Here is a 56,997-nt window from a genome sequence, read left to right on the forward strand (position 1 = left end):
GGGACGGCGATCGAGGTGAGCGGAACCGGCAAGCTCTCCGCGAGGTCGTCGGGGCACAACGTGATCACCGAGACGTCGGCGGGCACCCGCAGCGAGCGGCGCTGCAGTTCGAACAGCAGCTGACTGAGGATCGCCTCGTTGTGCACCACCAGGCTGGTGGTGCCGCGGTCCGGACGCAGCACGTCGTCCAGGCACGCCGCGACCGAGTCGGGGCCGGGGGCGCACGCGTGCACCGACACCGGCAGGTCCCGCCTGGCCGCCTCGCGCTGGAACCCGTCCAGCAACCGCGCGGCGTAGCTCGTGCCGCGCTCGTACACGGAGGGATGTGAGCCGATCAGGGCGATCGACCGGTGCCCGAGGTCGGCGAGGTGTCCCACCATGTGCCGGCCGGCGGCGGTGAAGTCGAGGTCGACGCAGTTCAGGCCCTCGTGGTCGTCGGGCAGTCCGATCAGGACGACCGGCGCGTCGATGGAGCGCAGTTCCGGAATGCGCGGATCCGCGCTTTCCACGTCCATCATGATGATCGCGTCCGCCATGGACCGTGCGACGACCCGGTGGGCTTCGCCGGGGCCGGACTCCTTGGTCAGGAGCAGCACGTCGTAGTCGTGGTCACGAGCGGAAGCCACGATCGACGAGACGAACTGCATGATGACCGGCATGATCTGGTCGGACCGCAACGGCACGACCAGACCGAGTACCTGCGACTTGTTCGACGCGAGCGCCCGCGCTCCGGCGTTCGGCTGGTAACCGAGTGCGAGGATGCTCTGCTCGACGCGGCGCTTGGTCTCCTCTGAGATCGTTCGCTTTCCGCTGAGCACATAGGACACGGTGCTCATCGAGACCCCGGCGTGGCGGGCGACCTCTTTGATGGTGATCATGCCCGCCCCTCGGATCGCCCCAGTTGGTGGCGGTCATCGTAGTGCGCGGTGCGCTGGGGCGTGGTCCGCGACGGGAACCCGGTCGGTTCCCGTCGCGGCCACTGGCGCGGGCAATCGGTCTCAGTCGGCCGAGGAGAAGCGGAACGCCGCCAGCCGGAACGATCCGTGCAGCTTCACCACGAAATCGTGCACTCCGGTGAGAGGGTGCGGCAGCGTGGCCGTGGTGATGGTCCACGTGTAGCGGTCGCCCGTGACCTGAACCGGGAGCTCCGCCAGCAGTTGCCCGTCCGTCCAGAACTCCAGTCGTTCGCCCGGAACGCCACTGCCCGCGGCGATCTCGGCCTCGACCCGCACCGCGCCGGACAGGTCGACGGACCGGAACCACAGCGTCGCCGGTTCGGTGGCAGCGGGGGTGATCGCGTCGCCGGTGGTCCTGGTGGCGTCGACGAAGGTCACGCCCTCGTGGTCGTCGAAATCGACGGCGAGCAGACGTCGGCCGACGCCCGCACGAGGCTCGGGAGCCGGTCCGGCGACCTTCAACGGCGCGGTGAGCACGACGTCGGTGGCGGAACGGGCGACGATCACCTCGTAGCCGCCGGGATCGGTGACGAAGGCGCCGGTCGTGACGTCCCAGTGGGAGAGCTGGTCCGCGGACAGCCGGAACGACAGCACCTGGTTCTCACCGGGCGCCAGCGCGACCTTGCGGAAGTCCGCGAGCCGCAGCTGGGGCGCCTCGTAGCGGGCGTCGAGCGCGCGGACGTAGAGCTGGACGACCTCGGTGCCCGCACGGGCGCCGGTGTTGGTCAGCGTCACCGAGACGTCGGTCGCGGTGTCGCCGGTGATGGTGTCAGCCGAGAGTTTCAGGCCCGTGTAAGAGAAATCGGCGTAGGACAGGCCGTGGCCGAACGGGTAGAGCGGCGCGGCCCGGTGGTACTGGTAGGTCCAGCCGGCCTTGATGATGTCGTAGTCCAGTGGGGGCGGCAGTTCGTCGTCACCGCGGTACCAGGTCTGCGGCAGCCGCCCGGCCGGCTCGGCTTCGCCGAACAGGACGGCGGCCACCGCGTTGCCGGTTTCCTGCCCGCCGTGGGAGGTCCACACCACGGCGGGCAGGTGCTCGTCGGCCCAGTCGAGGGCGTAGGGGTAGCTGCTCATCACGACCAGCACGGTGTCGCCGCGGACTCCGGCGACCGCGCGCAGCAGCGACTCCTGGGCGGGCGGCAGCGCGATGCCCGCGCGGTCCTCGGTCTCGCGGCCGTGGATCAGCGGCTGGTTGCCCAGCACGACCACCGCGACATCGGCCTCCACCGCTGCGGCCAGTGCCTCCGCGGTGCCGTCGCGGAGCAGCTCGCGTTCCCACCGCTCCGCGGCCTCCGGGGTCTCCGCGGTGACGCTGACCTGGCCGTCGGCGGGATCGACGACGGCGTACCGCCCGGTCAGGACACTTTGGACCAGCACGGAATCTTCCCGTGCTACCAGGCGGAACGTCTCGGCGACGTCCCAGCTCTTGATCTGCTCCTGGTCGGCGGCCAGCGAGCCGTCGTCGCGCCGGAGGCTCAGGTAGCGGCTGTTCTCGGCCGAGCGCAGCGTCAGCACGCCGTCGCCCCAGTCGAGCACGTCGAACGCGGTCTTGCAGAGCAGCTCGCCGCTGGTGCGCGAGCGCAACGCGACCCGGTCGGCGCCGTCCGCGACGACCACCTCGCCGTCGTGTTCGGCCAGCACCGTCCTGAGACCGTCGGCGACCGTGACCTGGTAGGGCAGCGTGCCGCTGTACCAGTCCTCGCACAGGGTGTCGGCGAGCGGGCCGATCACCGCGACGCGCGGGGCGCGGGTCTCGTCGAGCGGAAGCAGCCCGTTGTTGCGCAGCAGCACCACGGACTCGGTCGCCGACCGCAGCGCGAGAGCGCGGTGCTCGGCGCAGTCGATGACCTCGGGTCCGATCGTGGCGTACGGGTCGAGATCGGGGTCGAACTCGCCGAGGCGGAAGCGGATCTCCAGCTGTCGCCGCACCGCACGGTCCACATCGGACTCGTCGATCAGTCCGCGGTCCAGTGCTTCCCGCAGCCTGCCGACCGGGGTGGCGCTGTCCTCGCCGTGGTCGGTGAAGCTGTCGATGCCCGCCCTGAGCGCGGCGGCGTGCGACTCGGCGTGGTCGTCGAAGTAGTGTTCCGGATCCACCAGATTGGACGGTGCCTCCGCGTCGCTGACCACGAACAGCTCCTGGTCGGTCCACCGGCGCAGCTCGTCGTTGATCAGGGGGCTCACGTGACACGGGCGGCCGTTGACCAGGTTGTAGCCGGCCATCGCGCCCGTGGCGACCCCGGCGGCGACGACGGGGCGGAAGGCTGCCAGGTCGAACTCCTGCAGCACTCGCGGGCGCAGTCCGGACGACGTCACGCAGCGGTCGTCCTCGTTGTTGTAGGCCAGGAAGTGCTTGAGCACCGGAGCCGTGCGCAGGAACCGGGGGTCCTCGCCCGCGAGGCCGCGGCAGAACGCCACCCCGAGCCGCGCGGTGTGCAGCGGATCCTCGGAGTAGCCCTCCTCGTTGCGGCCCCAGCGCGGGTCGCGCAGCAGGTTCAGCACCGGAGCCCACGCCTGCAGGCTGTTCGTGCCCGTGCCGATCGCGGGCGGGCGGTGGTAGTGGAACGCGCGCAGCTCGACCGAGGTGGCCTCGGCGACCCTGCGCACCAGCTCCTCGTCCCAGGTCGCGCCCAGTCCGACCGCCTGCGGGAACACGGTCGCCACACCCAGCCAGGCGACCCCGTGCAACGCCTCCGAGCCGGTGCGGAACGCGGCGACGCCCAGGCGGGGCACGGCCGGTGAGTACTGGTGCAGCATCGCGATCCGCTCGTCGGGCGTGAGCCGCCCGAGCAGGTCGTCGACTCGTTCGCCCGTCGACAACGCCGGGTCGCGGAAGGGCAGCCGATCGGCCACGGACACGGACTCGGAAACCACGTGACAACCCCTCAGATCGGACTGGTCCAGTGCCGCGGCCGGCAACCGTCGCGGCTCCGCGTGCGGCGGGCGCTTCGCGGCATCGGCGTCTCGCCCGCAGCCAATCAGGCCAAGGACACGAACCTGTGCCACCATGCACCCGTCCGGGGGAGCGGGATGCGCGTACGGGCTATCAGCCATCGACTACCGGTGAAGCGTTTCGACGGTGCCACGACCAGGTTTCTGCTGTCAACGCTCTTGTTTCGTGCGAGCTACGTCACTATGGTCCCCGGCAACTGTTTAAGCGCTTCGACACTTCGACGACGAAGGATCGGGTTCCGGCATGGTCAACGACTTGAACCGTAGGAGCTTCCTGAACGCTGCGGTCTCGGCCGCAGGGCTCGTCGCGATGGGACCGCTGCTGTCCGCGTGTGGCGGGAGCGGTGCCCAGCGGGCGGGGGTGAACTCCGAGGCGGGCCTCAAGGCCGCGCTGCCCACCTACGTGCCGAACGCGTTGATCAAACCGGACATCCCGTCGGTGGCGGGCGGCCCCGACGTGCTGACGGATCCCGGCTTCCTCAACTACCCGTCCAACCGGATCGCCACCGTGTCCGGCGTCCCCGGCAAGGGCGGCAAGTACTCCGCCGTCACCCCGTTGTGGGGCACCATCCCGCCCGCGGACAACTCGTTCTACCAGGCGGTGAACAAGGCGCTGGGCATCCAGCTGGAGATGAAGCCGGCGGACGGCAACAACTACAACACGATCATCCCGACCATGACCGCGGCGAAGAAGCTGCCGGACTGGGTCAACCTGCCGGCGTGGTGGAACCCCAACTTCAACACCGGTGGCCTGGTCGGGAACCAGCTCGCTGACCTGACGCCGTTCCTGTCGGGTGACAACGTCAAGAAGTACCCGAACCTCGCCGCCATCCCCACCGCCGCGTGGCGGGCCGGCGCCTGGGGCGACAAGCTCTACGGGATTCCCTGTTTCGCGTCCGGTTTCACGGTGGCCGGCGCCCTCTTCCACCGGCGGGACGTCCTCGAGGCCAGGGGGATCAAGGCCGACGAGGTGAAGTCGGCCGACGACCTGATGAACCTCGGCAAGGAACTCACCGACGCCAAGGCCGGGGTCTGGGCCTTCGACGACATCTACACCTACTTCTACACCGCGTTCGGCGCGCCGCTGAAGTGGAGGGTGGACAACGGAAAGCTGGTCCACCTGTACGAGACGCAGGAGTTCCTGGACGGCCTGGACTGGCACCGCAAGCTGGCTGTCTCGGGTTACGTGCACCCGGACGCGCTGGCGGGCGACAACGCCTCCTCCACCACCCGGTTCTACGGCGGCAAGGTGCTGATCTCCGGTGGTGGGCCCGGCGCCTGGAATCTCGCCGACCACCAGAACGGGATGGCCGCCAACCCCAGCTACCGGCGTGGTGCGTTCAACTTCTTCGCCGCCGACGGCAAGAGTGCGCCCCGCGTCGACATGGGTGCCTCGACCAGCATCATCAGCTACCTCAACGCGAACCTGAAGCCGGAGCAGATCGAGGAACTGCTGGCCGTCGCCAACTACCTGGCGGCGCCGTTCGGCTCGGCCGAGTTCACCTTGGTCAACTTCGGTGTCGAGGGCACCCACTTCACCATGGCGGGTGGGGTGCCGACGCCCACCGACGCGGGCAAGAAGGAGGTCCAGGCGCAGACCTACCCGTTCCTCGCCAGTTCCGCCCAGGCGATCAGCAACCAGACCGCGCAGAGCGTCACCAGGGACTACACCGCCTGGCAGGCCGCGAACGTGAAGGCCCTCGCCAAGCCGGTCTTCTGGGGCATGAACATCAGCATGCCGCAGGCGCAGGCCACGGCCGAGGCCGCGCAGGGTGTCAGCGACACGGTCAAGGACTGCTACCACGGCAAGAAGTCCATTCAGGACGTGAAGGACGCCGTCGCGGCGTGGAAGACCAGCGGTGGTGGTGACCGGTTGGTCCAGTGGATGAACGACAACGTGCTCCAGAAGTACGGCACCGGCCAGTGACCACCGTCCGATCGGGTCGGGTGGGCCGACCCGCGAAAGTGAGCTGGCGGGTCAGGCTGCGCCGCGACCGGTCGCTGATCCTGATGACGCTGCCGGTCGTCGTCCTGCTGCTGGCGTTCAACTACGTGCCGTTGTTCGGGCTCGTCACGGCGTTCCAGGAGTACGACCCGCTGGCCGGGGTCTGGAACAGTCCGTGGGCCGGCCTCTACCAGTTCGAACGGCTGATCGGCGACCCGCTGTTCTGGGGAGCGCTGCGCAACACGCTCTACCTCAGCTTCGTGCAGCTGGTGCTGTTCTTCCCGATACCGATCGCGCTGGCGCTGCTGCTGAACTCGGTGCTGTCGCTGAGGATCCGCAACTTCATCCAGTCCGTGGTGTACCTGCCGCACTTCTTCTCGTGGGTGCTGGCGATCACGATCTTCCAGCAGATGCTCGGCGGCGCGGGCGCGCTCAACCAGTTCCTGCGGGCCAACGACGTCGGCACGTGGGACATCATGACCAACCCGGACACCTTCGCGCTCCTGGTCACCTCACAGGTGATCTGGAAGGAAGCGGGCTGGGGGATCATCGTGTTCCTGGCGGCGCTGGCCGCGATCAACACCGATCTGTACGAGGCTGCCGCGGCGGACGGTGCCGGGCGGTGGCGGCGGATGTGGCACATCACGTTGCCCGGCCTGCGCAGCGTCGTCGTGCTGATGCTGGTGCTGCGCCTGGGCAACGCGCTGACCGTCGGCTTCGAGCAGTTCCTGATCCAGCGGACCGCGGTCGGCCACGACAGCGCCGAGGTGCTGGACACCTTCTCCTTCTACTTCGGTATCGCCACCAACGACTACAGCTACGGCGCGGCGGCGGGTCTGTTCAAGAGCGTCATCTCGCTGCTGCTGATCTGGGGCGCGAACAAGCTGGCGCACGCTTTCGGCGAAGACGGGTTGTACAGGCGATGACGGACACACTCATGATCCAACGCACTGGTGCGAGCGTGAAAACCGTTGCACCCCAGGTAGTGCGCAGGAAGAGAAAGAACGCGCGCCAGGCCTGGGAGGAGCCGCCCACGGTCGCCGGCGAGGCCGCGAAGGGCATCACGCTGGGCGGCGTGCTGCTGATCATGCTGATCCCGTTGTGGATCATCGTCGTGACCAGCCTGTCCACCCAGGCCGCGGTCAACCGCGCCGGCGGCCTGGTGATCTGGCCGGACGGCATCACCTTCGAGGCCTACCGGGTGATGCTCTCCGACTCGACGGTCCGCACCGCGCTCGTCGTCAGCCTCGGGATCACCGCGATCGGCACGCTGGTCTCGATGGTGGTCTCGGTGATGTGCGCCTACGGCCTGTCGCGGTCGGGCTCGCTCGGTCACCGCTTCATCCTGACGTTGCTGATCATCACGATGTTCGTCAACGGCGGCCTGATCCCGACCTTCCTGGTGGTCACCGGGCTCGGTGGGTACGGGCAGTGGTGGGCGCTGATCCTGCCGGGCGCGGTGTCGGTGTTCAACATCCTCATCCTGCGCGCCTTCTACTCGAGCACGTCGGCCGACCTGATCGAGGCGGCGCGGATCGACGGCGCGGGTGACTGGCGGATCCTGTGGTCGATCGTGTTGCCCACCTCGCGCGCGGTGACCGCGGTGATGGCGCTCTTCTACGGTGTCGGCTACTGGAACTCGTTCTTCAACGTCATGTTGTACATGCCGACGGACAGTGAGAAGTGGCCGTTGCAGTACGTGCTGCTGACCTATGTCAACCGGGGGAACGGAATGCCGGGCTCGGTCAACGGCGGGTTCGGCACCCAGTTCTCCCAGACGGCACCACTGTCGCTGCAGATGGCCGTGGTGGTGCTGACGCTGGTTCCGTTGCTCATCGTTTATCCGTTCGTGCAGAAGCACTTCCGCACGGGCGTTCTGACCGGCGCGATCAAGGGCTGAAACATTCATGGTGACCATTGCGGACGTGGCCAGGCACGCGGGCGTGTCGTCCAGCACGGTGAGTTATGTGCTGACCGGCAAGCGCGCGATCTCCGAGGAGACCAGTGACAGAGTGCGCAATGCCGTGCGGGAACTGGGCTACCACCCGCACGCCGGCGCACGGGCACTCGCCGCCCGGCGGTCGCACATCGTGGCGCTGATGGTGCCGTTGCGCACGGACGTCTACGTCCCGGTGATGATGGAGATCGCGATCGCGGTGACCATGGCGGCCCGTCAGCACGGCTACGACGTGCTGTTGATCACCAACGACGAGGGCCCCGACGGGGTGCGCCGGATCGACGGCAGCGGCCTCGCCGACGGAGTGATCCTGATGGACGTCGAACTCGACGACGTGCGCATCCCCGTGGTGCGGTCGCAGGACATCCAGGCCGCGCTCATCGGCCTGCCGCAGGAGACCACCGGACTGTCCTGTGTGGACCACGACTTCTCCGCCGCCGGCGCACTGTGCGCGGACCACCTCGCCGATCTCGGCCACGAGGAGATCGCGTTCATCGGTTACGGTTCCGGGGTCTACCACCGGCACGCGGGCTACGCCGAGCGCACGCTGGCCGGGTTCCGCGACCGTGCCGAGCAGCGCGGCCTGCGGTTCCTGCACCGGACGTGCGAAGGCACCTACGAAAGCACGGCAGGGACGCTCGCCCGCATCCTCGCCGACCGTCCGGGCACCACGGGTTTCGTGGTGCAGAACGAAAGCGCGATCGGCCCGTTGCTCACGCTGCTGCGTGCCAGCGGGCGCACCGTGCCCGAGGACGCGTCGGTGATCGCCCTGTGCCAGGACCAGCTCGCCGAGCAGTTCGCCCCCAGGCTCACGGCGGTGACCGGCTCGGCGCAGGAGCTCGGCCGGGTCGCCGTCGACCAGATCATGCGCAGGCTGACCGCGGTGAACGACGGCGAGACGCCCACCGACGACCTGGTCCTGCTCACGCCCACCCTGACCGTGCGCGACAGCACCGGACGCGCGCCGCGCTCGTCCTGACCCGACCTTCCCGCACTTCACCACCGCGAGGAGCCCCCGCATGCCCACGTTCTTCCGAGACCTCGGCACCGCGCTCGAATGGCGTGCCAGGGGCGAGACCCTGCGCGTCGAGGCCTGGGGCCCGCACGCAGTCCGGGTCAGGGCCACGCCGGCCGGGCCGCTGCACGACGACCTGCCGGGAGCTTTGCTGGACACACCACCGGACGGCGACGAGGTCGAGATCAAGATCGCCGAGCACCACGCGACGCTCGTCAACGGCCGGCTCACCGTCCGGATCGACGCGCACACCGAAGGAAAGCTCACCCCGGAGCTGGGAGCGTCCGCGGGCTCGCTGACGTTCCTGCGCACCGAGGACGGCACCGAACTGCTCGCCGAGCAGCCCGCCCACTTCTGGTGGCCCGGCCCGCGGCTGGCCACCGCGACGGGCAACGGCCACCACCGTCTGGAGCAGCGTTTCCAGGCGTACCAGGGGGAACGGCTCTACGGCCTCGGCCAGCACACCCACGGGATGCTGAACCAGAAGGGCGCTGTCATCGACCTGGTGCAGCGCAACGCCGAGGTCACCATCCCGCTGATGATCTCCGACCGCGGCTACGGCCTGCTGTGGAACTCGCCCGCGATCGGCAGGGTGGAGCTCGCCGAGACCGGCACCCGCTGGGTGGCCGACAGCGCCCGCCAGATCGACTACTGGATCACCGCGGGCGAACCCGCGGACGTGCTGCGCGCCTACGCGGACGCGACCGGCCACGCACCCGAACTCCCCGAGTGGGCTTCCGGTTTCTGGCAGTGCAAGCTGCGCTACCGCACCCAGGACGAGCTGCTGGAGGTCGCGCGCGAGTACCGGAGGCGCGGGCTGCCGTTGTCCGTGATCGTCTGCGACTTCTTCCACTGGACCCATCTCGGCGAGTGGAAGTTCGATCCCGCCGAGTGGCCCGATCCGGCGGCCATGGTGCGCGAGCTAGACGAGCTGGGCGTCAAGCTGATGGTCTCGGTGTGGCCGTCGGTCAGCCCGGCCAGCGAGAACTACCACCCCATGCTGGACCAGGGTTTCTTCATCGGCACGGAGTTCGGGCCGATGGCGCACGCGGACTGGCCGGACAAGGGTCTTGGCGCCTACTCCGCCCAGGTCGCCTTCTACGACGCCACCAACCCCGAGGCCCGCGCGTACGTGTGGGAACGCATCCGGCGCGGCTACCACGAGTCCGGCATCAAGGTCTTCTGGCTGGACGCGGGGGAACCCGAGCTCAAGCCCGGCCACCAGTACAACCTGCGCTACCACGCCGGCCCAGGGCTGGAGGTCGGCAACCTCTACCCGCGCGAGAACGCCCGCACTGTCCACGACGGACTGAAGGCGGCCGGGGAGCACGAGATCATCTCGCTCAACCGCTCCTCGTGGGCGGGCGCGCAGCGGTACGGCGCCGCGCTGTGGTCAGGGGACATCGGCACGGACTTCGCCTCGCTGCGCACGCAGATCAAGGCGGGCCTGAACGTGATGATGTCCGGAATTCCCTGGTGGACCACGGACATCGGCGGCTTCCACGGCGGCGATCCGGACGACCCGGCCTACCGCGAGGTCCTCGTGCGCTGGTTCCAGTACGGCACCTTCTGCCCGTTGTTCCGCCTGCACGGTTTCCGCGGCGACGAGCAGGTGCTCGAACCCGCGATGACCGGTCTGGCCAACGAGGTCTGGTCCTACGGCGAGGAGGCCTACGAGATCCTCGCCGCGCATCTGCGGCTGCGGGAACGCCTGCGTCCGTACGTGATGGACCAGATGCGGATCACGAGCGAGACCGGCGTGCCGCCGATGCGGCCGTTGTTCCTGGAGTTTCCCAGCGACGTGGGCGCGTGGGACGTGGAGGACGCCTTCCTGCTCGGCCCCGACCTGCTGGTCGCGCCGATCACCGAGGCCGGTGTCCGCGAACGCGAGGTCTACCTGCCGGCCGGAGCCCGGTGGACCGACGCGTGGACCGGCGAGGAGCACGAGGGCGGGCGGACGGTGACGGTCGCGGCGCCGATCGAGCGCATCCCGCTGTTCCTGCGCGACGGCGCCGATCTGCCCGTGCGGGGGGAGCCGTGATCACCGGACGGCTGGGCGGGCTCGCCTTCGGTGGCGACTACAACCCCGAGCAGTGGGACGAGCAGGTCTGGAAGGAGGACGACGAGCTGATGCGGGCGGCCGGGGTCAACCTGGCCACGGTCGGCGTGTTCTCCTGGGCACTGCTCGAACCGGAAGAAGGCCGCTACGACTTCGCCTGGCTCGACGCGCACCTGGAACGCCTGCACGCCAACGGTGTCCACGTCGACCTCGCCACACCGACCGCCTCGCCGCCGCCGTGGTTCACGCTGGCTCACCCGGACGCCCTGCCGGTCACCCCGGACGGCACCAGGCTGACCCACGGCAGCAGGGACACCTACTGCCTCACCTCGCCGGCCTACCGCACCGCCGCGCGGCGCATCGCCTCCGCGCTCGCGGAACGCTACGGCGACCACCCGGCGCTGGCGTTGTGGCACGTGCACAACGAGTACGCGACGTTGTGCTGGTGCGAGCACACGGCCGCCGCCTTCCGGGTCTGGCTGCGGGCGAAGTACGGCTCGCTGGAGGTGCTCAACGCGGCGTGGGGCACGGCGTTCTGGAGCCAGCGGTACGGCAGCTGGGAGCAGATCCTGCCGCCGCGCGCCACCCAGTGGCACCGCAACCCCGGTCACACGCTGGACTTCAGCCGGTTCTTCTCCGACGAGGTGATCGCCGCCTACACCGAGCAGCGCGACGCCATCCGCGCCCACAGCGACCGTCCGGTGACGACCAACATGATGGTGCCCGGCTACCAGAACATCGACCTGTGGGCACTCAGTCGTGAGGTCGACCTGGTCTCGATCGACCACTACCCGGACGCGCCCGGCCTCGACGCCGCCGCGGACACCGCCTTCGCCGCGGACCGCGCCCGGTCGTTCGCGGGCGGCAAACCGTGGCTGCTGATGGAACAGGGCACCAGCACGGTCTACGGCGGAGATCGCGTTCTCGCCAAACAACCGGGGGAGATCCTGCGCCACTCGCTCGCGCACATCGCGCGCGGGTCGGAGGGAGCGCTGTTCTTCCAGTGGCGCCAGTCGAAGGCGGGCGCCGAACAGTGGCACTCGGCGATGGTCCCGCACGCGGGACCGGACAGCCGCGTCTTCCGCGAGGTGCGGGAAACCGGTGCGGCCGTCGGCAGGCTCGGCGAACTGGCCGGCTCGACCGTCACGGCGCACGTGGCCGTGCTGCACGACTCCGACGCGTGGTGGGCGTTGAACTCGGACGGCCTGCCTTCGTCCGAGCTCGACTACCACTCGGCTCTGCGCCGAGCCCACCGCGCGTTGTGGGACGCCGGGGTGGTCACCGACTTCGCCCACCCGGAAGCCGAGCTGAGCCGCTACCGGCTCGTGGTCGCGCCCGCGCTGTACCTGCTGTCCGACGCGGGCGCGGAGAACCTGCGGCGCTACGCCGAGAACGGCGGCACCCTGCTGGTGCAGCACTTCAGCGGAGTCGTCGACAGCTTGGCGCACGCCCGCCTCGGTGGTTACCCGGCCGCGCCACTGCGCGAGGCGCTCGGCATCAGGGTCGAGGAGTATCGGCCGCTCGCACGCGGCGAGCGGATCTCGCTGTCCGACGGTTCGCACGGCACGACCTGGAGCGAGTCGCTGCGCACCGACAGCGCCGAGACGATCGCCGCCTACACCGACGGCGCTCTGGCCGGATCTCCCGCGTTGACCACGAACCGGTGCGGTGCGGGCACCGCCTGGTACCTGTCCACCCGCCTCGACGCGGTGGACTACGCGGGCCTGGTCGCCGAACTGCTGGAGGCCGCCGGCGTCCGTCCGGTGCTGGCCGGTCTGCCGCCCGGCGTCGAGGCCGTCACCCGCGACGGCGAGGAGTGCCGCTGGCACGTCGTGCTCAACCATCGCGCCGAACCTGTCTCGCTGCCGAGTGCCGCTCACGACCTGCTCACGGGCGGGCCGGTCGGGGAAGTGCCCGCCGGTGGCTGCGTGGTGCTGAGGGAAGGAACGGTCCCGTGACGAACCCGGTGATCCCCGGAATGCACCCCGACCCGAGCGTGTGCCGGGTGGGGGAGGACTACTACCTGGCGTGTTCGAGTTTCGAGTACTTCCCCGGCATCCCGATCTTCCACAGCCGGGACCTGGTGACCTGGACCCAGCTCGGCAACGCGCTGGACCGGCCCAGCCAGCTGTCGATGAGCGCGGAGACACCGTCGTCGGGCGGACTCTACGCACCGACGCTGCGCCACCACGACGGCCGGTTCTGGCTGTGCGTCACGAACGTGAGCGACGGCGGTGGCAACGTCGTGTACACCGCCACCGACCCGGCCGGGCCGTGGTCGGACCCGATCCGTCTTCCCGGGGTCGGTGGCATCGACCCCGACCTCGCCTGGGACGACGAGGGCGGCTGCTGGTGCACGGTCGCCGGAGTGGCGCAGTACCGCGTCGACCCGGTGACGGGGGAGACCTTCGGTGAGCCCAGGCGACTCTGGTCCGGCACGCCCGGTGCCAAGGCCCCGGAGGCGCCGCACCTGTACCGGATCGGCGACCACTGGTACCTGTTGATCGCCGAAGGTGGCACCGAACGGGGCCACGGCGTCTCGATCGCGCGCGGTCCCGCGCCGGACGGCCCGTTCGAACCGTGCCCAGCCAACCCGATTCTGTCGCACCGGAGCACTGATGATCCGGTGCAGAACACCGGTCACGCGGATCTGGTGCAGGCATCGGACGGGTCGTGGTGGATGGTGCTGCTCGGCGTGCGGCCCGGTGGCGGCACCCCCGGCTGGCACGTGCTCGGCAGGGAGACGTTCCTCGCGCCGGTGAGCTGGGTCGACGGCTGGCCGGTGGTGGGCGACCTCGTCTCCGCCCCGCCGAGCGCCGTGTTCGCCGAGCGTGACGACTTCGACGACACCGAGCTGAGGCCGTGCTGGATCTCCCTGCGCGACCGCTCCGACCAGCACTGCACCACCAAGGACCGAGCCGGGTGGCTCACCCTGCGCGCCCGCGGGTCCAGTATGGACGATCCGGCCGTCGTGTTCGCCGGCCGACGCCAGCAACACCGTTCGTGCTCCGCCCGCACCCGCGTCGATGCCGCGGAGGGCACCGGTGGACTGGCGATCCGGTTCGACGAGGAGCACCACTACGAGATCGAGGCGGCGGCCGGCGAGGTGCGGGTGCTCGCCCGCATCGGTCCACTGCGGACGGTCGTGGCGACACGACCCGTACCGGCGGGCCCACTGGTTCTGGGCGTGCGGGTGGACGAGGCGCGTGAGCTTCGTGACGCGCGTTCCGGGCCGGACACCATCTCCGTCGGCTTCGAGGAACCCGACGGCACGTTCACCGTGCTCGCCGGGCTCGACGGCCGGTACCTCTCCACCGAGGTGGCCGGCGGCTTCACCGGACGGGTCATCGGCATGTACGCCGCGACGGGCACCGTCCACTTCGACTGGTTCGACTACCAGCAGGGCTCATGACGATCAGCGGAGATTGTGAGGGTTCATGTCCGGACTTCGCCTCACCAGGCGGGCATTGATCGGGGTGGCCGCCCTGGTCGCGACCGTCGTTCCCGCCGCAGCGACCGAGGCCGCCGCCGCGGACCCCGGTTGTCGCGTCGACTACTCGGTGACGGGCGAGTGGCGGGGTGGCTTCGTCGCGAACGTCGCGGTGACCAACCTCGGCACCGCGCTCGACGGCTGGCGGCTGACCTGGGAGTGGCCGTCGGGTCAACAGGTCGGCCACGCCTGGAACGCACGGGTCACCGAGTCCGGCGGCGAGGTCGCCGCCGCGGACGCGGGCTACAACGCCCGGCTCGCGGCGGGCGGGACCGTGACGTTCGGCCTCACCGGCACCTGGTCGGCCGCCAACACGGCGCCGTTGTCGTTCTCGCTCAACGGTGTCAGCTGTGTCCACGGAGGCGCCGCCCTCAGCGCGATGGAACACACCGCGGCGATGCAGCCGGGCTGGAACCTCGGCAACACGCTCGACTCGACCGGCGCCGACGAGACGTCGTGGGGCAACCCGCGCATCACCGAAGCGTTGCTGGACAACGTGAAGGCGCAGGGCTTCAAGAGCATTCGGCTGCCTGTCACGTGGAGCGCGCACCTGGCACCGGACGGCACGATCGAGGCCGCGTACCTCGACCGGGTCAAGGAGGTCGTGCGCTGGGCGTTGGCGCGCGATCTGTACGTGATGATCAACATCCATCACGACTCGTGGCAGTGGATCTGGAAGATGCCGGCCGAGCACGACCAGGTGCTCAACCGGTTCAACAAGGCCTGGACGCAGCTTGCCGCGTCGTTCCAGGAGTTCGGGCCGAAGCTGACGTTCGAGAGCTGGAACGAGCCGCAGTTCACCGGCAGCACGGGCAAGCCGCAGGAGATCCAGCTCAACAGCGAGCTGAACGCGTCGTTCCACGACATCGTGCGCCGCTCGGGCGGCAACAACGCCACCCGCCTGCTGGTCCTGCCGACCTTGCACACCTCGGCCGAGCAGCAGTACGTCGACCCGCTGGTCGAGCAGATCCGCGGGTTCAACGACCCGAACCTGATCGCGACCGTGCACTACTACGGTTACTGGCCGTTCAGCGTGAACATCGCGGGCGGCATGCGCTTCGACGCCACCACGCAGAAGGACCTGACCGACACGTTCGACCGCATCTCGAACAGCTTCGTGGCACGCGGCATCCCGGTGATCATCGGCGAGTACGGCCTGCTCGGCTTCGACCGGCACACCGGCACGATCGAACAGGGCGAGAAGCTGAAGTTCTTCGAGTACTTCGGCAACCAGGCGCGCACCAAGAAGATCACCACCATGCTGTGGGACAACGGCCAGCACTTCGGCCGCACCTCGTTCCAGTGGAGTGATCCGGAGCTCTTCACGCAGATCAGGTCGAGCTGGACCACCCGCTCCGGCACGGCCTACTCGGACCAGGTGTTCAGCGCCCGCTCGGCCGCGATCACGGCGAAGACCGTCGCGCTCAACCTCAACGGCACGACGTTCACCGATCTGTACCACGGTGACACGAGGCTCACCCGCGGCAGTGACTACACGATCTCGGGCGACCAGCTCACCCTGACCGCGCAGGCGCTCACCAGGCTGAGCGGCTCGCGGGGCTACGGCACGAACGCGGTGCTGACGGCCCGGTTCTCCCAGGGTGTGCCCTGGAAGCTCTACGTCATCACCTACGACACACCGATTCTCTCGGACGCCGGCGGGACGACCGCGCAGTTCGAGATCCCGACGGCCTTCCGCGGCGACCAGCTCGCCACGATGGAGGCCAAGTACGACGACGGCACCAACGCCGGTCCGAACGACTGGACTTCCTTCAAGGAGTTCGACACCACGTTCGCGCCGAACTACGCCGACGGCCGGACCATCGTGAAACCGGACTTCTTCAACGCCGTCCGGGACAACGTCCGAGTGACCCTCACGTTCCACTACTGGAGTGGTGCCGAGGTGACCTACCACGTCACCAGGTCGGGGAGCACGGTCACCGGTACGACGGCCTGATCCGGTCGCCGGCGCGACCGGGAGTCAGTTCGCAGTGGACAGTCGGTAGACGGTTTCCTGATGGTAGATCTCGCCGGGCCGCAAGATGGTGCTGGGAAAGTCCGGGCGGTTCGGCGAGTTCGGGAAGTGCTGCGCCTCCAGTGTGAAGCCGGCACCGCGGTGGTACGGCCGGCCGCCGGTGCCGACCAGGTCCTCGGTCAGGGAGTTGCCGGAGTAGAACTGCACGCCGGGCTCCGTGGTCCACATCGTCAGCAGGCGCCCGGATCCCGGGTCCTGGGCCTGTGCGGCGAACGAGGGGATGGGGTGGCCCGGACCGTCCAGCGTCCAGTTGTGGTCGTAGCCGTTCGCGAGGCACAGCTGGGGATCGGGCTCGTAGATGCGGGCGCCGATCGGCGTCGCCAGGCGGAAGTCGAACGGGGTGTCCTCGACCGGCACCGGGTTCCCCACCGGGATCAGGGTGTCGTCGACCGGGCAGAACCTGCTCGCGTTCAGCGTGAGCGAGTGGTCGTACACGTCGCCGGTCCCCTCGCCCGCGAGGTTCCAGCAGGTGTGGTTGGTCAGGTTGAGCACGGTCGGCGCGTCCGTGGTCGCGCGGTAGATGATGCTCAACCGGTTGTGCCGGTCGAGGTGGTAGGTCACCTGCGCGGTGACGGTGCCGGGGAAGCCGTCGCCCGCCGGGCTCACCAGGTCCAGCCGCAACCCGATGCTGTCGGGTTCGTGGAGTTCGGTCGCGGACCACACACGTGTGCCGAACCCGGCGGGTCCGCCGTGCAGGGTGTTCGGGCCGCTGTCGAGCGGCACCCGGTGCACGACGCCGTCCAGGGGGAAGGAGCCACCGGCGATCCTGTTGGCGTAGCGGCCGATCACCGCGCCGAAGAACGCCCTGGGCCTGCCTGGCCGGTTGTTCGCCACGTAGTCGTCGAGCGAGGAGAAGCCGAGCACCACGTTGGCGGGAACACCGTCGCGGTCCGGCGCCTCCAGCGACTGGATCACGCCTCCGTAGTCGAGGATCCGGACGGTGAGCCCGCCGGGCCACGCGAGGACGTACCGGTGCACATCGTTGTCACCGAGCCGGCCGAAGCGCTCGCGGACGAGCTCGGGTACGCGCTGGGACATCGAACTCCTAGTGCCGGGGACGATGCCTGCGACATCGAGCCGTGGAGGGCGCTGCCTTCGTCTTGCGAGAGACGAGTGTTATCGCTAACAATTGTTCGGTCAAGTGATGACCGGGTAACCGAAGTAACTGCTGTTAGCGCTCACAAGTTACGGTTTCCGAGAGTGATGGCGTCCGGGCGCCCGTCTGGCCCGTCGATTCGAGTCGAACATCGCGAAGTTGCCTGTGCGCAAACGGAACTCGCGAATCCACGGAGGTCCCCAGATGGCGGTTCTGCCCCCGCGCGTGTTGTTCGGTGCTGCCTACTACCACGAGTACCAGCCGCACGACCGCCTCAAGACCGACCTGGACCTGATGGCGGAAGCGGGTTTCACCGTCATCAGGGTCGGCGAGTCGGTGTGGTCGACGTGGGAGCCGGAGAACGGCCGGTTCGACCTCGACTGGCTCCAGCCGGTGCTGGACGGCGCGCACGAACGCGGCATCTCGGTCGTCCTCGGCACGCCGACGTACGCGGTGCCGCCGTGGCTCGCCAGGCAGTACCCGGAGATCGCCGGCGTCGGGTCCGACGGCCGCAGGGTCGGCTGGGGTGCGCGGCAGGAGGTCGACTTCACCCATCCGGCCTTCCGCTTCCACGCGGAACGGATCACGCGCAAGATCGTCGCCCGGTACCTGGACCACCCCTCGGTCATCGGCTTCCAGGTGGACAACGAACCGGGCGTGCGGCTGATCCACAACCACGGTGTCTTCCAGCGGTTCGTCGACCACCTGCGCGCCACGTACGGCGACGTCGAGAACCTGAACCGCGCGTGGGGGCTGGTGTACTGGTCGCACCGACTGTCCACCTGGGAGGATCTGTGGACGCCGGAGGGCAACGCCCAGCCGCAGTACGACGTCGCGTGGCGGGCGTTCCAGGCCAGGCAGACCACCGAGTTCGTCGCCTGGCAGGCGGAGATCGTGCGGGAGTACGCGCGCCCGGAGCAGTTCGTCACGACCTGCCTGCACTACTCGCACGTCGCGGTGGACGACGACGAGCTGACCGACCACGTCGACGTCACCGCGGGCAACCCGTACTACGACATGCAGGACGCGCTCACCCTGCCGGATCCCGACACCCTCGACCAGGACTGGAAGACCCGCGGGGTGTGGGCGTTCTACCGCGGCGCGGACTGGATCTTCTCCTCCCGCCAGGAACCCTTCCTGGTCACCGAGACCAACGCCGGCAACATCGGTGGCACCTCGGACAACCGGCCCGCGTACGACGGTCAGTGGCGGCAGGCGGCGTGGGCGTTCGTCGCCCGCGGTGCCCGGATGATCGAGTACTGGCACTGGCACACGCTGCACTTCGGCGCCGAGACCTACTGGGGTGGGGTACTCCCGCACAGTGGCCGGCCGGGCCGGGTGTACGCCGAACTGGCGCGGCTGGGTGCCGAGTTCGCCACGGCGGGCGCCGCGGTCGCCGGGATCGAGCCGGACGCGGACGTGGCGATGGTGTACTCGCTGCCGAGCAAGTGGTACATGCAGAAGTACCCTCCGTTGTCCACTTCGGACGGTCACCCGGACGGTGGCGCGTACCAGCGGATCTTCGACGCGTTCTACCGCGGTGCCTTCGAGGCCGGGCTGCAGGTGCGCATGATCCACGCCCGCCGGTTGCCCGAACTGGACGAGGTCGCGCGCCGGTATCCCGTGCTGGTCGCGCCGGCGTTCTACCTCGTCGACGACGCGACCGCCGACTGGCTGGCCGCCTACGCGCAGGCCGGTGGCCACCTGGTCATCGGGCCGCGCACGGCGTACGCCGACCAGGACGCGAGGATCCGGCCGGAGCGGGCGCCCGCACGGCTCGTCGAGGCGGCGGGCGTCTACTACGACGAGTTCAGCAACCTCTCCCGCGACCTGCGGGTGCACGCGTCGGAGGGCGGCCCGCTCGCTCTGCCGGACAACGCGGTCGCCACCCAGTGGGTGGAGGGGTACACCGTGACGGACGCGGACGTGCTCGCCGAGTACGACCACGACCACTTCGGTCGTTGGCCCGCCATCACCACCCGGCGCCACGGGTCCGGCCGCGTCACCTGCGTCGGCACGGTTCCCGGCCGTGAACTCGCCGTCGCACTGGCCAGGTGGCTGGCACCCACGCCCAGGGCGGGATGGCTGGACCTGCCGCCCACCGTCACCGCGACGACGGGCACCTCGCCGGACGGGGGCCACGTCCACGTGGTGCACAACTGGAGCGGAGACTCCGTCGAGGTGCGGGCACCGGTCGCGCTCACCGACCTGCTGGACGGCACCGAGGTCGTCGCCGGCGGCCGGGTCGCGCTGGGGAAGCGGGACGTGCGCGTGTTCGTGCAGCGGTCCTGACCTCACCGATCTTCCTCGAGGGCGAGATCTCAGGAGCGTGCGCGAGCAATCACAGAAGGCGTTCCGTGAAATATGAGCCGATATCAGTTTGAACTTTTTCCGTTCTTGACGGTGTTGTGGGCGCCGATGACACTGCTCTGTCAACGGCACATGCATTCATGGCCGATGTGATGATCGACGAGCTGCTCTGGATTGGTGTGCTCGTTCGTCTCATGGATTGTCCGACGCCCGCCACGCTGGGGAATTGCTATTGTTCAGACCAATTGATCTCATAATTCGCCGGACGCGCCTCGGGGCGGTCCGCCGCTTCTGGTGGCGGAGCAGCCAGGGTGCGCGGATCACGATCGCGTCCCTGGGCGCCGTCGCCGCGCTCGCCACCACCAGCGCGGCCGACTTCTCCGTCGACGTGGTCCCGGGCGCTGGTGGGCACAGCGAGCTCGACCAGGCAGTGCACCGGGGCGACTCCCTCGAGGTGATCGTCCGCGCGGTGTCCGAGGTGGACTCGTTCGAGGGCGTGGAGGCGGTCACCGGACTGTTCTTCCACGTCCGCGTCGTCGGGTTGCGCCGCGACGAGGGCTGCTGGCTGGTGGAGTCCCGCCGGGCCGCCCAGGACCTGTTGCGCGGCGAGACCATCCGGCTCGTCGTGAAGAACGGTGACGTGCAGGGGGACGAACGGCTGGCCGGTGACGTGCTGCTTCCGGACGGGTCGGACTACGCGCGGACCGTCGTGGGCGGCGGCGCGGCGGCGGCCGACCCCGAGGTCAGAGAGGATCTCGCCGCGGCCGAGTCCACCGCGCGGCAGGAACGTCGCGGTCTGTGGGGAGCCGGTTGTGCGATCGGCGAGGCGACCGCGGTGCCCTCCGGTGAGCCCTCGTCGTCCCCGCCAGGCGCGGTCACGACGACGAGCGCCCCGGCCGCCACGACCACGACGACCGCGCCTCCGGCGCCGTCTTCGCCTCCGGCGTCGTCCACCTCGCCGGCGCCACCGGCCGACGACTGGGTCGACGACAGGGTGGGCGGGCCGTGCCTCCTCGAAGGGATGCGCAGGACGTCACCCCGGGGCAACGTCATCGTCTGCACGCACGACGACAAGGGCAAACTGAGGTGGCGGCGTGCGGAGTGACGATCACGTCGACCTCTTCCGCAAGCCTGACGACGGTGCCGGCGCGGAACCCGTCGCCAGCCGGGGCAGCTCGCCCCGCGGCCTGACCTCGGCCGGCTGGGTGCGCACGACGGGGTGGCTCCAGTTCGGCGACCACCCGGTGAGCTCGGCGCACCTCGCCGCACTGGCGGGGCTGCTGTGGGGAGTCGTCGGCGCGGCGGTCCTGATCAGGGCCCACCCTGTTGCCGCCGGTGTGCTGGTGGCCTCCGCCCCCGCGCTGTGCGGCGGGTCGTGGTGGCTGCTCACGGCGGTGGTGTGGCCCGCGTCCTCGGCGTGCAACATCGGCAGGAAGCCGGTGGACGAGCTGGTGCCCGGCGACCTCGTGCGGCTGCACGGCTCGATCGGGCCGGTGGGGCAGGTGGCCGCGGTGACCTTCGGGGACGACGTCCGGGTCGCTTTTCACGGTGGCGGGTGCGAGGTGTGGCCTCGCCGCCAGGAGGTGCACCTCGTGGAGTTGCTCAACTGACATTTCCACACAAACGATGGGAGATCCCATCAGGCGGCATTCGTCGAATGCTCGTCGAATTCGATGTCGAAGATTGTCCACTTCGTTAGCTGGAACCGTGAACTGCGCCACATGAAGTCGTCCGGCCTTTTCCGTGCGGTTCCCATCTGGTGGACGCCGCAATGTCGCGGCGTGAACAGCGGGGTGTCACAGCGGGGTGTCAATGACGACAGCACGAATCTCCCGTCGCGTTTTTCTGGCCGCAACGGGGCTCGCCGCCTCGCGTTCGGTCTGGTAGCTGTCGAGGCCGTCAGGCGCTCTCACCATCGTCGGGCGCGTGCAGGTCCCAGTCGACGTCCCACACCCGAAGCCTGCCGTCCTGGCCGGCGATGAGGATGTGGTTGTCGTCGGGGGTGAAGCAGATGGCGTTCAACCCGCCGTCCAGGTCTTCCAGGCGGCCGAGCGAGTGCCCGGTGGCGACCTCCCAGACGCTGATCGCCTCCGCTGACTCGGTGACCAGGGCGATGCTGCCGTCGGTGCTCGTGCAGACCGAGCTCATGGTCAGGTTGGTGTCGTCGCGGCCGAGATAGCGGACGAAGCGATGGGAGCTGAGCTCACGCACCCGCACGCCTTGGCGGCTGAAGCGCCCGACGGTGAGCAGGAGGCCGTCCGGGGTGATGCTCAGCGAGTGCAGGGACTCGGTTCGGTAGGTCTCCAGGAAGTGCGTGAACCTGCCGGTCGCGAGGTCCCACTGGCGCACCGACTGATCGTTGCGCCCGATGGTCACGCCGAACCGTCCGTCCGGTGTCGTCGCGACGGCGGTCACCGCGCCGGTGTGGCCTTCGAGAACATGCACCAGCCGTCCGGAGTCGAGCTCCCACACACGTACCGCCGTGTCTTCGCCGCCCGTGACGAGGTAACGGCTGTCGGGCGTGGTGCACAGGGCCGGCACTTGGCCGTCGTGGCCTCGCAGCGTGTGTGTGAGTCTGCCGGATCGCCACACCCGCACAGTGCCGTCGACCGCGCCCGCTGCCATGAAGGGACCGCTCGCGCACACCGATAGCAGCCGCTCCGTGTGCCCGGTGAGCGTGGCGACGCGGTTGCCTGCGGAGAGATCCCATACCCAGACCGCGTTGTCCTGGTGGCCGACCGACAACACGTGGCCGTCCTGCGTGGTGCAGACACCGGTGAGGGCGTCGGTCCCGCCGTCCAGGACCGCGCTGAGCCACGCGGTGCGGAACGTGCGCCGTGCCGACGGCAAGCGGCGCCAGGCTTTCATCACCTCGGGTGATCGCTCGTGTCCCGGCAGGTCTCTCGCCTGGCGCACCAGGTCGAGGGCGTGTTCGGGATGCTGTTCCGCGCGTCTGAGCAGGTCGGTCACCTGTTCGGAGACCGCCAGCAGCGCGGCGGCGGCACGGGATCGGGAGAGTTGCAACGGGCTCGGCGTGGTCGGCGTGATGCGCCACAGGCGAACCGCGTCGCGGCCGGCGTGCACCAACGTCTGTTCGTCTGGGGTGAGCAGGACGTTGCTCTCGGAGTCCACCGCGTCGGTGATCGTGCGGAGGCAGCGGCCGGCGGCGAGATCCCAGATCCGCACGGCGCCGGACAACTCCGTGGTCACCGCGAGCCGAGGTGCGTTTCCCGGTAGCGAGACGGACGTGACCACGTTCGCGTGGCCGGTGAGCACCCGCAGGCAGGAGCCGGTGGACAGGTCCCACAGCCTTGCCGTGTGGTCACCGCTGCCGGTCAACGCCAGTTGCCCGTCCGGGGTCACGCGGATCGAGGTGAGCGGGGCGGCGTGGCCGGTGAGCACGTGCTCGCATCGGCCGGTGCCGAGATCCCACACACGTGCCGTGTAGTCGTCAGAGCCGGCGAGGCCGCTGACCGCCGTGACCGCACGGTGTGCTCCGATGTCGATCTCCTGCACGGGGGCCGCATGTCCGGCAAGGGAGAACAACGAGGTTCCGCTGGCCAGATCCCAGACACGCACGACGCCGTCGTTCTGACCGACGAGCGCACGGCGCCCGTCCGGACTCACCCGGATCGTCGACACGTCCGAGCCCAGGCGGAGCTTCCGCGCCGGACGGCGGCTGTCGAGGCGCCACACCCGGACGGTGCGGAAGTCGCGCCGCAGCGGCCGGATCGGGTCGAAGTCGCCGAAGAACCTGGTCATCATCACGAGCCCGGCGTCAGCCGCCAGGTCGAGGTGAAGCGCGTCGGCCATCATCTTCCGCGTGGACCTGGTGTGCACCAACCGGCCGGAGGGCAGGTGCCACAGCGCCACGGTCCAGCCCATGCTCGCGGTGAGCGCGTGCGTTCCGTCGGAGCTGACCGCGATCTTCTCCACCGCTTCGGGATGGCCGGCCAGCACGCGGACGCACTCGCCGGTCGCGACCCGGACCACCCGTACCGCGCCCGCGCTTCCGATCAGGACGAACTCGCCGCTCGGCGTCACACTCAGCGGAGCCGCGTACAGGTGGGGCTCGACGGGGATCGTGAAGTCGGGTGGTGTGTCGCCGCGTTCGGCGTGGACCAGGTCGATCAGGTGCCTGGCGCGCTGTGGATCGGTCGCCTTCAGGTCCGTGAGCACCGCGTCGTCTGGGGTCTTGCCCGCCCGCCAGCGCAGCACGCCGGAGTTGAACGTCGCCTCGGGGTGCTGCGGGTCCGCGATCAGCGCTTCGTCCAGCAGTTGTCCGGCTTCGGCGTCGTGGCCGAGGTCGAGCAACGACAGGGCGCGGTTGTTCAGCTCGTCGGCGAGAGGTACCGCCGATGAGGCCGGCTGCCTGAGATAGGGCCCCACCTCGGACTCGTGCAGATCGACGAGCGCGGCGGCGACCTCGGCCATGGTGGCCGGCCGGTTCGCGGGCTCCCACTCCAGGCAGGACGCCAGCAGCGCGGCCAGTCCACGCTGAACGGCCAAGCCTCCCAAGGCTTCGCCCGCGGCGGGTCCCGCCAGCCAGGTGATCTCCCCGGTCACCATCTGCAGCACGCTCACGGCGAAGCTCCACACGTCGCCACGCGCGTCGGTGACCTCGCCCGCTGCCTGTTCCGGCGACGCGTAGTGCCGGGTGCCTCGATAGGAGCCCGCCGCCGCGCCCGCCAGCCCGAAGTCGGTGACCTTGACCTCGGTGCCGACGAGGATGTTCGCCGGTTTCACGTCGCGGTGCACGACGCCGAGCTCGTGCGCGTGGGCGAGACCCCACGCGGACTGGACGGCGACGTCGAGGATTCGGGCGAGCACTTCCGCGTCCGAACCCGCGTAGAGGCGGCGGTCGTGGATCCAGTCGGCCAGGCTGCCGCCCTCGACGTACTCGGCGACGACACTCGGCACGTCGCCGATCGCGCGCACGTAGTGGCAGTTGCACACGTGCGGGTGCAAGCCGAGATCGACCCAGGTCCTGGCCTCACGCACGAACCTGTCGCGGTCTGCCTGGGCGTGGAACAGCTCTGGTCGTGGTCGTTTGATCGCCACGTCCACGTCCCAGCCCAGATGCCGGGCCCGGTAGACCACGCCCATGCCGCCGCGGTGCACGTCCGTGATCTCGTACTGGTCCGCGACGCGCTCACCGACCTGCCACTCGTCGGCGAGCGGGAAGAGGTGATCGTCGAGGGTGTGCTCGTCCACGGGCGGCTCAGGTCGCGTCGAGATGGGCCTGGTGGCAGGCCAGCGACAGCAACGACGGCACGAACCCCTCCTCCTCAGGCGGCATCGGCCAGTGCGGGACGCGGGTGTCGAGGCTGAACAGCACCGCGAACGAGCAGCCCGCGCGGAACACGTCGGGTGCGCTGTTCCAGTCCCGTTCCCCACTCCGCGCGATCACCCGCATGTCCTCCCGAAGTGCTCTCAGCGCGCGCAACACCCGATATCGCTCGATGCGCAGCATGCCGAGACCGTCCGCCTTCAGGCCTTTGCGCACCATGGCCGCCATCTCACTCCACCGCGCCCAGGGCCGGGGTTCGGCGATGCGGGCGACCTGGGCGCCACCGAAGACCACGTCGAGCAGGCGTTGCTCGTCGGCGTCGGGATCGTCGAGCGGATCCGGATGCCGGGTGGCCAGCAGGCCTTTCGCGCCGACGTGCGTGTGGCCGTACGAGAACCACAGATGACGGCGCATCGCCAGGTCGACGAGCTGCGCGGCGCACACCCGGCTGAACTTCGCCTGCGGCTCCGGCTCCGGATCCATCGCCGGCAGCAGGATCGCCCCTGCCCGCAGGAGGTTCTTCACTTCCTGCCGCACTTCGCTGATCGCTGTCGGATTGGTCATCAACGACATGATGACGTGAACATCCGACCGATGGGTGGACATTGGTGAGACGATCACATCGGGTCAAGGGGGTTGGATGTCGTTCCAGTACTTCGTCTACATCAGTGACAGCAAGGTCGACATGTTGCTGCAGCAGATCGACCTCGGCGCGACGCGCAAGCGCACGTCCGAGGTCGCCGTCGACCTGAAGTTCCTCAAGGGCAAACGCGGTGCCGAGTCCGTGGTGGGCGCGGACCGCACGGCCCGGCTGGAGCGCGTCGTCCGCCACCTGACCGACTTCGGTGACCTGGGCACGGTGGACGAGCCAGGACAGTTCTTCTGGGGCATGCTGCCGCTGACGTGGGGCCCGCTGGTGGGCGCGGACGGCCTCTCCCTCGTGTACTTCGGCGGCCGCACCGAGGAGACCGTGCTCGGTCTCGGCGGCTCACGTGCGCACGTCTTCGGGGCACCACCGGCCGGCGACCAGGATCCGCTGATAAGCCGTTCGATGCTGCCGTCACTCCTGGACGGGATCGTGAAGGCGCCGGAGGTGGCGGCTGTGCTCACCGACGAGTACGACGGTGACGCCGAAGCCGTCGAGGCGGTGCGCCGCACGACGGTCGATCTCCGTGGACCCGCGCAGAACATGGAGTTCGTCGCCAAGCGGCTTCTGCACGGCAAGAGCGCTGACGGCGACACCGTGCTGCTGGGATCACCGTTGTACGTGGCGCTCGTGGACTGACGTTGCGCTGGATGATCCACCTCGTGGTCGACGGTGGCGCCGGCCACGTCCACCTCGCGGCCCAGTCCGTCACGGCGGGCCGCGGTGAGACGTGCGCGGTGCGGGTGAGCGACCCGAAGGTGTCCCGCGAACACTGCCGCTTCACGGTCGACCCGCCGCGGGTCCGCGTGCTAGATCTGGGCAGCCGCAACGGAACCCGCGTCAACGGTGTCCTCGTCGACGAACGCGAACTGGCCGACGGCGACGAGGTCCGCCTGGGCTCGACGACGGTGCGCGTGGTCGTGGCACCTGCCGAGTTCGCCGGCTACGCACTTGAACGCGAGCTCGGCCGAGGTGCTCAGGGCGTGGTGTTCCTGGCCCATCGCGACGACGAACCCGTGGCGCTCAAGGTGTTGCACGACATCAGGCCGGACGCGGCGGCACTCTTCCTGCGCGAGGTGGCGACCGCACGAGCGTTGCGGCACCCGAACATCGTCGAGCTGCGTGACGCAGGCACCGATCCGGCGCCGTACCTGGTGAGCACCTACTGCGCGGGCGGCAGTGTCGGCAGGCTGCCCGCGGGAGAGGCGGTGCGCGTCACCCTCGACGTCCTGGCCGGACTGGCGCACGCACATGCCGCGGAGGTTCCCGAAGTGCGGCTCGCGGACGGCACCACCCGGTCCACGCGCGGCGTAGTGCACCGGGATGTCAAGCCGCAGAACGTCCTGATCGCCGACGGCGTCGCCCGCCTCGCGGACTTCGGGCTGGCCAAGGCCTACGAGCTCGCCGGCCTGTCCGGGCTCACCCACACCGGGGCACAGGGCGGCAGCCTGGGATTCATGCCCCGCGCGCAGGTGCTGAACTTCCGCCACGCGCCGCCGTCGGTCGACGTGTGGGCCGCCGCGGCGACCCTGTACTGGATGCTGACCGGCTCCACCCCGCGCGACTTCCCGGCCGGTGCCGATCCGGTCGCCGTGGTGCTGCGCGAGTCCGCCGTGCCGGTCCGTGCCCGTGAACCCGCGGTGCCGGCCCGCCTCGCCACGGCGGTCGACGAAGTGCTGGCAGACCAGCGTTCCGTGTCGGCAGAGGAATTCCGGGAGATGTTGATCGTGGCCGGGGGAGACGACTAGATGACCGCGCGCAAAGACCAGAAGAAGCCCACGGAGCCGCTGCTGAACGCCCTGACCAGAGCGGGCATCGGCGGTTTCCCCATCGAGATCTGGCTTGCCACGGCGACCGCGATGGCTCCGGCCGGCGTGCGCTACCAGGCCGCCGATGCCGAGGCGCTGTGCCGCGCGCGGCCGAACGACGTGTCCGTGCACAAGACCCGGGAGGGCAAGCGCTATCAGTTACCGGTGGGCGCCGACAGGGCCGCCCTGTCCAAGCCGTCGGCCGCGGTCGAGGACGCCATCGCCGCCGCGCTCATCGCCCTGCTGGACAAGCCGGCGAGCGATCCGGGCGTCCAGCGCTACCTGGAGCGGTGCCTGCCGGCCCAGTGCGCCGACGGCACCGGCGCCGGCATCGACGCGCTCCGTGCGAGGGCGTCGATGCCGGGCAACGACCTGTTGCTGGCCGACGCGCTCGATCGCCGCGCGACCCGGCTGCCGTCGGCCCAGAAGGTGATCATGCGCCAGGAATCCGTCACCTTGTACGCCGCGGCGGGACGGCACGCCAAGTCGGCAGAGGTCCGCGGCGTGTTGTCCGGCGACCTGGCCGCCGCGGGTGATCTCGCCGGGGCGATCGAAGAGATGCGGTTGGCTGGAGCGGACTACCAACTGGCCGCGATGAGCGACCCGTTCTACCTGAGGTTCGTCGCGGTGGTACAGCTCAACCTGGGACGTCTCCACATCAGGGCCGGCCGTCGTCGTGACGCTCGTGCCGCGACCAAGAAGGCGGTCAAGCTGTTCGAGTCGATCGCCGCACGGGACCACCGGTTCGCCGACGAGGTGCGACTCGCCAGGCGGCAGCTCAAGCAGCTGGGCTGGTGGGGCTCCGTCAGCTGAGCACGCGACGACGCACGACCCTCACCCCTCACACCGCGGGGCTTGGCCGGGATCGCGGCCGACGGCCTTCCAGGCGTCGGCGACGGATTGCTGGCCGCCCAGGATCGAGCAGACCTGGGACTTGACGCTGGCGGGATCGGGATTCCAGATGCCGACGACGTTGTTCAGACCCGCCGTGGCGATCAGTCCCGTGCCGGGCTGCACGGCGATCCCGTCGAACGAGCCGGAGCCCCGTACCGCGGCCAGCGGCGTCCGGCTCGGCACGTCCCACAGCCGCAGCACCAGGTCGTAGTCGCTGACCGAGGCGAGCGTGCGGCCGTCCGGCAGGAACGCGACCCCGCGGACCACGCCGTTGTGCCCGGTCAGCTGGGCACCGATCTGCTTGCGGGTGGCGACGTCCCAGAGCCGGACGGTGCGGTCGCTGCCGCCACTGGCGAGCATCGTGCCGTCCTTGGTGAACGCCAAGCTGACCGCCCCGTCCTGGTGGCCCACCAGTTCACCGGCCCGTTCCCCGGTACGGGCCTGGCGGAACTCGATCGATCCGTTGGTGAGCGGCACGGCGAACATGGTGCTGTCCGGCGAGAACACGGCCCGGCCACTGGGATACGGGTCGACCGCCGCGTTCGTCACGCGATAGGAGTTGGTGACGAGCACATCTCCGGACGCCACGTTCCACTGGCGCACGATGTACTCCAAGGGCGGCTTGGTCTCTGTCGACGAGAACGTCGAGAGCGGTGTGCCCCCGATCGCGGCAAGTGTGTTGCCGTCCGGGCTGAAGGTCACGTAGTAGGCCGATTGCCCGGAGTCGAGCGGGAACGTGCGGACGAGCGTTCCCGTTTTGACACTCCACAGCCGCACCGCCCCGTCCTGACTGGTGACCAGGGTGCTGCTGTCCGGGCTGAACGACAACGAAACGAAGCTGCCGTCTCCGACGGTGAGCACGCGAACCTGCTCGCGCCGTTCGGGGTCCCACAACGTCACCGTCCGGCCGCTGCTGGACGCCAGCACGCGTCCGTCCGGGCTGAACGCCACGGCGTGCACGGGGGCAGGCTGGTCGAGGAAGGTGGCCCGCACCTTCCACAGGATTCCTGCCCCGTCGAGGCCGCCGCTGAGCAGCGTGTTGCCGTCACGGCTGAACGCCACCCCGGTGACGGACTGGGTGTGCCCGACGTTGGTGCGGACGACGGCGCCGTCGGCGACCCGCCACCACTGGATGGCCTTGCTCCTGTTCATCCCTGCCACGACGTGCCTGCCGTCCGGGCTGAACAACGCCTTTCTGCTGAACTCGACGACACCCGGCCACGGCGCACTCAGCACCGGAACGGCCGCGGGACGGCGCTCCGCGACGTTCCACAGCCGCACTGTGCCGTCCTCGCTGCTGCTCACCAGTGTGGTGCCGTCACGACTGAAGTCCACGCCGAAGACGGCCTTCGTGTGTCCACTGAGGACGGCGGTCTCCTTGCCGGTCGCCGTCTCCCACAGGTGGACGCCGCCATCGGTCCCGGCGGCCGCGATCAGTGAGCCGTCGTGGCTCAACGCGATGTCGAAGATCCCCGGTGTTCCCTGGTAGGTGCGGATCGGACGCGCCGTGGCCAGGTCCCACTGCACGATGCGCGAGCCCCACGCGGTGACGAGAGACGAGCCGTCGGAACTGAAAGCCACGCTGGACGCGGAACCGGGCAGGCTGCGAACGAGTTTGTGCGTGCGCACGTCCCAGAGCCGGAGTCGTTGTTCGGGTTGCTTGCTGTCGTTGGAGGTCACGAGGGTGCGCCCGTCGGGGCTGAACGCGACGCTGGGATAGTTCCCGTCGGGGCCGGTGAGCTGCGCGACCTGCCGGTGCGCGGCTGTGTCCCACAAGGTCACCGTGCCGACGCTGGTGGCCAGCGCCGCGAGAGTGCCGTCCGGTGCCAGCGCGACGTGCCACAACCGGTCGCTGACCGGACCGAGCGTGCCCAGGTACGGCTCGGTCTGGGTCCTCAGGAAGGCGCCGCGTGACTCCTCGGTGGGTGCCGCGCTCCAGGCAGCCGCGGCCAGCAGCAGCGACCGGCGAGGGTCGGTGTCGCTCGCGGACAGGGACCCTGCCGCGTACTCGCGGGATGCCGCGATCGCCTGCTGTGCCAACGCCTGCGACCGTTGCGAGTCGGCGACCTGCTGCTGCCACACCGCGATCACGCCGGCGACGAGCGTGATCACCGTCAGGGTCGCGAGCCCGGCGACCAGGCGTCGCAACCGCCGGTTGGTTCGCCGGATGAACTCCCGGTCCGCCTCCTCCGCCGCGACGCTCGCCTCGACGAACTCGCGCTCGACCGGGCTGAGGCCCGCGCTGCGATCGTCCCGTTCGGCCAGCCAGGCACGAAGGTCCGCCAGTTGTGCGCCCCGGTAGAGGCTGCCGGCGTCCTTGTGCAGGGACAGCCAGGTCTGCGTGGCGTCGGTGAGCCGCCGGTGCACGAGCAGACCCGCCCGGTCGGCGTCGAGCCACTCGGCCAGCCGCGGCCAGGCACGGATCAGGGCTTCGTGCGCGATCTCGACGGTGTCCGCGGCGACCGTGACCAACCGGGTGATCACGAGCCGGTTCAACACCGTCACCGCGTTGTCGTCCCCGTCGGTCAACGCGCTTTTGGGGACCTGACGGCGGGTGTCCTCGACACCGTCACCCACGGCCACGAGACGCAGCAGGAGCTTGCGAGTCGTCAACTGCTCGGGTTCGGACATCGCGGTGAACATCATCTCCGCCGCCGTGGCGACCGCGCCCCGCACACCACCCGCTTCCTGATAGCTCGCCAGGGTCATCGTGTGGCCACGGCGTTTCGTCCACGTCGCCTGCAGGGCGTACCCGAGCAGCGGCAGGGCACCCGGCTGGTAACCGGTCCTGTCCGCCAGATCGCCGACCACGAGGTCGGCCAGCCCCGAATCCAACGTGATCCCGACCGCCTCCGCGGGCCGTTCCACCGCGCTGCGCAGCTCCGCCGTGCTCATCGGACCGACCAGGAACTGGTTGTCCTGCAAGATCGTCGCCAGGCCCGGCTCGTCAGCACAGGACGGGAAGAAGTCCGCGCGCAGTCCCAGCACCACCAGGGCGGCCGGCGTGGTGTCGTCGTTCTCCACCCGATCCGCCGCGGCCCGCAACGCGGCGATGAACGCGGCACGTTCCTCGCCGTCCTGGCACAGCGTGAAGATCTCCTCGAACTGATCGACGATCACCACGACGCAGCCGGGATCACCGTCCGGGTCACGTTTCCGGGCCTCAGCCAGCGCGGCCTGGCGCACCAGGACGGCGAACCGCGCCGGATCCGCGCGCACGTCGTCCACTGCGGCGCCCGCGGGAATGCCACCCAGCAACGCGATCCGCGTGACCAGCTCCGTGAACGGGCGCGCGCCAGGCCGCAACTGCACGTACGGCCAGTTCTCCGAGCCGGGGACCGGGACGTCACCGTTCACCAGCGCCGGCACGAGACCGGCGCGCAGCAGTGAGGACTTCCCCGCCCCGGACACGCCGACCACGAACAACGGAGTCCCGCCCGCCCTCACGACGGCGAGCCTGCGAACCAGTCGCGCGGTCAGCTCCTCACGTCCGAAGAACCACCGGGTCTGGCTCGCCGTGAACGCGGACAGGCCGGGATAGGGGCACTCGCCCGGCGCCGGCGGTGGGATCTCCTCGGCGTCCTCGCCCGAAGCCGCCTCCTGGTACACCGCCCGGTGCGCGTCCACCTGCCGGCGGAGTTGCATGAGTTCGACGGCCATCCGCTCGGTGACGTCGGTGTGCGCCTGCTGGGCGATCTGCTGTTCGGAAAGTCGTTGCTCCACCAGCGAGAGCAGCGCGACCGCCTCTTCGAGCACCCACGGCTCGCTCGGCGCGTCCTCGGCGGCGTCGACGGCCCCGCTGATCGCGGCATCCAGGTTGCCGGGGCTCTCGATGGCCAGTCGCACGAGCTGATCGGCCAGTTCCTCGCGGCGCCGCGGAGTCTGCTCGTCCGGTTCGTACTGGTTCTCGGTGAGGTAGTTGCTGCCGGCGCTGTCCAGCAGCAAACGCAGCCGGCGGGGGACGTGGACGTGGATGTCCCGAGCCTGCAGGACCGAACCACCGACCTGGCCGGACACCACGTTCCGCGTGCCCGCGAACGTCTCGCCGCCAGTCGCCTCATCGGCTTCGTCCGCTCGATCGCTCACGATTCCCCCGGCAAGCGCATCCCACCCCGAACGTCAACACTAACGCGGCGTCAAGGCGTTCGACCGCGGCCTGTCAGGTCTGGTCGGCTCACCACTTCCGGCCGGCACGGTAGTTCTTGGTCCAGTAGGAAATCCCGACCTCGCCCAGAACTAGGAAGCGCTTGCTAATTGCGCGTCCGCTAATGCGCCATCTCCACCCCTGGGTGGAGGGTGAATGCTGCGTATGGTGGTCCCTGGATCGCTTGGCCCACAGGTAGGCTTGCCAGATGGAGCGCAGGCCTCGCCTATGGCGCAGCGTGCGAGGCGGCTTTCTTCTCGCCTACCTGATCTGGGGATTGGCGATATCGCTGGCGGCCTCAAGTAGAACATTGGGTGCTCCGGCGATCACAATCGCGTTTCTCATCGCGTTCGGATGCTTTTACTTGTTGCTGCGCGGTGCTGTGGGAGCCCCATTCCTGCTCGGCTGCGCACTGATCGCCGGGACGGTAGCGGAATCAGGCGAATCCGCTCTCGGGACGATCCTGGTTCTGGTGATGCTGGTCGCACCATTTCAATTGCCCTGGAGGCGTGCCGCGCTGGTGGCCGGGCCGATCGTCGGCTTCATGGCGGTTACCCACAGCCTGACGCCACTCCAGGCGATCTTCCTGGGATGGGTGTTCCTGATGTCCACATTGGTGCGTGGGAAAGTAACCCTGGCGCGTGATCAGTGGGCCGAGAAGGAACGATCCGATCAGGCGGTGATCGACGAGCGGCGGCGCTTGGCCCGGGAGATCCACGATGTGCTGGCGCACTCCCTGTCAGGGCAGATCGCACACCTGGAGGCAACACGTTTGCTGTTGCAGCAAAAAGGTGACACGGAGCTGGTGCTGGACCGAGTGGTCATGGCCGGTGAGCTGGCGCGGCGCGGGCTGGAAGAGGCGCGACAGGCGGTGGAGATACTGCGTGGCTCGCAAGAACCGCTGATCGTGCGATTGGAGAAGCTGGTCACCGAGTTCCATGAGGCGACAGGAACGCCGTGTTCCTTGATTCTGCAAGACTCCCATGAGGTGCGGTTGGCGCCGGAGGTCGCGTTGGCTTTGGTGCGAACCGCTCAGGAAGCGCTGAGCAACGTGCGCAAGCACGCACCTGATGCTGAAGTGTCCATGACATTCACTCTCAACGACGGTTGGGCCGAGTTGGAAGTCCGCGACACTGGCTCGCCTGACTGCCAACATGATGCGAAGGCGAGGCACGGGTACGGCCTGCTGGGTCTGCACGAGCGTGCCGAGCTGGTTGGTGGTGAACTGGAAGCTGGTCCGGACGGAGCCGGGTTCCGCGTGCGATTGCGAGTACCCGCGTGAGCGCTGCGGGCTGTTTTACGGAACCGACAGCGACGGCACGACGGCCACACCGTGCTGGAAGGCGTAGGTGACCGCTTGAGCGCGGTCGCGCACACCGATCTTGGCGAAGAGGTTGTTGATGTGGGTTTTCACGGTCGCCTCGGTGATGAAGAGCTGCTGTGCGATCTCGTTGTTGGACTTGCCGTGCGCGATCAACCGCAACACGTCAACCTCACGGGGTGTGAGCCGGTTCGCAGGCGGCCGCTGATCACGGTCACTGATCGCCATAGCGACCAGGCGCTGCTGCACGATCGGATCGAAGTGCGTATCACCGCGCAGGACATTGGCAATCGCCTCGGCGATCTCAGCCGCGTGCGCGTTCTTGGTGAGATAGCCATGCGCCCCCACCCGCAGAGCGGCCGCCACGGACTCGCCGTCGCAGTAGGTCGTGAGCACTAGGATCTTGGTGCGCGGAATTTCCGCGAGAATATGCCGCGTGGCTTCGACGCCGTCCATATGCGGCATCCGCAGATCCATCAGCACGACATCCGGGCTGGCCTCCACCGCAAGCCGCACCGCCTCCTCGCCACCAGCCGCGGCACCGACGACGTCGATACCGGGCAGAAGGCTCAGGATGAGCGTCAGTCCCTCGCGCACGACCGTCTGATCGTCCACGACGAGGACACGCGCCGTGCTAGCGGCACTCATGCGCGCACCCGCAGCAACGCCCGGAATCCCACGTAGGCGACAGCCAACGCGGCGACCATGCAGCGCGACAGGCGATGCCTGCGATCCATTCAGCCACTGTATCGCCGAGCAGACCGGCATCGGCACCACCAGACGCCGCAGCTTTCTCCACCCCTGGGCGGAGAAAGAATCTCCATCTCCGCTGCGGTGACCAACCAAGTCCAGGGGCGCCAGGATCACTATCGCGACCAAGCCTGTCCGCAGGCCTGTGTCCCCAATCGTATGTGTTCGCTGATGGCGGTCTGGGGGTGTCATCAGAGCACGCCATTGGAAGGTGCTGCGGACGGTACGTAGTAAGCAAGTTGCAAATTCCACTCAAGGGGGAAGTATTTTGAAGCCAAAATTGTTTGTGCAATCCACGCTCGCGCTTCTGGCAGCGGCCGGCGTCACAATCAGTGTCTCCGCAGTGGCTCAGGCCGTGCCGGGTGCTGAGTTCAGCGTGGCCGCCGAACGGCCGTGCGGCGCGAGCAAACAGCGTCACTTTCCCGACATCACGACCTGGGACATCTACTACCGGCACTGCACCAGCGGCAGTGACTCGGTTCACGTCCGCGCGGTCATCGACTGGGGATCTGATGGCGACTGCAAAGAGGTGACCGCCAACGAGACCAGGAAGATCGCCGAATACACCAACCCGTCGGAGTTCAGCCACATCCGACGGTGCTGACGAGAGACGCGCTGTTCCTCCCAAACGTGGTCTACGGGTGCTGAACAGGCAAACATGCTGATGGGGCCGCCTTCGGAAGATGTCCCGAAGGCGGCCCCGTCGCGGCCTGTCAGGTCTGGTCGGTCCACCACTTCTGGCCGGCCTCACCGAGCTTGGAGATCGGGTCGTAGTAGGGGCAGCGGCGGTCCAGCGCCTCGGGTCCTCGAGCTCGATCCCGGTCCGGTAGTTCTTGGACGAGCAGGAGATCGAGCGGAAGAAGCCGGAGCCTGGTCTCGACAGGTTTGGTCGGAGGACCTGACAGGCGGTTGACACGGTCTTCGTAGGATCCCGCTCATGATGGGCGTCGGCATGCGAGGTGAGCGAGTGGGTCTCGCGCGCCTTGTTGTCGTTGTCGTGCTCGCGGGCTTGGCGTTCATGGTCGGCGTGCAGTGCAGCGACGGCATGAGTACCGCGATGCCGATGGTGCAGAGCACGATGGCGACGCCGATGGACGGCCACGCGCCCGACACGGGCACGGGCGAATCGCTGGCCATGTGCCTCGTGCTCGTCATCGCGGTCGCGGCCACCGCTGTCGTCCTGGAGTTGCCGGCCGTACGAGCGTTGCTTGCGGCACATGTGCCCAGCTCAGCGGTCTGGTCGGAGAGCGCTCAGCCGCGCGCGCCCAGCCTGGCGAGGCTCTGTTCGCTGCGGATTTAGGAGAGGTCTGTCCGCACCGCGGTCGTCGCGGTGCTGGATCAGCGTTCCCTTTCCTTTCTCCGCAGGAGTTTTCGTGAACCTTGTTCCTGTCCTCGTCACCGGTCTGTTCGCCGGTGGTGTGTCCTGTGCCGCTGTCCAAGGCGGCTTGCTCACCGGGCTGATCACCCGCCAACGCGCGGGATCCGAGCCGGCGCGAAGCTGGCGGGACCAGCTCGGCGACGACCTGGCCCCGGTCGGCGGCTTCCTCGCGGGCAAGCTCGCGTCCCACTCGCTGCTCGGGGCGTTGCTCGGCGCGTTGGGTGGTGCGGTCGAGCTGGGGGTCGGCTTTCGCACGTGGCTGCAGATCGGCGCCGGGCTGCTGATCGTGGTCTTCGGCTTGGCACAGCTCGGTGTGCCAGGCTTTCGGCGCATCGTGGTGGAGCCACCGACCTCGTGGCTCAGGGTGGTCCGCAACCGCGCGCGTTCCCGTTCGGCCTTGGCTCCGGCGGTGCTGGGGTTCGTCACCGTGCTGATCCCGTGCGGCGTCACGCTGTCGGTGGAGGCACTCGCCCTCACCTCAGGTTCGGCGCTGATGGGTGCGGCGACGATGGCGGTGTTCGTGCTGGGAACCGGTCCGCTCTTCGCGGTGCTCGGTTACGCGGCCCGCAAGCTCGCCACTGCCTGGAGGGGACGGCTCGGCGTGGTGACCGGCCTCGCGGTCCTCGTCATGGGTCTCCACACGCTCAACGGAGGCCTGGAGCTGGCGGGGGCCCCTTTTGCTGCGAGCCGGATCGTGGAGGCGTCCGCGGATGCTCCCGTCGACACCACGGCCGTCACCGTCGCGAATGGACAGCAGACGGTGGTGATCACCGCTCGCACCGATGCCTACAGCCCGGGCAACGTGCAGGCGCAGTCGGGCCTGCCCACGACACTGGTGGTGAAGTCGGACAAGGCGCAGGGCTGTGTTCGAGCGTTCGTGATCCGCGATCAGGAGAAGATCCTGCCCGCGGACGGCGAGACGCGGATCGACCTCGGCGTACTGCAGCCTGGGCGGCTGGACTACGCGTGCGGCATGGGCATGTACACCGGCGTCATCACGATCGTCTGAGGGAGGAGTCCGCTGTGGCCACACAGGTGTTTCAGGTGACAGGTATGCATTGCGGCAGCTGTGCGTTGCTCATCGACGACGCACTCGAAGACCTGCCCGGGGTGCTCAGCACGCAGACGACGGTGAAGAAGGGACTCTCCACCGTCGAGCTGGACCTCGAACGAAGCAGCCCCGAGGACGTGGTGCGCGTCATCGAGGAGCTCGGATATCAGGCTTTGCCGGTCTCGTGATCGCTGACCTGGAGCGCGTGCCCGGCGGAGGCAGAGTGCGAGTGAGTCTCGTGCGTGTCTTCGCCGTGCTCGCGCTCGTGGTTGGCGTGGCGTTGCTGCAAGGCACGCCGTGCGAGCGCGACGTCGCGTGGACGTCGCAGTGCTCGACCGTCAGCGCGCAGGCGTTCGGCGTCCCGGACTGTTCCTCGTGAACGTGGTGAGGGCGCGCCTCTGCGGGAACTGGCGACCGATCGGCGCCCGTTCTTTATCAATGGCACCGAGTTTTGAGGCGTGCCCAGCTACGAGGGCCTGAAGGCAGCGATCGAGCGGGAACTGGCCAAGTGAGTTTCAGCAGCAGTGCTCGCCGCGCCACGCTTCGCGGCCTTCCTTCACCGCGACCGCGGCGATCACCAGCGCGGCGAGCGGGTCGGCCCACCACCAGCCGAACAAGCTGTTGACCACCAGGCCGACCAGCAGCACGGCGGAAAGGTAGGTGCACAGCAACGTCTGCTTGGAGTCCGCGACGGCGCTCGCGGAACCGAGTTCGCGTCCAGCACGCCGTTGCGCGTAGGACAGGCCCGGCATCACGGCCAGGGACACGGCGGCGAGCACGATGCCCACGGTGGAGTGCTCGGCCCGTTCCTGTCCCAGGACCGCGAGAACGGACTCGAACGTCACGTAGGCGGCCAGTGCGAAGAACGACACCGCGATGACCTTGAGCGCGGTGCGTTCGCGTGCTTCGGGGTCGCGGCCGGAGAACTGCCACGCCACGGCGAGCGCCGATGCCACCTCGATCACCGAGTCGAGGCCGAAGCCGATCAGCGCGGTCGACGAGGCGATCGTGCCCGCGCTGATCGCGATGATCGCCTCGACGACGTTGTAAGTGATGGTCGCGGCCACCAGCCAGCGCACGCGCCGGGTCAGCACCTCCTTGCGTGCGGGGGCGACGGTGGGCTTCGCGGGCTTTGCGCAGCAGCCGTCAGCACAGCTCGATGTGGCGAGGGGCAGTGCTTCCAGATGCTCGCTCATCGTGTGACCGCCTCGGTGCTCACCGGGTCGTCCACGCACGCAACGTCCGTGTCGACCGCGAGCACGACATCGACCAGCTCCCGCAACGCGCGGGCGAGGTGCGCGTCGGCCAGGTCGTAGCGCACCTGCCGGCCTTCGTAGGTCGCGACGACCAGCCCACAGCCGCGCAGGCACGACAGGTGGTTCGAGACGTTCGACCTGGTCAGTTCCAGCTGTTCAGCGAGCTGCGCGGGGTATCCGGGGCCGTCGAGCAGGGAGACGAGGATCCGGCAGCGGGTCGGATCGGCCAGGGCACGCCCCAGCCGGGCCAGCGCCGCTCCACGCGTTTCACAGGTCAGCATGGACGGAACAGTACAGCAGCTGCTGTAGTACAGCTACTGCTGAATAGTTCTCTCTGGCGCATCGGCGTGGACCAAGCCGAATCCACCGCGGTGGTGACCAACGGCTTGTTCGCACACGTGCGCAACCCGATCTTCACCGCCATGATCGCGACGGGCGCCGGCCTCACGCTGTTGGCCCCCAACGCAATTGCGGTGATCGCGTTCACCACGCTCGTAGCGGCGATCGAGATCCAGGTGCGCGTGGTCGAGGAGCCGTACTTGCTGCGCACTCACGGCGAGAGGTACACCGCGCTCACTCTGGACGCTTTCCTCCAGGTCTCGGCTGACCGAGCGGCCTGCGTGCGACGAGCCGTTCCACCAGGCCGAGCTTGAACCGTTGCCGCTGCTGGACTTCCAGGCCACGGGCTTCAACGAGATGCAGCGGCCGGCGCAAGAAGTGTTCGCCCGCCATCGGAATCGTGACCCGCTCCACCAGCCACTGCACGCCACGCGCGATACGGGACGAGCTGGCGACGTGGTCAACGAGGACCAACCGGCCGCCCGGACGCAGCACCCGCACCATCTCGTCGACCGCGGCCTCGTGATCCGGAATCGCACACAAACCCAACGTGCACACCACGGTGTCGAACGAGGCGTCGGCGAACGGCAGAGCATGCGCGGTGCCCTGCCGCAGGGTCACATCGCGACCGAGTTGCAGGGCGCGCGCCCGTGCGAGGGCGAGCATCTGCTCGCTGATGTCCAGACCGGTGACGGCGACGTCGTCGGGGTAGAACGGCAGGTTGAGCCCGGTTCCGACAGCTACTTCGAGCACCTCGCCGTTCGCCTGGGCACACGCCCACTTGCGGGAGTCACCGAAGACCCGCCGGTCCAGGACCCCGATCTCCTTGTCGTAGGTGGTCGACTTGCGGTCCCAGTACTGCTGCCAGCGGGTGGTTCGATCATCGGTCCGCGCCATCGCTCATCGTCCAATCGGTCGCCGTGCCGTTCAACGAAACACGATCGCCGCGGTGATCGCATCGGGGAGAACCCTCGGCAGCTGCGATCACTTCATCGGTGGCCGAGCGAACGGCGACTCGACCCATGCCGTAGTGCTGCAGCAGTGCCGCGGCCATCTGCGAGCGGCCCGCGTTGTGCACGCAGACGAACAGCACCTCGGGGGGCTTGGACACGGTCATCTCCTGAGATCTCCTGGACCGAAGTTCGTCGATGCAGATCACACCTTCTGTATCGACTTTTGTCAATCCAGCCGGTTATGGTGGTCTCCATGACGAGCCCGGACCAGACCCTGCTCGACTCGACGACCGCCGCCCGCCTGTTCAAGGCGCTCGGCGATCCGATTCGCGTCGAGCTGGTCAGTCTGGTGCGCCGGACCGAGGGGCAGGAAGCGTGCTTCTGCGATCTTGCCGACCAGTTCGACATGCCGCAGTCCTCGCTGAGTCACCACCTCAAGATCCTCGTCAACGCGGGCGTGCTCAGCCGCGAACGGCGCGGCACCTGGAGCTGGTACCGCATCGACAACGACGCCATCGACACCCTCGCGGCGGTGCTGGCGCCAGGAGGACCGCTGCGCGACACCAGCGCCTGCTGCGACTGACCTGACAACACCTCGCGCCGATGGCCGTCATCGGGTGATGACGCCTGCCCACACCCAGGAGAACCCGTTGAGCACCACCGAAACTGCGGCACCCGACGTGCTGCATCGACTGTCCTTCCTGGACCGTCTGCTGCCGGTCTGGATCGGCGTCGCCATGGTCGCGGGCCTGCTGCTGGGCCGGTTCGTGCCCGGCCTGCAGGGCGTGCTGGACGCGGTGAAGATCGGCGAGGTGTCGCTGCCGATCGCGCTCGGCCTGCTGCTGATGATGTACCCGGTGCTCGCGAAGGTCCGCTACGACAAACTCGACGCCGTCACCCGCGACCGCCGCACCATGCTGCTCTCGCTGGTGCTCAACTGGATCCTCGGCCCGGCGCTGATGTTCGCGCTGGCCTGGATCTTCCTGGCCGACCTGCCCGAGTACCGCACCGGCCTGATCATCGTGGGCCTGGCCCGCTGTATCGCCATGGTGATCATCTGGAATGACCTCGCGTGCGGCGACCGCGAAGCCGCCGCGGTACTCGTGGCGCTCAACTCGGTGTTCCAGGTCGTCATGTTCGGTGTGCTCGGCTGGTTCTACCTCGACCTGCTGCCCGGCTGGCTCGGCCTCGACACGACTTCCGTCGACTTCTCGGCCTGGGAGATCGCCAAGTCCGTGCTCATCTTCCTCGGCATCCCGCTCGCGGCTGGTTACCTCAGCCGCAAACTGGGCGAGCGGTCCCGCGGGAGGGACTGGTACGAGTCGAAGTTCCTGCCCCGCGTCGGCCCGATCGCCTTGTACGGATTGCTGTTCACGATCGTCATCCTGTTCGCACTGCAGGGCGAGAACATCACCAACCGCCCGCTCGACGTCGCCCGCATCGCCCTGCCGCTGCTGGTCTACTTCGCCATCATGTGGGCCGGTTCCTACGCGCTGGGCAAGGCGTCCGGGCTCTCCTACGAGCGGACGACCACGCTGGCGTTCACCGCGGCGGGCAACAACTTCGAGCTCGCCATTGCCGTCGCGATCGGCGTGTTCGGCGTGACCTCCGGCCAGGCGCTCGCCGGCGTGGTCGGACCGCTGATCGAAGTGCCGGTGCTCGTGGCGCTCGTCTACGTCAGCCTGTGGCTCCGGCGCCGATGGGCAGCTCGTGCTCAGGTCTGACGTTGTCGTGATCGGCGGCGGCCAGGCAGGTCTGGCCGCCGCCTTCTACCTGCGCCGCGCAGGAATCGACCATGTGGTGCTGGACGCGCAGCCCGTGCCGGGCGGGGCGTGGCCGCTCACGTGGAACTCGCTGCGGCTGTTCTCGATCGCCCGCCACAGTTCGCTGCCCGGCTGGCCCATGCCGTCCTTTCCGGACGGATGCCCGACCGCTCAGCACGTCGTGGACTACCTCGCCGCCTACGAGAAGCGCTACGACATCCCCGTCCACCGGCCCGTCCAGGTCACCTCGGTCACCCGCGACGGTGACCGGCTGCTGGTGCACACCGACTCCGGAACCTGGACAGCGCGACACGTCATCAGCGCGACCGGAACCTGGTGGCGGCCGTTCCGCCCCCTGCTGGACCTGCCGGGCCGCCAGCTGCACACCGTCGACTACCGCGACCCGCTCGAGTTCGCCGGCCAGAAGGTCGTCGTGATCGGCGGCGGCAACTCCGGCGCCCAGATCGCCGCTGACCTCGTGCAGCACGCCGACCTGACGTGGACGACCCGACGGCCACCGAGGTACATGCCCGACGAGATCGACGGCAAAGCGCTGTTCGACATCGCCACCCGGCGCGGCAGCGTCAGCGAGCTCGGCGACATCGTGGCCGTTCCGCCCGTCCGTGAAGCCCGTGACAACGGACTGCTCGTCGCCACGCCGATGGATGTCGAAGCGCTGTCCGGCGCTGACGTCGTGGTGTGGTGCACCGGGTTCCGTCCCGCCCTGAGTCACCTCGCCCCGCTACGACTCCGTGACACCGTAGGCCGCCTCGCCGTCGACGGCACCACCGCCGTGGACGAGCCGCGCCTGCACCTGCTCGGCTACGGCGGCTGGACCGGCCCGGCATCCGCGACCCTCGTCGGCGTCGGACCAACCGCGAAAGCAACGGTCGCGAAGATCGCCGCGTCGATCAGGCCGTGACCGGCTGGCGCACGCTGCTCAGCATCGCGGCCATCCGGTCGGTCGTCTCCGGGCGTACCCAGTAGTAGACCCACGTGCCCCGGCGCTCGCAGTCGACCAGACCCGCCTGGCGCAACAGCTTCAGGTGATGCGAGATCGTCGGCTGCGACAGCTCGAACGCGGGCGTCAGCTCGCAGACGCAGACCCCGCCCTCGGTACGTGACGCGATCATCGACAGCAGCCGCAAGCGCACCGGGTCGCCCAGCGCCTTGAACATCGCCGACAGCTCAGCCGCCTGCTCCGCGGCCAACGGCTCTTCTGACAGCGGCTCGCAGCAGCCTGACTCTTGCTTCGACATTTTTCAATATTGACGGCACTTCGAGCTCTGCGCAACACTGCATAGACAGACTTCAATACAGCCTGGAGGTAGACCGCTCATGAGCGAGCAGACCGACCTGCGCGAGACCGTCCGCGCCCGCTACGCCGCGGCCGCGACCGCCGTCACCCAGGGTGGAGGCGGCTGCTGCGGACCGCAGGCAGTGGAGGTCGACGAGACCTTCGGCGCCACGCTCTACCCGGCCGCACAGCGCGACGAACTGCCCGCCGAAGCGGTCGCCGCGTCACTCGGCTGCGGCAACCCCATCGCCGTCGCCGAACTGCGCGAGGGCGAGCGGGTGCTGGACCTGGGCTCCGGCGGCGGCATCGACGTCCTGCTCTCCGCTCGCCGCGTCGGCCCCACCGGCAAGGCCTACGGCCTCGACATGACCGACGAGATGCTCGCGCTCGCCCTGTCCAACGTCGACAAGGCCGGCGCCACCAACGTCGAGTTCCTCAAGGGAAACATCGAAGCCATCCCGTTGCCCGGCAACACCATCGACGTCGTGATCTCCAACTGCGTCATCAACCTCTCCGTCGACAAGCCCGCGGTGTTCGCCGAGACCTTCCGCGTTCTGCGCCCTGGCGGCCGCCTCGGCATCTCCGACGTCGTCGCCGACGACCACCTCACCACCGCCGAACGAGCCGAACGCGGCTCCTACGTCAGCTGCATCGCCGGAGCCCTCACCTTCGCCGAGTACCGCGAAGGCCTCGAAGCCGCCGGCTTCGCCAACGTCGAGATCACGCCGACGTTCGAGGCCGCGGACGGCATGCACTCCGCGATCGTCCGCGCGGTGAAGCCCCTCGACATCGAGCTGGTCAGCGCGACTGCTTTGGCGTCGAGCGGAGACTCCTGCTGTGGCGTCAGTGCCTGCTGCACGCCTGGTGAGGAGCCCGTCGACTCGAACCTCACGGTGGCCGAGGCGAAGTCGGAGTCCGCTTGCGGTTGCCAGTGATCGTGCGCCCCGGTTGTCTGGGCCTACAGGTCAAGCCCAGTCGGAATGACGTGCCGCGCAGCACCGGGCATGCGGGCGAACAGCTGATCCAGCCGGACCGAGACGCTGGTGAGTACCGGTCTTCGGCCGTGAACGCTGTCGCCCTCCCAAGCGGTGAACGGGCTGTCAAGCACGGCGACCGTGCGATGGAGCCAAGGCCGCGTGCGGATGGCGCAGCGTGAGAGCGAGGTAGAACTCCTCGGACAGTTCTGCACGATCAGGGGCGGGTGCGGTGGCGGTCAGCCGCCAGGAGTGGTCAGCGCCGTCGGTCGCGCAAGCCAGACAGCTGATGCGGGCTTCACCGTCCCAGGAGAGTTGAAGGAACCGATCTGTTCGGACTGGCGGCGGCGAACGCTTCCCACAGCAAGTTGAGGGGGTGGTCGGTAGCGGTCGCGTTCGCCGCGGCGGGCGAAGATTCCGGTGCCGATCTCAAGTGCCGGCTCGTAGTCGTCGGCGAGGTCGATCTTGCGCAGTGGTCAGGAAAGCGTCGACGAGCTGCTGCTCGGGTGCGGAAACCGGGTAGATGTCGTCAGATGCCGCTGCATCAGCACGGTGTCCAGTGTGCTCCCGTGCTTGGTGCCGACGCCGTGCAGGCGTCCGACTTCGGTGAAGCCGCAGCGCAGATGGAGTTTCTCGGATGCCGTGTTGCCGTTGTCGACGATCACGGCGATCACTTCGCGGATTCCCGCAGTGGCGCAGCGGTCGAGCAGTTCCTCGAGGAGTGCTGTGCCGAGTCCCCGTCCGGTCGCGCGTGGGTCGAGGTAGATCGAGTTCTCGACGGTGAAGCGGTACGCGCTCTTGGCTTTCCACGGCGAGCAGAACGCCATGCCCACCACCTGGCCGTCCAGTTCGGCGACGAGGAAGGGCAGGCCTCGGCCGGCGATGTCCCAGTACCTCGTACCCCACTGTGCTCTCGTGGGCGGTGTTTCGGCGAACGACACGGTGGTCTGCAGGACGTAGGTCGCATAGATCGCTGTGACGGCGTCCAGGTCCTCAGGCCAGGCTTCACGGACCTGGGTTTCCACTATAGTGCTCATAGTTCTACTATAGAGGCATGTTCGACTTGGTGGAACTGGCTGACCGGATCCAGCGCCTGCGTGGTGAGCGAGAACTCACCCTGAAGGCGCTCGCCGAACGGTGCTCGGTCAGCATGAGCATGTTGTCCGCGGTCGAGCGCGCGGAGAAGGCGCCGACCGTGACCGTGCTGGCGCGCATCGCGGAAGGGCTGGGCGTTCCGCTGGTCGCGTTGCTGCAGGACGACGACCGCAGGGTCGTCGTTCGCCGGCGTGCGGACCAGGAGCACACGGTCTATCCGGCGGGGTGGGAACGTGTCGTGGTGTCGCCGGTGGTCGCCGGTGTGAACTTCGAACTGGTTCGCGTGACTCTTCCGGCCGGTTGCGACGCGGGCGAGTTTCCGGCGTACGCCAGGGGATCGCACGAATACATCGCGGTCGAGCGAGGCACGCTGCGGCTCACCGTGGAGAAACAGGTGATCGACCTGGAAGCGGGGGACTCGACGTACTTCGAAGCGGACCAGGTGCACGCGTACGCCAATACCTCCGACGAGCCGTGCACTTATTACGTGGCCGCGCTTATCATGCGCCCGAGGAGCTGACCTCGCCGGTCAGGATGTCTCGGAAGTTGGTTCCGTGGAAGCCGTGTGGTTGGCTTCGTCGCTGAACCTGTGCCCAGTGAGGAGATCCGAGGAGTCGTCGTGGTGGATCTGAGGCTGGTGTACAGCGACCTGGTTCGGTTCGAGATCGAGCTGTGGGGTGCCGTCGAGAAGCGCCTGCAGGCGGAATGCGATCTGCAGCTCACGTGGTTCGAGGTGATGCGGCTGCTCGGCGAGCGTGGCGGTTGCCGAGTGCTGGACATCGCGGAGGAGTTCCGGATCACCGTCGGTGGCACCAGCAAGGTCGTCGACCGGGTCGAGGCCGCCGGTTACTGCCGTCGTCGCGCCAATCCGGACGACCGGCGTTCATCCATCGTGGAGCTCACAGCCTCCGGCCGCCGCCTGTTGTCCAAGGCTGTGAAGGTCTTCGACGACGAGCTGGAGATCCGGATCGGCTCGGTGCTCCCCGAAAGGTCGCTCAAGCAGCTGGCCACGACTCTCTCGGCCCTTCGCGCCGCGTACCGCGCGAGCGTCGACTCGTAGTTCCGGAGACGACCTACCAGCCGGGCATTGCGGCCCGCGTCACAACATGTGGCTGTCCTGTGGGGTGCCGAGGTGGTCGCGCAGATACCTGGCGGTGAGGCTGTGCGGATCGCGGGCGAGGAGCCTGGGCGTTCCACTGGCGACGATCGTGCCACCGGCGGCGCCTCCTCCCGGGCCCATGTCGATGACGTGGTCGGCGTTGGCGATCATGTCGAGGTCGTGCTCGATGACGATGACGGTGGCACCTTTGTCGGTGAGGCGCCCGATCACCGACAGGAGCGTGCGGATGTCGAGGGGGTGCAGGCCGACGCTGGGTTCGTCCAGGACGAAGAGGGCGTCGGTCTGCTTCCGGTCGAGCTCTGACGCAAGCTTCAGGCGCTGCGCTTCGCCACCGGAGAGCGTGGTCGTGGCCTCGCCGAGGGTGAGGTAGCCGAGCCCCAGGTCGATGAGCGTTTCCAGTCGGGCTCGGACCTTGCGCATGTCCTGAACGTGTTCGACCGCTTGCCGGACCGTGAGCGCGAGCAGCTCGGGCAGGGCGAGCCCCGCCGCATCCGGGCCGCGCCGGAAGTCACTTGCCGCCGGGGCGTAGCGCGAGCCTTCGCATTCCGGGCAGACGATGTCGACGTCGGGGAGGAACTGCACGTCGAGCGACACCTGGCCGGTGCCTTCACAACGGGGACACTTCAGGGATCCGGTGTTGTAGGAGAAGTCGCTGGCGGTCAGTTCACTTTCACGCGCCGCCGGAGTGGCCGCGTAGGCACGTCGGAGTTCGTCGAGGACGCCGCTGTAGGTGGCGACGGTGGAGCGGACGTTGACGCCGATCGGGGTGGCGTCGACGACGTTCACCCGCGTGATCCCCTCGGCGTCGACTTCCTTGACCCAGCTGGGAAGCCGGCCACCGGAGATCGTCGCGTCGAGTGCCGGGACGAGGCTTTCGAGGATCAACGTGGTCTTGCCCGATCCGGACACCCCGGTCACCGCGGTCAGACGCCCGCGCGGGATGTCGACGTCCAGGGCGTGCACGGTGTGCAACGGTCGCGTGGAGAGGTGGATGCGCCCGTGCTCGAACACCTCGTCGCCGTCCGGCTGGGGACGGACGACGACTGGTTCGCTGCGGGAGAGGAAGCCGCCCAGCAGGGACTGGGGGTGCTCGGCGAGGTCGGCCACCTCGCCGGTGGCGAGGACGCGTCCGCCCTCGGCCCCGGAGCCGGGGCCGATCTCGATGAGCCAGTCGGCCTCGCGCAGGACTTGGACGTCGTGGTCGACGAGAACGACGGAGTTCCCGTCCTTCAGCAGATCCCGCATGACGCCCAGTAGTCCGTCCACATTGGAGGGATGCAGACCGATGGACGGCTCGTCGAGAACGTAAAGCACACCCGTCGTCTCGTTGCGCACCGCGCGTGCCAGCTGAACGCGTTGCCGTTCACCGGTGGACAGTGTCGAGGACGCCCGGTCCAGGCTGAGATAGCCCAGACCCAGTTCGACCAGCCGGCGCGCGGTCTGCAGCAGCTGGTCGACGATGCTCCTCGTCATCGACGCCATGTCCGGCGGCAGGGTGCCCTCGATCCGGGGTGTCCAGGAGATGAGCTCGTCGAGGGTCTTGGCGGTGGCATCGGCGAGGTTGACGCCGTCGACCAGTGACGCTCGCGCCTGTTCGCTGAGCCGCGTGCCGTGGCAGGTCGGGCACACCTGGGTGCTGATGAACTTGTTGACGCGGTTCAGGCCGCGCTCGCTGGCGGCGTTGTCCAAGGCTTCCTGCACGGCCTGCCGGGCGTTGCGATACGTGAAGTTCAGCTCGAACAGCTTGCCGTTCTTGGACGGCACGGTGATGTGCCGCTTCTCGGCCGGGCCGTGCATCACGATGTGCCGCTCGTCGGCGCTCAGCTCCGCGTACGGCACGTCGGTGCGGACCCCGAACTCCGCGACGACCTGTGGCATCACCGTCAGCCCGAACATCGACCACGGTGCGACGGCTCCGTCCGCGATGGCGAGGGAGGGGTCGGGAACGAGGCGTTCCTCGTCGATCTCCCGGACGACTCCGGTTCCCGTGCAGTGCGGGCACGCGCCGTCGGAGTTGAAGGCGAACGACTCCGCGCCCGGCGGGTAGAACGAAACGCCGCAGACCGGGCAGGTCAAGTTCAGGTTGAGGGCGACGTCGATGGTCGGCTGCTGGCGGTGGCCGTTCGGGCAGCAGTGGGCTCCGAGCCGCGAGTACAGCAGGCGCAGGACGTTCAGCAGTTCGGTCGAGGTGCCGAACGTGCTGCGCACTCCGGGAACGCCGGGGCGTTGCCGAAGGGCGAGTGCGGCCGGGACGTGCTTGACGCTGTCGACGGCGGCTCGTGGGGCGTGTGACATCCGCCGGCGCGTGTACGTCGACAGCGCCTCGATGTACCGCCTGGACCCCTCCGCGTACAGGACACCCATCGCCAGGGAGGACTTGCCGGAACCGGACACTCCCGCCAGTGCGACGAGCTTGCGCAGCGGCACCGTGACGTCGACGTCGCGGAGGTTGTGCACCCGTGCCCCGCGCACCTCGATCGCCAAAGGCTGATCGCTGTCACCCATGAGTGTCTCCGTCCGGGTCCGTCCATGACTCTTCCAAGGAACTTGATTCCTTGGAAACTATACCGGCGAAATCCAGGAGGGAGGTCAGTGATGGGGTGGACTGTCAGCTCGTACTCGACGCGGGGCGGAACCTCGGCGAAAACCATGGCAGTCCACTTGTTGGCGATGCGTGCGAGCGACGTACGTGACGGGCAGGTTGCTGTGAGCACGTTGAACTCGGGGTGCTCGGCCATCGGTTGCTCCCTGTCGGTTACGTTCGGGTAGTTGGTTACCAATCTCAACTGCAGGTTGGCGAAGTGGTGCGGGGCAAGACGCCTTGGCTTGCTTCCGCGTGCGTTGTTGTTGGCACTGTCCTATGCTTACCGCTGGTAACCGGTCACCTCAACGTAACCAACGAGTGGATGTGGCCCTTGTCGCAGAATCCGAGGTGGGCAGCCTCGACGGAGATCTGGTCGACGCGCATGTCGCTGGCGCGCCTGGACAACAAGTGGACGGCCATGGTGGTGATCGCGCTCGGGCGTGGTGACGGCCTGCGCTTCCGCGACCTGCGTGTGGTGGTCGAGGGAATCAGCGCGAAGGTGCTCACCGAGACACTGCGGGACCTGGAACGGGACGGGATCGTCGCGAGGCGGGAGTACGCGGAGATGCCGCCCCGCGTCGAGTACGAGCTGACCGACCTCGGGCGGACCCTGCACGTGCCGCTGCAGGCGCTGGGCCTGTGGGCGGAAGAGCACACGGCGGAGGTGCTCGCGGCGCGCGAGTCCTACGACGCCGGTCGTTGCTGAACACGCACGGGAACTCGTCACCGTCCACTGTGGACCACAGCGACGTGACGCTTGGAGTGTGATGTGACCTGCGTCACGCAGGCACGTTGGTTACGTTGAGGTGACTGGGCACCGATGGTGACTATTGCCGTCACGTGGAACGAACTTTGAAAGGACACGGATGATGGCGCAGTCGAACGAGCCGTTGGACGTTGCTCGCAAGTACTTCGAGGCGTTGTCCGCCAAGGACTTCGCCGCGGTCGCAGGCATGTTCGCCGATGACATCGTCTGGCACCAGCCCGGAGCCAACCAGTTCTCCGGCACTCGTCGCGGCGGCGAGGCTGTCGGCGAGATGTTGGGCGGCATGATGTCTGTCAGCCAGGGAACTTTCGAGATCTCGCTGACCGGTCCGCTCGCCGCCAACGGATCGATCGTCGCCGCTCCCATCCGCTTCGGCGGGATGCGCGACGGCGCGACGGTGGACCAGGACGGCATCGACCTGCTCCGCGTCGAAGGGGATCGGATCGCCGAGGTGTGGCTGTTCTCGTCCGACCCGGTGGAAGAGGACGCGTTCTGGGGCGCTGCCTGATCTTGTTGCCCGCTATCGCAGTCGGAACGGGAGTTTCCGTGAGTAAAGAACAGGCTAACAAGGAAATCGTCGTCGAGGCGTATCAGCGCACGTTCGGCGATCTGGACCTGGACGCGATCGACAAATTCTTCAGCAAGGATTTCAAGCAGCACAATCCAACGATCGCCGACGGCCCGGAGGGCGTAAAGGCGCTGGTGCGGATGCTCTCCTCACAAGGAGTCGCAAAGCAGCAAATCGAGTTCAAACACATCGTCGCCGAAGGCGACGTCGTCATCCTCCATTCGCGCTATGAGATGGCGGGAGCGGAGTGGCGGTTCATCGACATCTATCGTGTTGAGAACGGCCAGTTGGCTGAGCACTGGGATGCGATGATGCAGATGCCGGAAGTGCGCGCGAACACGAACCCGATGTTCTGACGAAAACGGTTCTCTGGTGCTCCCGTCGGGATGCCGAGCCGGGTGATGGCTGCCTGGCCCGTACATCCGCCGTCGGATGGACTCGATCCTTGAGGAAGAGCCATGGTGCGGCCGTCACGTCGTCGACGTCGGCCTCGTGGATGATCTCGGCGATGCGCCACTGCACCGGATCGGTGATGTCGTAGCGGCGCAGGATCGTCTCGAAGCTGCAGTCGCCGCCGTGGTGCCCGAGCTCGACGCCGCGCATGTCGAACGGCGTGGCGTCGGCGGGAACCTGGGCCGGGTCGGTGACGAAGACGAACTCGGCGTCGGCGTGGACCGTGCGGCGGATGAGCCAGGCACAGGCGGCGCGGTCGATGTGGATTCCCGCGCGGGTGGCCCGCTTCATGCGGTGTCCTTCTGGCCGCGGTCGGGGTGCAACGCGTCGACGGCATGGTCGGCCGCTTTCCGTTGCAGGGAAGGGAAGTAGTCGCGGCGGTGGATGCGCCGCAGCTCGGCCCGCAGCTTGCGCATGATCCGCTGCCTGTCGGCATCCGGAAGTCCCGCTGCTTGGGTGGCTTCGTCGAGCACGGCGGCGTACTCGGCCGCACGAACCTTCGCCATCGCCTGCGCGAGCTCGCGTTCCTGCGTGAGGCTCGTAAGCCGGGCCAGCCAGACCATCGCGGTGCGCCGTTGTCGACGATCTCCTCGGCGATCCAGTCGATCTGCTCACGGGTGCGCGCGTCCGCGGGCAGAGCGACCAGACCGTCCGAGATCTGTGCGACGCCGAGGCGCTTGAGCTTGCGCCACACCGTGATCCGCGGTGTCGACGGCTCCCGAGGCATCCGGTGTGACAAGAGCACCCAGGTGCCGGGCTGGTCAATAGAGGTAGACATCGACCACCAATGCCGCGACGCCCGCGAGTAGTGCGACGACAGCGACTCGCCTGCCGGAGTCGCTGCCCTGTGGACCGAATCCAAGCAGCAACGCGGCCGTGGCGATGGCGAACACGCCGCTGCCGGTGTCCTGCCAGCTGACGGGGAACACCGCGATGGGGGCGTCGGTGAAGAACCCCGGTGCGTGCACGGCGTTGAGGATCGCGTTCCAGGCCGCGGGCCCGAGCCCGGCGGCGAGGCCCGCGGTCACGATCACTCCCGCGCGGCGCGGCGGCACGAGCAACGCGACCACGACCGCGGCCAGGACGGCGGAGAGTGCGGCGCCGTGAGCGACGGTGGACCAGCTGAGCATCTGGAACTCCTTCCGCCGGGCAGTGCAACCACGGTTACTCATGCCAGCCGTGTCGTGAAGGAGCTGTGCAGCCGAAGTCAGCTCGACGTGCGGCGCCGCAGGAACCTGCGGGCCACCACCCCCATCAGCAGATGCGCGGCGATGGCGATCACGGTGACCACCAGCCGAACTTGTAGCCGAGTCCGATGTGGATGATCAGGCCGATGAGGGCGGCGGCCAGGGTGAGCTTGCTCGCGATCTTCACCGGGCGACGCCGGGCTTGTCGGCGCGAACGCAGTGCAGGAACCAGCTGACCTTGGTGCTCGGTCCGAGGTCGAACCCCGCCCCCGCGAGCATGGGGGCGATCCGCTCGACCGGGTTGTCGCGCATCGTCTCCCCGGCGGTCGCCCCGACCAGGTGCCGAGCCAGGAATCCCTGTGGTGGCAGGAAGTCCGCGATCAGCACGCGGCCTCCCGGTCGCAGCACGCGGAACATCTCGGCGAACGCCTGGGCGCGCGCGTCCTCGGGGATGTGGTGGATTGCCAGGCTGGACACCACTACGTCGAACGACGCGTCCGGCAGATCCAGGGCTTCCGCCTTGCCGACCAGGAACGAGCAGCCGGCGCCGGCCCGCTTTCGGTTGGCCTCCGCGATCATCTGCTCGGACACGTCGATGCCGACGGCTCGTGACCCGGCCTGTGCGGCGAGCGAGGTGAGGTAGCCGGGCCCGCAGCCGATGTCGAGCACCTCGTCGCCCGCGTGCACGTCGGCGAGTTCGACGAGGCGGCCGAAGATGCGACGCCGGCGCCCGGCGAACACCAGGGATGAGAGCAGTTCGTAGGCACGGGCCTGGTGGATCGCGCCGCTGGGGGAGTTCCCGTGCGACCTGACCTTGTGCATCGCGTCCTCCTCTAACTTAGTCGCCACTAAGTAGTGGCGGACACGAGCTTAGTCATGACTAAGTAGAGCTGTCTAGGATGCTTCCGTGACCGAACAACGTGAGCGCCGGACCAGGATGTCCGCCGAGGAGCGCCGCGAGTCGATCCTGGCGGCGGCGACCGAGCTGTTCGCCGAGGTCGGCTACCTGCGCGGCAAGACGTCCGTGGTCGCGCGCAAGATCGGCGTGAGCGAACCGGTGGTGTTCCAGAACTTCGGCACGAAGGCGACGTTGTTCGCCGCCGTGGTGGACCAGGCCGCGGACCACATCTGCCGCCTGGTCGAACGGTTCGCGACCGCGGACGTGCCGGTGGTGGGGCTGCTCGAGATGATGCTCGACCCCGAACACCTGCGGCACGTGCACAGCGCGGGCTCAGTGGGGGCGATCTTCGCCGATGCCGCCACGATCCACGACGAGCCGGAGATCGAGGCGGCCACCCGGCGCGCCGTGCGGAGGTTCGCGGCCGCGATCACGGGGTTGCTCGAGCGCGGCCGTGCCAACGGAGAGCTCCGGCCCGACCTGGACGCCGAAGCCGCCGCTTGGTGGTTGCTGTCGATGGTCTCCTCACAGCGGTTCCGCCAGTCCACCGCCACCGACCCGAAGGCGATCGAGGAACGGCTCGCCGCGAGCACGCTCGGCTTCCTGACCGGACGCTGATCAGCTCCGGCTGACGAGCAGGTACCGCTCGTCGTCGATCACGCGCCCCCACAACGCCGGGCTGTCCAGCCGCGTGACACCGGCGTCTTCGCGCACGGCCAGCACCAGTTCGCGGCACTCGGCGGAGGTCAGGCCGGCACCCGTCGACCAGCGTCCCTCGATGAGCACGAGCAGGCCGCCGGGCTTGAGCAGATCGACCCAGAGCTTCAACGCGGCAGCAGGGTCGGGCAGCGCCCACAGCACATGCCGGGCGAGCACGACGTCGCACGACGCCGGTGCGCAAGGAGGCTGGGAGGCATCGCCCTGGATGAACTCGGCCGGCACTGCGGCGGCGTTCGCCTTGGCCCGCGCGGCCGCGATCATCCGTCCGGACAGATCGACGCCGCGGACCCGGTGCCCGGCTTGCGCCAGCAGCACGGAGAGGCTGCCGGTGCCGCACCCCAGATCGACCACGGACGCCGCATCGCCCGGCATCAGCGGCAGAAGCACGGCCGTCCACGCCGCGCGTACTTCGGGATCGAGCAGTCCGTGATCCGGTTCCTGGTCGAAGGTCGCCGCGTGCTGGTCCCAGAACTCGCGCACCGCATCGGTCATGCGTGAAGTCTGCCAATTTCGACTGCGATCATGGTCATGCGGTCCCTGACCTCGAGGTCATGGGGTGTGACGCTGCCGATTCCCACCGCCGCACCCGTTCCGGAGGCCCAATGCGGCTCCATGGGTGATGACCGGGCAAACATGCCGATGGGGCCGCCTCCGGGAGATGTCCCGAAAACGGCCCCATCGCGACCTGTCAGGCCTGGTCGGACCACCACTTCTGGCCGGCCTCACCGAGCGTCGAGATCGGGTCGTAGTAGGGATAGCGACGGTCCAGCGCCTCGGGGTCCTCGAGCTCGATCCCGGTCCGGTAGTTCTTGGTCCAGTAGGAGATCCCGAGCTCACGGTCATATTCAGCGAGCTGGTGCACCCACCTCTTGCCCACGTACGGCACGTCGCACACGATGCGAGGAGTGGCATACCCAGGCAGATAACCCATGATCGCGTGCTGGAGCTCCTGCGCCTCCCACACCGACACCCGCCAGTGCTCAGCGTTGGGGATCATGTCGCACATATAGAAGTAGTACGGCAGGATGTTCGCTTCCCCTTGCAGCGCAAAGCAAAGATCCAGCAGGTCGTCCGACGTGGCGTTGACGCCCTTCATCAGCACGCCCTGGTTGCGCACGTCGCGAACGCCCACCTCCAGGGCCGTGCGGGCGGCCTCGGCCACTAGAGGCGTCACGGACTGGGCGTGGTTGACGTGGGTGTGGATCGCCAGGTTCACGCCGCGGCGGGAGGCGGTGCGGGCGACTCGTTCCAGGCCTTCCACGACGCGCGGCTGGAGCCAGTGCTGGGGGAGGCCGGCCAGGGCCTTGGTGGCCAGGCGGACGTCGCGGACGGTCTCGATGTCGAGCAGGCGCATCAGGAACGACTCGAGTTGCGGCCACGGCACGTTTGCCACGTCACCGCCGGAGACGACGACGTCGCGCACGCCGGGGGTTTTCTTCAGGTAGTCGATCATTTGGTCTTGGCGGTCGACCGGCTTCAGCGAGAGCTTGTGCTTGTCGATCAGCGGCGTGGAGTTGCCGACCAGGTCCATGCGGGTGCAGTGGCCGCAGTACTGCGGGCAGGTCGACACCATCTCGGCCAGGACCTTGGTCGGGTAGCGGTGGGTCAACCCCTCGACGACCCACATCTCGGCCTCGTGCAGCGAGTCGCGCTGGGAGTGCGGGTGCGACGGCCAGCGCGGGTCGCGGTCGGAGCGCACCGGCAGCATGTAGCGGCGGACCGGGTCGGCCAGGAAGGCCTCGGTGAACTCGGACGGCGTCAGGGCGCTGTCGACCGCCATGGTGTTGAGCATCTGTGGCGGGATCAGCATCGACATCGTCGCGAAGTTCTCCTGGTCGGCGGCCAGGTCGTCGTAGAACTTCTCGGTCAGCAGGTCGCCGGTGACCTTGCGGAGCTGCTTGACGTTCTTCACGCAGTTCACCCGCTGCCACTGGGCGTCGCGCCACTGCGCCTCGGTCACGTGGGACCAACCCGGGAAGCGCCGCCAGTCGGGTTCGACCAGCTCACGGCGCACGTACGTGTACGGCTGGCGGTCCAGCCGTTCCAACGCCGTGGGGGCGTCGTGCAGCGCAGTCATCCGTACTCCTCAGCGTCGAGGTCGCGTAAAGATATCCTGTCACATCGCTAGCTTGCCGTAAATATTTCAGATCAAGCCCTGGTTGAGGGCAGGTCGGGAGCAATTGGGGACCGTCGCGCGTTGTGCGGGTATGCCTGTTTTCGCGCTGCTGTTGCTCGGGATGTTCGCCGAGATCGCGGTCATGATCGCCGTCGGCAACGCCATCGGCGGGCTCTGGACGATCGCGTTGTTGCTGGTCGGCACCCTCGCGGGGTTGTCGCTGGTGCGCCGGCAGGGTGCGCAGACGATGGCCGCCTTCTCCGAGGCCGTGTGGAAGCGTCAGCAGCCGCACCAGGAGATGGCCGACGGCGTGCTGATCGCGGCGGCCGGTGCGTTGATCATGGTGCCGGGCTTCATCAGCGACGTCGCGGCGCTGTTCCTGCTGTTCCCGCCCACGCGCCGGCTGGTGAGCCGCCGGATCGCGCGCAAGGCGGAGGCGGCCGCGCTGAAGTTCGAGCACGAACGTCGCTTCGGGGCCGGTCAGGTCGTCGAGGGTGAAGTGATCGACGTCGCCGCCGAGCCTGTGATCATCGCGGAACGGCGCGAGCTGACGTGATCCGCGCGTACCGGCCCGCTGACCTGGACGCGCTCTACGACATCTGCCTCGACACCGGCAATGGCGGCCTTGGTGCGCGCCATCTGTTCGACGACCCGCGCCTGCTCGGCCACGCCTACGTCGGTCCGTACGTGGCGTTCGAGCCTGACCTGGCGTTCGTGGTGGAGGACGACCTCGGGGTCTGCGGGTACGCGATCGCGGCGTCCGACAGCGAGGCCTTCGAGGACCGCTGTGACCGCGACTGGTGGCCTGACCTGCGCATTCGGTATCCGTTGACGAAGAACGTCAATCGGGTCGTGCGGCACATCCACGACCCGGCGCGGGTCGACCCGTTCCTGGTGAAGGACTATCCCGCGCACATGCACGCGAACCTGTTGCCTCGCGCGAAGGGCAAGGGGTTCGGCGGTGCGTTGGTCCGCACCGTGCTTGAACGTCTCGAGAAGGGCGTCCATGTGCACGTGCGGCACCACAACACACACGGGCTCGGGTTCTGGGAACACCTCGGCTTCCGCGTGATCGACTCCGCCGACAAGCTCGTCCTGGGCCTGCGTCTCTGAACGTCAGGCGAGCAGGTCCTTCAGCAGCAGCTCGAAGTCGAGGACCTCATGCCCGGCCGGGACCACCGCGTAGGTGGACTCCAGGAACCGGTGCAGCTCCTCGAACGACAGGTGGAACACCGCGTGCGAGTCCTCGGTGAACAGCTCCAGCATGAGCACGTCCCCCTGGAGCGGCCGCAGCCGGACGTCCCCGATGCCCGTCGGCGACAGCAGGCCGTCGGAGAGGAGATCCCGGCCGACCAGCCAGGTCGACTCCTGGTCTCTGGTGTGAAACCGCAGCGTGACGGCGTGCGGATCGTCTGAGCGGTAGTGGAGATCGACGTTCATCGGCTCGACTGTGCCGTCCGGTCGAATGAACTCAACGACGGTTGCGGTTCCGATCCGCGTCTCGTTGAACATCGCCGTTCCTCCTCCGCATCGAGGGCGTCGCAGTACACACGGCTCCCGTTCAGGATCGGTTCAACGCTTTTTCGAACGGCTCACTGGGTACCTGAAGTCGCATGACCGTTTACGGCGTCCATGCGTCACATGAGCAGATACACCCCACCGCACTGCTCAGTTCGGTGCGCAGAGCCGAGGAGGCCGGGTTCGGGGCGGCGATGAGCTCCGACCACTTCTCACCCTGGAGTTCGCGCCAGGGCCAGTCCGGGTTCGCCTGGTCCTGGCTGGGCGCGGCGCTGCAGGCCACCAGCCTGCCG

Annotated in this window: 54 protein-coding genes and 1 pseudogene (2 of these 55 only partly in view); 34 read left to right on the forward strand and 21 right to left on the reverse strand. The window is 68.5% G+C overall.

The genetic code is table 11. The features are described from left to right. Positions 1-893, reverse strand: the 5' portion of a protein-coding gene (locus tag B0F77_RS28720; RefSeq protein WP_342746844.1) for a LacI family DNA-binding transcriptional regulator. The gene continues 181 nt to the left of window position 1, outside the view; the window shows 893 of its 1,074 coding nt (coding positions 1-893); it begins with the start codon at positions 891-893; its stop codon lies off the left edge, out of view. Between the two features lie 105 nt (positions 894-998). Next, positions 999-3,830, reverse strand: a complete 2,832-nt coding sequence (locus B0F77_RS28725; RefSeq protein WP_211294075.1) for a glycoside hydrolase family 3 protein — start codon at positions 3,828-3,830, stop codon at positions 999-1,001. A gap of 334 nt (positions 3,831-4,164) precedes the next feature. On the opposite strand from B0F77_RS28725, the gene B0F77_RS28730 reads away from it, so the two are divergent. From B0F77_RS28730 to B0F77_RS28765, 8 genes are read left to right on the forward strand one after another with little or no spacing between them, the layout of a single operon-like run. Then, positions 4,165-5,835 carry a type 2 periplasmic-binding domain-containing protein gene (locus tag B0F77_RS28730; RefSeq protein ID WP_143466947.1) on the forward strand — a complete coding sequence of 557 codons (1,671 nt, stop codon included), beginning with the start codon at positions 4,165-4,167 and terminating at the stop codon, positions 5,833-5,835. Between the two features lie 20 nt (positions 5,836-5,855). Beyond that, a complete protein-coding gene (locus B0F77_RS28735) occupies positions 5,856-6,779 on the forward strand; it encodes an ABC transporter permease (protein WP_245848766.1) in 924 nt (307 codons plus the stop codon). A gap of 59 nt (positions 6,780-6,838) precedes the next feature. After that, the gene (locus B0F77_RS28740; protein WP_211294077.1) at positions 6,839-7,753 is read left to right on the forward strand and encodes a carbohydrate ABC transporter permease; all 915 of its coding nucleotides are present in this window, start codon (positions 6,839-6,841) and stop codon (positions 7,751-7,753) included. Between the two features lie 7 nt (positions 7,754-7,760). Then, positions 7,761-8,789: a LacI family DNA-binding transcriptional regulator gene (locus B0F77_RS28745; RefSeq protein WP_086666122.1), complete on the forward strand. Its 1,029-nt coding sequence runs from the start codon at positions 7,761-7,763 to the stop codon at positions 8,787-8,789. 40 nt (positions 8,790-8,829) lie between these two features. After that, the gene (locus tag B0F77_RS28750) at positions 8,830-10,866 is read left to right on the forward strand and encodes a glycoside hydrolase family 31 protein (RefSeq protein ID WP_086666123.1); all 2,037 of its coding nucleotides are present in this window, start codon (positions 8,830-8,832) and stop codon (positions 10,864-10,866) included. Next, a complete protein-coding gene (locus tag B0F77_RS28755) occupies positions 10,863-12,842 on the forward strand; it encodes a beta-galactosidase (protein WP_245848767.1) in 1,980 nt (659 codons plus the stop codon). Before B0F77_RS28750 ends, B0F77_RS28755 begins: the two co-directional genes overlap by 4 nt. Continuing rightward, positions 12,839-14,296 carry a glycoside hydrolase family 43 protein gene (locus B0F77_RS28760; RefSeq protein WP_211294079.1) on the forward strand — a complete coding sequence of 486 codons (1,458 nt, stop codon included), beginning with the start codon at positions 12,839-12,841 and terminating at the stop codon, positions 14,294-14,296. Before B0F77_RS28755 ends, B0F77_RS28760 begins: the two co-directional genes overlap by 4 nt. A 25-nt stretch (positions 14,297-14,321) precedes the next feature. Further along, positions 14,322-16,331 (forward strand): cellulase family glycosylhydrolase, encoded by a 2,010-nt coding sequence (locus B0F77_RS28765; protein ID WP_086666124.1) that lies wholly within the window; start codon positions 14,322-14,324, stop codon positions 16,329-16,331. Positions 16,332-16,355: 24 nt separating this feature from the next. On the opposite strand, the gene B0F77_RS28770 is transcribed toward B0F77_RS28765, so the two are convergent. Further along, on the reverse strand, positions 16,356-17,447 hold the full coding sequence (locus B0F77_RS28770; protein WP_086666125.1) for an aldose epimerase family protein: 1,092 nt from the start codon (positions 17,445-17,447) through the stop codon (positions 16,356-16,358). Positions 17,448-17,709: 262 nt separating this feature from the next. Here B0F77_RS28770 and B0F77_RS28775 point away from each other — a divergent pair, with 262 nt between their 5' ends. The 3 genes from B0F77_RS28775 (at position 17,710) to B0F77_RS28785 (ending at position 21,425) form a co-directional block, all read left to right on the forward strand. Then, positions 17,710-19,797: a beta-galactosidase gene (locus tag B0F77_RS28775; RefSeq protein WP_086666126.1), complete on the forward strand. Its 2,088-nt coding sequence runs from the start codon at positions 17,710-17,712 to the stop codon at positions 19,795-19,797. A gap of 250 nt (positions 19,798-20,047) precedes the next feature. Next, positions 20,048-20,920 carry a thermonuclease family protein gene (locus B0F77_RS28780; protein WP_086666127.1) on the forward strand — a complete coding sequence of 291 codons (873 nt, stop codon included), beginning with the start codon at positions 20,048-20,050 and terminating at the stop codon, positions 20,918-20,920. Next, entirely contained in the window at positions 20,910-21,425 is a 516-nt protein-coding gene (locus B0F77_RS28785; protein ID WP_086666128.1) for a hypothetical protein, read from the forward strand. Before B0F77_RS28780 ends, B0F77_RS28785 begins: the two co-directional genes overlap by 11 nt. Positions 21,426-21,714: 289 nt before the next feature. Here B0F77_RS28785 and B0F77_RS28790 read toward each other — a convergent pair whose 3' ends face one another. After that, on the reverse strand, positions 21,715-25,029 hold the full coding sequence (locus B0F77_RS28790) for a protein kinase domain-containing protein (protein WP_086666129.1): 3,315 nt from the start codon (positions 25,027-25,029) through the stop codon (positions 21,715-21,717). Positions 25,030-25,036: 7 nt separating this feature from the next. Next, the gene (locus tag B0F77_RS28795; protein ID WP_143466948.1) at positions 25,037-25,669 is read right to left on the reverse strand and encodes a hypothetical protein; all 633 of its coding nucleotides are present in this window, start codon (positions 25,667-25,669) and stop codon (positions 25,037-25,039) included. Between the two features lie 76 nt (positions 25,670-25,745). On the opposite strand from B0F77_RS28795, the gene B0F77_RS28800 reads away from it, so the two are divergent. Genes B0F77_RS28800 through B0F77_RS28810 form a run of 3 tightly spaced genes read left to right on the forward strand, consistent with a single transcriptional unit; the run spans position 25,746 to position 28,372 of the window. Next, positions 25,746-26,390: a DUF7019 family protein gene (locus tag B0F77_RS28800; RefSeq protein WP_086666131.1), complete on the forward strand. Its 645-nt coding sequence runs from the start codon at positions 25,746-25,748 to the stop codon at positions 26,388-26,390. A gap of 11 nt (positions 26,391-26,401) precedes the next feature. Then, positions 26,402-27,499 (forward strand): protein kinase domain-containing protein, encoded by a 1,098-nt coding sequence (locus tag B0F77_RS28805; RefSeq protein ID WP_143466949.1) that lies wholly within the window; start codon positions 26,402-26,404, stop codon positions 27,497-27,499. Further along, positions 27,500-28,372: a hypothetical protein gene (locus tag B0F77_RS28810; RefSeq protein WP_086666133.1), complete on the forward strand. Its 873-nt coding sequence runs from the start codon at positions 27,500-27,502 to the stop codon at positions 28,370-28,372. It abuts the gene before it with no gap. A gap of 21 nt (positions 28,373-28,393) precedes the next feature. Here B0F77_RS28810 and B0F77_RS28815 read toward each other — a convergent pair whose 3' ends face one another. Then, a complete protein-coding gene (locus B0F77_RS28815) occupies positions 28,394-32,539 on the reverse strand; it encodes an nSTAND1 domain-containing NTPase (protein WP_086666134.1) in 4,146 nt (1,381 codons plus the stop codon). A gap of 266 nt (positions 32,540-32,805) precedes the next feature. On the opposite strand from B0F77_RS28815, the gene B0F77_RS28820 reads away from it, so the two are divergent. Further along, positions 32,806-33,879, forward strand: a complete 1,074-nt coding sequence (locus B0F77_RS28820; RefSeq protein WP_086666135.1) for a sensor histidine kinase — start codon at positions 32,806-32,808, stop codon at positions 33,877-33,879. A 15-nt stretch (positions 33,880-33,894) separates the two neighbouring features. Here the strand turns inward: B0F77_RS28820 and B0F77_RS28825 are convergent, their stop codons facing one another. Next, entirely contained in the window at positions 33,895-34,533 is a 639-nt protein-coding gene (locus B0F77_RS28825) for a response regulator (protein ID WP_342746843.1), read from the reverse strand. Positions 34,534-34,954: 421 nt separating this feature from the next. On the opposite strand from B0F77_RS28825, the gene B0F77_RS28830 reads away from it, so the two are divergent. From B0F77_RS28830 to B0F77_RS48110, 5 genes are all read left to right on the forward strand, one after another. Next, positions 34,955-35,272, forward strand: a complete 318-nt coding sequence (locus tag B0F77_RS28830) for a hypothetical protein (protein WP_158102849.1) — start codon at positions 34,955-34,957, stop codon at positions 35,270-35,272. A 363-nt stretch (positions 35,273-35,635) separates the two neighbouring features. Further along, positions 35,636-35,968 carry a hypothetical protein gene (locus B0F77_RS28835; RefSeq protein WP_143466951.1) on the forward strand — a complete coding sequence of 111 codons (333 nt, stop codon included), beginning with the start codon at positions 35,636-35,638 and terminating at the stop codon, positions 35,966-35,968. A gap of 73 nt (positions 35,969-36,041) precedes the next feature. After that, positions 36,042-37,055, forward strand: a complete 1,014-nt coding sequence (locus B0F77_RS28840) for an urease accessory protein UreH domain-containing protein (RefSeq protein WP_245848769.1) — start codon at positions 36,042-36,044, stop codon at positions 37,053-37,055. A gap of 35 nt (positions 37,056-37,090) precedes the next feature. After that, positions 37,091-37,285: a heavy-metal-associated domain-containing protein gene (locus B0F77_RS28845; protein ID WP_281252555.1), complete on the forward strand. Its 195-nt coding sequence runs from the start codon at positions 37,091-37,093 to the stop codon at positions 37,283-37,285. A 41-nt stretch (positions 37,286-37,326) separates the two neighbouring features. Continuing rightward, positions 37,327-37,476 (forward strand): hypothetical protein, encoded by a 150-nt coding sequence (locus tag B0F77_RS48110; RefSeq protein WP_158102850.1) that lies wholly within the window; start codon positions 37,327-37,329, stop codon positions 37,474-37,476. Between the two features lie 136 nt (positions 37,477-37,612). On the opposite strand, the gene B0F77_RS28855 is transcribed toward B0F77_RS48110, so the two are convergent. Both B0F77_RS28855 and cmtR read right to left on the reverse strand, forming a co-directional pair. Next, positions 37,613-38,293 carry a cation efflux transmembrane domain-containing protein gene (locus B0F77_RS28855; protein ID WP_086666142.1) on the reverse strand — a complete coding sequence of 227 codons (681 nt, stop codon included), beginning with the start codon at positions 38,291-38,293 and terminating at the stop codon, positions 37,613-37,615. Next, positions 38,290-38,634, reverse strand: coding sequence for a Cd(II)/Pb(II)-sensing metalloregulatory transcriptional regulator CmtR (gene cmtR / locus B0F77_RS28860; protein WP_086666143.1), 345 nt, complete (start codon positions 38,632-38,634; stop codon positions 38,290-38,292). The genes B0F77_RS28855 and cmtR overlap by 4 nt, the downstream gene beginning before the upstream one ends. A gap of 117 nt (positions 38,635-38,751) precedes the next feature. Here cmtR and B0F77_RS50005 point away from each other — a divergent pair, with 117 nt between their 5' ends. Then, positions 38,752-39,006: a hypothetical protein gene (locus tag B0F77_RS50005; RefSeq protein ID WP_342746845.1), complete on the forward strand. Its 255-nt coding sequence runs from the start codon at positions 38,752-38,754 to the stop codon at positions 39,004-39,006. On the opposite strand, the gene B0F77_RS28870 is transcribed toward B0F77_RS50005, so the two are convergent. Both B0F77_RS28870 and B0F77_RS28875 read right to left on the reverse strand, forming a co-directional pair. Then, entirely contained in the window at positions 38,927-39,589 is a 663-nt protein-coding gene (locus tag B0F77_RS28870; protein ID WP_086666144.1) for a class I SAM-dependent methyltransferase, read from the reverse strand. The two genes, B0F77_RS50005 and B0F77_RS28870, sit on opposite strands and share 80 nt — an antisense overlap. A gap of 91 nt (positions 39,590-39,680) precedes the next feature. Then, positions 39,681-39,803: pseudogene (locus tag B0F77_RS28875) on the reverse strand (arsenate reductase/protein-tyrosine-phosphatase family protein); the annotation flags it as partial. Between the two features lie 95 nt (positions 39,804-39,898). Between B0F77_RS28875 and B0F77_RS28880 the strand changes: the two are divergent. Genes B0F77_RS28880 through B0F77_RS28890 form a run of 3 tightly spaced genes read left to right on the forward strand, consistent with a single transcriptional unit; the run spans position 39,899 to position 42,330 of the window. After that, positions 39,899-40,228 carry an ArsR/SmtB family transcription factor gene (locus tag B0F77_RS28880; RefSeq protein WP_245848771.1) on the forward strand — a complete coding sequence of 110 codons (330 nt, stop codon included), beginning with the start codon at positions 39,899-39,901 and terminating at the stop codon, positions 40,226-40,228. A 37-nt stretch (positions 40,229-40,265) separates the two neighbouring features. Continuing rightward, positions 40,266-41,369, forward strand: a complete 1,104-nt coding sequence (arsB, locus tag B0F77_RS28885) for an ACR3 family arsenite efflux transporter (protein ID WP_086666146.1) — start codon at positions 40,266-40,268, stop codon at positions 41,367-41,369. Continuing rightward, complete coding sequence (locus tag B0F77_RS28890) at positions 41,356-42,330, forward strand: ArsO family NAD(P)H-dependent flavin-containing monooxygenase (protein ID WP_086666147.1); 975 nt, start codon at positions 41,356-41,358, stop codon at positions 42,328-42,330. Before arsB ends, B0F77_RS28890 begins: the two co-directional genes overlap by 14 nt. Here the strand turns inward: B0F77_RS28890 and B0F77_RS28895 are convergent. After that, complete coding sequence (locus tag B0F77_RS28895) at positions 42,320-42,667, reverse strand: ArsR/SmtB family transcription factor (protein ID WP_086666148.1); 348 nt, start codon at positions 42,665-42,667, stop codon at positions 42,320-42,322. The two genes, B0F77_RS28890 and B0F77_RS28895, sit on opposite strands and share 11 nt — an antisense overlap. Positions 42,668-42,746: 79 nt before the next feature. Here B0F77_RS28895 and arsM point away from each other — a divergent pair, with 79 nt between their 5' ends. Beyond that, complete coding sequence (arsM, locus tag B0F77_RS28900; RefSeq protein ID WP_086666149.1) at positions 42,747-43,640, forward strand: arsenite methyltransferase; 894 nt, start codon at positions 42,747-42,749, stop codon at positions 43,638-43,640. Between the two features lie 515 nt (positions 43,641-44,155). Here arsM and B0F77_RS28905 read toward each other — a convergent pair. Further along, on the reverse strand, positions 44,156-44,716 hold the full coding sequence (locus B0F77_RS28905) for a GNAT family N-acetyltransferase (protein WP_086666150.1): 561 nt from the start codon (positions 44,714-44,716) through the stop codon (positions 44,156-44,158). A gap of 17 nt (positions 44,717-44,733) precedes the next feature. Between B0F77_RS28905 and B0F77_RS28910 the strand changes: the two genes are divergently transcribed. Then, complete coding sequence (locus B0F77_RS28910) at positions 44,734-45,294, forward strand: helix-turn-helix domain-containing protein (RefSeq protein ID WP_086666151.1); 561 nt, start codon at positions 44,734-44,736, stop codon at positions 45,292-45,294. Between the two features lie 99 nt (positions 45,295-45,393). After that, entirely contained in the window at positions 45,394-45,834 is a 441-nt protein-coding gene (locus B0F77_RS28915; RefSeq protein WP_086666180.1) for a MarR family winged helix-turn-helix transcriptional regulator, read from the forward strand. 39 nt (positions 45,835-45,873) lie between these two features. Here B0F77_RS28915 and B0F77_RS28920 read toward each other — a convergent pair whose 3' ends face one another. Then, a complete protein-coding gene (locus tag B0F77_RS28920; RefSeq protein WP_086666152.1) occupies positions 45,874-48,399 on the reverse strand; it encodes an excinuclease ABC subunit UvrA in 2,526 nt (841 codons plus the stop codon). 461 nt (positions 48,400-48,860) lie between these two features. Between B0F77_RS28920 and B0F77_RS28930 the strand changes: the two genes are divergently transcribed. The 3 genes from B0F77_RS28930 to B0F77_RS28940 all read left to right on the forward strand — a co-directional run bounded on the left by B0F77_RS28930 (position 48,861) and on the right by B0F77_RS28940 (position 50,168). Further along, positions 48,861-49,184 carry a winged helix-turn-helix transcriptional regulator gene (locus B0F77_RS28930; protein WP_169730996.1) on the forward strand — a complete coding sequence of 108 codons (324 nt, stop codon included), beginning with the start codon at positions 48,861-48,863 and terminating at the stop codon, positions 49,182-49,184. Positions 49,185-49,347: 163 nt separating this feature from the next. After that, a complete protein-coding gene (locus B0F77_RS28935; RefSeq protein WP_086666181.1) occupies positions 49,348-49,752 on the forward strand; it encodes a nuclear transport factor 2 family protein in 405 nt (134 codons plus the stop codon). A gap of 38 nt (positions 49,753-49,790) precedes the next feature. Beyond that, positions 49,791-50,168, forward strand: coding sequence for a nuclear transport factor 2 family protein (locus tag B0F77_RS28940; protein WP_158102851.1), 378 nt, complete (start codon positions 49,791-49,793; stop codon positions 50,166-50,168). On the opposite strand, the gene B0F77_RS50010 is transcribed toward B0F77_RS28940, so the two are convergent. From B0F77_RS50010 to B0F77_RS28960, 4 genes are all read right to left on the reverse strand, one after another. Next, a complete protein-coding gene (locus B0F77_RS50010) occupies positions 50,068-50,556 on the reverse strand; it encodes a chromate resistance protein ChrB domain-containing protein (RefSeq protein ID WP_245848773.1) in 489 nt (162 codons plus the stop codon). The genes B0F77_RS28940 and B0F77_RS50010 overlap by 101 nt on opposite strands. After that, positions 50,553-50,828 (reverse strand): hypothetical protein, encoded by a 276-nt coding sequence (locus B0F77_RS49170; protein ID WP_211294081.1) that lies wholly within the window; start codon positions 50,826-50,828, stop codon positions 50,553-50,555. Before B0F77_RS49170 ends, B0F77_RS50010 begins: the two co-directional genes overlap by 4 nt. Positions 50,829-51,026: 198 nt before the next feature. Beyond that, positions 51,027-51,395 (reverse strand): hypothetical protein, encoded by a 369-nt coding sequence (locus tag B0F77_RS28955; protein WP_086666155.1) that lies wholly within the window; start codon positions 51,393-51,395, stop codon positions 51,027-51,029. Positions 51,396-51,635: 240 nt separating this feature from the next. Continuing rightward, positions 51,636-52,274, reverse strand: a complete 639-nt coding sequence (locus B0F77_RS28960; protein WP_086666156.1) for a class I SAM-dependent methyltransferase — start codon at positions 52,272-52,274, stop codon at positions 51,636-51,638. 85 nt (positions 52,275-52,359) lie between these two features. On the opposite strand from B0F77_RS28960, the gene B0F77_RS28965 reads away from it, so the two are divergent. Next, positions 52,360-52,968 (forward strand): TetR/AcrR family transcriptional regulator, encoded by a 609-nt coding sequence (locus B0F77_RS28965; RefSeq protein ID WP_245848774.1) that lies wholly within the window; start codon positions 52,360-52,362, stop codon positions 52,966-52,968. Here the strand turns inward: B0F77_RS28965 and B0F77_RS28970 are convergent, their stop codons facing one another. Beyond that, on the reverse strand, positions 52,969-53,562 hold the full coding sequence (locus B0F77_RS28970; protein WP_086666157.1) for a class I SAM-dependent methyltransferase: 594 nt from the start codon (positions 53,560-53,562) through the stop codon (positions 52,969-52,971). It lies immediately after the preceding gene. A gap of 196 nt (positions 53,563-53,758) precedes the next feature. Continuing rightward, a complete protein-coding gene (locus B0F77_RS28975) occupies positions 53,759-55,147 on the reverse strand; it encodes a KamA family radical SAM protein (protein WP_086666158.1) in 1,389 nt (462 codons plus the stop codon). Between the two features lie 130 nt (positions 55,148-55,277). Between B0F77_RS28975 and B0F77_RS28980 the strand changes: the two genes are divergently transcribed. Beyond that, on the forward strand, positions 55,278-55,742 hold the full coding sequence (locus tag B0F77_RS28980) for an FxsA family protein (protein WP_086666159.1): 465 nt from the start codon (positions 55,278-55,280) through the stop codon (positions 55,740-55,742). Beyond that, positions 55,739-56,299, forward strand: coding sequence for a GNAT family N-acetyltransferase (locus B0F77_RS28985; RefSeq protein ID WP_086666160.1), 561 nt, complete (start codon positions 55,739-55,741; stop codon positions 56,297-56,299). Before B0F77_RS28980 ends, B0F77_RS28985 begins: the two co-directional genes overlap by 4 nt. Positions 56,300-56,302: 3 nt before the next feature. On the opposite strand, the gene B0F77_RS28990 is transcribed toward B0F77_RS28985, so the two are convergent. Next, the gene (locus B0F77_RS28990; RefSeq protein ID WP_158102852.1) at positions 56,303-56,626 is read right to left on the reverse strand and encodes an SsgA family sporulation/cell division regulator; all 324 of its coding nucleotides are present in this window, start codon (positions 56,624-56,626) and stop codon (positions 56,303-56,305) included. 173 nt (positions 56,627-56,799) lie between these two features. Between B0F77_RS28990 and B0F77_RS28995 the strand changes: the two genes are divergently transcribed. Continuing rightward, positions 56,800-56,997, forward strand: partial view of a TIGR03885 family FMN-dependent LLM class oxidoreductase gene (locus B0F77_RS28995; protein ID WP_086666162.1) — the beginning only. The gene runs 762 nt beyond the window's last position; only the first 198 of its 960 coding nucleotides appear in the window; it begins with the start codon at positions 56,800-56,802; its stop codon lies beyond the right edge, outside the window.

The sequence above is a fragment of the Lentzea kentuckyensis genome, assembly GCF_002150765.1.
In the GTDB taxonomy this organism is placed as follows: Bacteria; Actinomycetota; Actinomycetes; order Mycobacteriales; family Pseudonocardiaceae; genus Lentzea; species Lentzea kentuckyensis.

Coding starts and splice junctions, on each gene's coding strand:
- B0F77_RS28880 (WP_245848771.1), top strand. CDS start 39,899: ATGACGAGCCCGGACCAGACCCTGCTCGACTCGACGACCGCCGCCCGC.
- arsM (WP_086666149.1), top strand. CDS start 42,747: ATGAGCGAGCAGACCGACCTGCGCGAGACCGTCCGCGCCCGCTACGCC.
- B0F77_RS28980 (WP_086666159.1), top strand. CDS start 55,278: ATGCCTGTTTTCGCGCTGCTGTTGCTCGGGATGTTCGCCGAGATCGCG.
- B0F77_RS50010 (WP_245848773.1), bottom strand. CDS start 50,556: ATGAAGCGGGCCACCCGCGCGGGAATCCACATCGACCGCGCCGCCTGT.
- B0F77_RS28745 (WP_086666122.1), top strand. CDS start 7,761: ATGGTGACCATTGCGGACGTGGCCAGGCACGCGGGCGTGTCGTCCAGC.
- B0F77_RS28820 (WP_086666135.1), top strand. CDS start 32,806: ATGGAGCGCAGGCCTCGCCTATGGCGCAGCGTGCGAGGCGGCTTTCTT.
- cmtR (WP_086666143.1), bottom strand. CDS start 38,634: ATGCTGACCTGTGAAACGCGTGGAGCGGCGCTGGCCCGGCTGGGGCGT.
- B0F77_RS28765 (WP_086666124.1), top strand. CDS start 14,322: ATGTCCGGACTTCGCCTCACCAGGCGGGCATTGATCGGGGTGGCCGCC.
- B0F77_RS28810 (WP_086666133.1), top strand. CDS start 27,500: ATGACCGCGCGCAAAGACCAGAAGAAGCCCACGGAGCCGCTGCTGAAC.
- B0F77_RS28750 (WP_086666123.1), top strand. CDS start 8,830: ATGCCCACGTTCTTCCGAGACCTCGGCACCGCGCTCGAATGGCGTGCC.
- B0F77_RS28775 (WP_086666126.1), top strand. CDS start 17,710: ATGGCGGTTCTGCCCCCGCGCGTGTTGTTCGGTGCTGCCTACTACCAC.
- B0F77_RS28805 (WP_143466949.1), top strand. CDS start 26,402: ATGATCCACCTCGTGGTCGACGGTGGCGCCGGCCACGTCCACCTCGCG.
- B0F77_RS28960 (WP_086666156.1), bottom strand. CDS start 52,274: ATGCACAAGGTCAGGTCGCACGGGAACTCCCCCAGCGGCGCGATCCAC.
- B0F77_RS28905 (WP_086666150.1), bottom strand. CDS start 44,716: ATGAGCACTATAGTGGAAACCCAGGTCCGTGAAGCCTGGCCTGAGGAC.
- B0F77_RS28855 (WP_086666142.1), bottom strand. CDS start 38,293: ATGAGCGAGCATCTGGAAGCACTGCCCCTCGCCACATCGAGCTGTGCT.
- B0F77_RS28870 (WP_086666144.1), bottom strand. CDS start 39,589: ATGGCGCGGACCGATGATCGAACCACCCGCTGGCAGCAGTACTGGGAC.
- B0F77_RS28795 (WP_143466948.1), bottom strand. CDS start 25,669: ATGACCAATCCGACAGCGATCAGCGAAGTGCGGCAGGAAGTGAAGAAC.
- B0F77_RS28975 (WP_086666158.1), bottom strand. CDS start 55,147: ATGACTGCGCTGCACGACGCCCCCACGGCGTTGGAACGGCTGGACCGC.
- B0F77_RS28920 (WP_086666152.1), bottom strand. CDS start 48,399: ATGGGTGACAGCGATCAGCCTTTGGCGATCGAGGTGCGCGGGGCACGG.
- B0F77_RS28930 (WP_169730996.1), top strand. CDS start 48,861: ATGTCGCTGGCGCGCCTGGACAACAAGTGGACGGCCATGGTGGTGATC.
- B0F77_RS28910 (WP_086666151.1), top strand. CDS start 44,734: ATGTTCGACTTGGTGGAACTGGCTGACCGGATCCAGCGCCTGCGTGGT.
- B0F77_RS28935 (WP_086666181.1), top strand. CDS start 49,348: ATGGCGCAGTCGAACGAGCCGTTGGACGTTGCTCGCAAGTACTTCGAG.
- B0F77_RS28955 (WP_086666155.1), bottom strand. CDS start 51,395: ATGCTCAGCTGGTCCACCGTCGCTCACGGCGCCGCACTCTCCGCCGTC.
- B0F77_RS49170 (WP_211294081.1), bottom strand. CDS start 50,828: ATGGTCTGGCTGGCCCGGCTTACGAGCCTCACGCAGGAACGCGAGCTC.
- B0F77_RS28800 (WP_086666131.1), top strand. CDS start 25,746: ATGTCGTTCCAGTACTTCGTCTACATCAGTGACAGCAAGGTCGACATG.
- B0F77_RS28970 (WP_086666157.1), bottom strand. CDS start 53,562: ATGACCGATGCGGTGCGCGAGTTCTGGGACCAGCACGCGGCGACCTTC.
- arsB (WP_086666146.1), top strand. CDS start 40,266: ATGACGCCTGCCCACACCCAGGAGAACCCGTTGAGCACCACCGAAACT.
- B0F77_RS28990 (WP_158102852.1), bottom strand. CDS start 56,626: ATGAACGTCGATCTCCACTACCGCTCAGACGATCCGCACGCCGTCACG.
- B0F77_RS28770 (WP_086666125.1), bottom strand. CDS start 17,447: ATGTCCCAGCGCGTACCCGAGCTCGTCCGCGAGCGCTTCGGCCGGCTC.
- B0F77_RS28895 (WP_086666148.1), bottom strand. CDS start 42,667: ATGTCGAAGCAAGAGTCAGGCTGCTGCGAGCCGCTGTCAGAAGAGCCG.